This is a genomic window from Micromonospora sp. NPDC005173 (assembly GCF_040608515.1).
Lineage (GTDB): Bacteria > Actinomycetota > Actinomycetes > Mycobacteriales > Micromonosporaceae > Micromonospora.
This window is the reverse complement of sequence record NZ_JBEXIK010000030.1, coordinates 1-57,376: the sequence shown is the minus strand read 5'-3', so window position 1 is coordinate 57,376 and position 57,376 is coordinate 1. Positions and strand designations below refer to the sequence as shown.

Below are 57,376 nucleotides of genomic sequence, written 5' to 3'. Positions count from 1 at the left end.
GGGCTGACGCGCGCGACCATCACCCGGCCGCTGGACGCACCGACGTCCACGGCGGCGAGGTGCGCGGCCGCACTCACCACTTCGTCCTCATCTCCGCTGAACCGTACTCAGCGGAGGAAGGCCGCGGCGACCCCGGCGTCCACCGGGATGTGCATCCCCGTCGTGTGCGACAGCTCCCCGCCGGTGAGCACGAAGACCGCGTTGGCGACGTGCTCGGGCAGCACCTCCCGCTTGAGCAGCGTGCGCTGGGCGTAGAACTCACCGAGCTTCTCCTCCGGCACGCCGTAGACGGCGGCCCGCTTGGCACCCCAACCACCGGCGAAGATGCCGGAGCCGCGGACCACCCCGTCCGGGTTGACGCCGTTGACCCGGATGCCATGGCCGCCGAGTTCGGCGGCGAGCAGCCGGACCTGGTGGGCCTGATCGGCCTTGGCCGCACCGTAGGCCACGTTGTTCGGCCCGGCGAACAGGGAGTTCTTGCTGGAGATGTAGACGAGGTCTCCGCCCATCCCCTGCGCCAGCAGCACCCGCGCGGCCTCCCGGGAGACGAGGAAGGAGCCCTTTGCCATCACGTCGTGCTGGACGTCCCAATCGGCCTCGGTCGTCTCCAGCAGCGACTTGGACAGCGACAGCCCGGCATTGTTCACGACCAGGTCCACCCCGCCGAAGGCCAGCACCGCCTCGCGCAGGGCGGCGGCCACGGCGTCACCGTCGCTGACGTCGGCGGCGACGGCGACCGCCACGTCGGTGCTGCCGATCTCCGCGGCGACGGCGGCGGCCGCCCCCGCGTCCCGGTCGGCGACCACGACGCAGGCGCCCTCGGCGGCGAGCCGGTGGGCGATCGCCCGGCCGATGCCGGAGCCACCGCCGGTGACGAACGCGATCCGCGTGGCGAGGACCTTCGGCTTCGGCATGCGCTGGAGCTTCGCCTCCTCCAGTGCCCAGTACTCGATCCGGAACTTCTCGGCCTCGTCGATCGGCGCGTACCTCGACACCGACTCGGCGCCACGCATGACGTTGATGGCGTTGACGTAGAACTCCCCGGCGACCCGGGCGGTCTGCTTGTTGGCACCGAAGCTGAACATGCCCACACCCGGCACCAGGACGACGGCCGGGTCGGCGCCGCGCATCGGAGGGCTGTCCGGGGTGGCGTGCCGCTCGTAGTAGGCGCGGTAGTCGTCGCGGTAGGAGGCGTGCAGCTCCTTGAGACGGGCGATCACGTCGTCGAGCGGCGCGGCGGGTGGCAGGTCGAGCACCATCGGGCGGACCTTGGTGCGCAGGAAGTGGTCCGGGCAGGAGGTGCCGAGGGCAGCGAGCGCGGGGTGCCTCTCCCGCGCGACGAAGTCCAGCACCACGTCACTGTCGGTGAAGTGACCCACCTGCGGTCGATCGGTGGACGCGAGGCCACGCAGCACCGGGAACAGCGCCGCTGCCCGCCGCCGTCGTTCGTCGGCTGGCAGCGGTTCGTAGCCGCTGATGACCGGGCCGAGCGGCTCGGCCTTGCCCCGCTGGTCGAGGAACGCCCGCGCGGACCGGATGATCTCCAGCGAGTTGCGCTCGCACTCGTCGCTGGTCGTGCCCCACGCGGTGATGCCGTGCCCGCCGAGGATCACGCCGATCGCCTGCGGGTTGGCCCGCGCCACGGCGGCGATGTCCAGGCCGAGTTGGAAGCCGGGCCGCCGCCACGGGACCCACAACACCCGGTCGCCGAAGATCTCCTTGGTCAGCTCCGGCCCGTCGGCGGCCGCGGCGATCGCGATGCCGGCGTCGGGATGCAGGTGATCGACATGCGCCGCGTCGACCAGTCCGTGCATCGCGGTGTCGATCGACGGCGCCGCCCCGCCCCGACCGTGCAGGCAGTAGTCGAAGGCGGCGACCATCTCGTCCTCCCGCTCGATGCCGGGATAGACGTCGACGAGGGCACGGAGCCGGTCCAGCCGCAGCGCCGCCAGACCGGCCTGGGTGAGGGTGCCGAGGTCACCGCCAGAGCCCTTGACCCAGAGCAGCTCGACGGGGCCGCCGGTAACCGGGTCGGTGTCCTCGCCCTTCGCGGAGGTGTTGCCCCCGGCGTAGTTCGTCGTCGTCGGGTCGGCACCGAGCCGGTTGCTGCGCGCGATCAGCGCCTGAACCTCGGATTGCATCGTTCTCACGTCCCCAGTCTGCGTTCTTCGGTGTGGTCAGGCGCCCCAGCCGGCCTGCTGGCCGTCGGCGCGTTCGGCGCGGATCCTGTCGAAGTATCCGGAGCGGGCGTACGCGGCCATCGGGTCCGGGTCCAGGCCCAGGTCCGTCCGAAGCTCGGCGAGCAGCGGCCGGACGTCGGTGTTGTACGCGTCCATCAGCGCGGCGTTGGCGCCGAGCACGTCACCGGTCTGCTGCGCGGCGGCGAGCGCGTCCGGGTCGACGAGCAGCGCCTTGGCCGTCGCCTCCTGCACGTTGAGCACCGAGCGGATGATGGCCGGGATCTTCGGCTCGATGTTGTGACACTGGTCGAGCATGAAGGCGATGCCGGCCTCCGGCGCCAGCGCGTCGCCGCGGACGATCTCGTGCATGATCCGGAACAGCTGGAACGGGTCCGCGGAACCGACCATCAGGTCGTCGTCGGCGTAGAAGCGGGAGTTGAAGTCGAAGGCGCCGAGCTTCCCGGCGCGCAGCAGGATCGCCACGATGAACTCGATGTTGGTGCCCGGCGCGTGGTGCCCGGTGTCGATGACCACCTGCGCCTTCGGGCCCAGCTCCAGGCAGTGCGCGTACGCGGTGCCCCAGTCCGGCACGTCGGTGGCGTAGAAGGCCGGCTCGAACAGCTTGTACTCCAGCAGCAGCCGTTGGTTGTCGCCGAGCCGGTCGTAGGTCTCGCGCAGCGCCGTCGCGAGCCGGTCCTGCCGGGCCCGGATGTCGTCCTGGCCCGGGTAGTTGGTGCCGTCGGAGAACCAGAGCTTCAGGTCGCGGGAGCCGGTGCGGTCCATGATGTCCACGCACTCGAGCAGATGGTCGATCGCCTTGCGGCGCACACCCGGATCCGGGTTGGTGACACTGCCCAGCTTGTAGTCGTTGTCCTGGAAGACGTTGGCGTTGATCGCGCCCAGGCCGACTCCGTGGTCCCCCGCGTACGCGGCGAGGTCGGCGTAGTCGTCGACGCGGTCCCATGGGATGTGCAGGGCCACCGTCGGCGCGACGCCGGTGAGCTGGTGCACGACCGCCGCGTCGGCGATCTTCTCGTACGGATTGCGCGGCACGCCCTCCTGCGGGAACACCTTGAACCGGGTTCCGGAGTTGGCGTACGCCCAGGACGGGGTTTCGATGCGCTGGCCGCGCAGGGCTTGCTTGACCCGGTCGAGGGTCTGCGCGTCGGGCTGCGTCATGGGGTTTCTCCCGTCTTCGCGGCGAGCCGCGTCTCAGGCTCGGTGGCGAGCCGCGTGTCAGGTTTCGCGGCGAGCTGCGCCTCAAGGTTGAAGACCTCGTCCAACGGCCGCATGGCGCGGTCGGGGGCGCCGTTGTCGAGGTCGACGAAGTACGGCGCCATCTCCGCCTGCCAGCGGGCGTTGACGTCGCTTTCCTGCATGGCGGCCTGGGCCGCCGCGAAGTCGTCGGTTACCAGGTAGCCCACGAGCAGGCCGTCCTCGCGGAGGAAGAGCGAGTAGTCGTGCCAGCCGCTCTCGGCCAGGGCGGTGAGCATCTCCGGCCAGACCCGCGAGTGGCGGGCGCGGTATTCGTCCAGTCGGTCCGGGTCGACCTGGAGGGTGAAGCAGACGCGGGGCATGGTTCTCCCGTCGGCTCCCCCGGTCGGTGCGGCGCGGCGTGCGCCGGCACCGACCGGGAGGGCGGTCAGAACTGGAACTGGTCGATGTTGCTCTTGTCGAAGACGGTGGGCGGGCCGAGGATGACCACGCCGTCCTTGCCGACGGTGAACTCGCCGAGCTTGCCGGCCTTGAACTTGTCGCCCTCGGCGCCGGTGATCTGGCCGGAGGCCAGTGCCGCTCCGGCGTACGCCGCGAGGTAACCGAGGTCGGCCGGGCTCCACAGGGCGAACGCGTCGACGGTGCCGTCCTTGACGTACTGGCGCATCTGGTTCGGGGTGCCCAGCCCGGTCAGCTTGACCTTGCCCTTGTACTGCGACCCGCTGAGGTAGCGGCCGGCCGCCGCGACACCGACCGTGGTCGGGGAGATGATGCCCTTGAGGTTGGGGTACGACTGCAGCAGACCCTGGGTCTCCTGGAAGGACTTCTGGTCGTCGTCGTTGCCGTACGCCACGGTGACCAGCTTGATCTTGCTGTACTCGGGCTTCTTCAGCTCTTCCTTCATGAGCGCGATCCAGGCGTTCTGGTTGGTCGCGTTGGCGGTGGCGGAGAGGATGGCGATCTCGCCTTCGCCGCCGATCTGCTGCGAGATGAGCTTGACCTGGTTCTCGGCGATGCCCTCGGCGGTCACCTGGTTGACGAAGATCTGGCGGCACTCCGGCTTGGTGTCGGAGTCGAAGGTGACGATCTTCGCGCCGGCCGCCTTGGCCTGGTTGAGCGCCCCGCAGATCGCGTTCGGGTCGTTGGCCGAGGTGACGATCACGTCCATGCCCTGCTGGGACAGGGTGTTGATGTAGCTGACCTGGGACGAGGCGCTGGCCTCGGAGGGGCCGACCTCCTTGAACTCGCCCTTGATCTCGGTGACCGCGTCCTTGCCGCCGTTGTCCGAGACGGTGAAGTAGGGGTTGTTCAGCGCCTTCGGCAGGAAGGCGATCTTCAGCCCTTCCTTGATGGCGGCGTCGGGATTGGCGGCGCCGCTCGCCTGGTTGCCAGCGCCGGCGTCGTTGTTGGAGTTGTCCCGGGTTGTGCCGCCACAGGCTGCGGCGCTGAGCAGCAGTGCGGCGAGGGTGAGGCTGGTGGCCCCGACACGGAGGCCTCTGCGGTACGCGGACATCGTCATCCTTCCGGGGGTGGTTGGTACGCGGGGGACGTCACGAAGCGACGGGGTGCCGCTGTCGTCGACGGTGCAGCCGGGCGCGGATGTCCGCGACGGCGTTGGGCAGCACGACGGATGCGATGAGCAGGCTGCCGGTGACGATCGTCAGCGCGTTGGCGTCGACGTCGGCGAGTTGCAGCGCGTTGCGCAGGACGCCGAGGAGCAGCACGCCGGCCAGCACACCGAGCAGCGCGCCCCGACCGCCGAAGATCGAGACACCGCCGAGCAGCACGGCGGTCACCACAGTCAACTCCAGGCCGGTGGCGTTGTCGCCACGGGCGCTGGCGTACCGCAGGGTCCAGAGGATGCCGACCAGCCCGCACACCGCACCGGAGACCACGAAGAGCCAGAACTTCGTCCGGGCCACCGAGACGCCGGTGAAGGTGGCGGCCTGGTCGTTGTTGCCCATGGCGTAGAGCGCGCGACCGGCCGCGGTGGCGTGCAGGACGACCCCGAAGATCACGGCGAGCACCAGCAGCGGCACCACCACGACCGGGATCGACGTGCCGGGGATGTTGCGCACCACGGCGGCGGTCCAGTCGGCCGGGAAGTCCGCGACCGCCTGGTCGCCGAGCACGACGAAGGACAGCCCCCGGTAGAGGGCGAGCGTGCCGATGGTCACCGCCAGCGACGGCAGGCCGAAGCCGGTGACGAAGAGGCCGTTCACCGCGCCGAGCACGGCGCCCAGCAGCACCACGAGGACGCAGATCAGCTCCAGGGACAGTCCACTGGAGAGCCAGAGCTGCCCCATCAGGGTGCTGCACAGGCCGACCATGCTGGCCACCGAGAGGTCGATCTCGCCGGTGATCACGATCAGGGTCATCGGCAGCGCGATGAGCGCCAGCGGCATCAGGTCGAGCAGCAGGAACTGGGCGTTGCGGCCGGTGGCGAAGTTCTCCACGGTCAGGCTGGCGACCAGCACGGCCACCACGACGGCGGCGACGATCACCGCGTCCCAGGAGCCGAGCAGCCCGCGCAGGCTGGCGAGGCGGCCCGCGCCGGGCTCGGCCTCGGCGGTGGGCGGTGCGGCGTACAGGCTGTCATGCGCCATGCGCGCTTCTCCCTCGGAGCCGGGCCGCCACCCGCAGGGCCAGGAGCCGGTCCAGCCCGATGGCGGCGAGGATGAGTGCGCCGACCACGGCCTGCTGCCAGAACGGGTCGATGCGCAGGACGGCGAGCGAGCTGCCGATCGTGGTCAGCAGCACGGCGCCGAGCGCCGCGCCGTAGGCGCTGCCGCTGCCGCCGAAGATCGCCACTCCGCCGACCACGGCGGCGGCGACGACCTGGAGTTCCAGGCCGGTGCCGGCGGCCGCGTCGAGGGTGCCGAACCGGGCCGCGTACAGCACGCCGGCGAGCCCGGCGAGCGCGCCGTTGGCGACGAACACGGCGAACACCCGTCGACCCACCGGGATGCCGGAGAGCCGGGCGGCGGCCGGTTCGGAGCCGATCGCGTACAGCTCCCGGCCGCTGCGGTAGGAACGCAGGTAGAAGCCGACGGCGACGACGACGACCAGCGCGACGAGGAACAGCACCGGTACGCCGAGGACCGTCTGGTTGCCCAGCCGCAGGAACGACGGGGGCATGTCGGCGGCGTTGATCTGCCGGCCGGATGCCCAGTAGTAGTCGACGCCGCGGAAGGCGTAGAGGGTGCCGAGGGTGATCACCAGGGCGGGCACCCGGGCCACCGCGATCAGGCCGCCGTTGACCGCGCCGCACAGCGCGCCCAGCGCGACACCCACGACGAGCGCCACGGGCCACGGCGTACCGGGTGCGGAGAGGAACAGCGAGCCGGTGGCGAAGGCGACCAGACCCAGGATCGAGCCGACCGAGAGGTCGACGTTGCGGGTGACGATGACCAGGGTCTGGCCGACCGCCAGGATCACCAGGATCGCGCAGCCCAGCAGCAGGTCCTTGATGCTCTGCCCGCTCAGGAACCGATCATTGCGCAGGGTGGTCACCAGGACCAGCACGCCGAGCGCGATCAGCAGGCTCAGCTCGCGTACGGCGAGCAGCCGCTCGGTGAGGCCACGGCGCTGCCGACCGGGGTCGGTCGGGGCGTTCCCGGCGGCCCGTTCGGGAGCGCCGGCGTCGGTGAGGCTCATGCGGTCGCTCCTTGACCGGTGGCGGCGAACATGATGGAGGTCTCGTCCGCCTCGGCCCGGGGCAGCTCGCGGACCAGTCGTCCCTCGTGCATGACCAGGACCCGGTCGGCCATGCCGAGCACCTCGGGCAGTTCGCTGCTGATCATGAGGATCGCCAGGCCCTCGCCGGCCAGCTCCGAGAGCAGCCGGTGCACCTCGGACTTGGTGCCGACGTCGATGCCACGGGTGGGTTCGTCGATGATCAGGACCCGTGGTTCGGTGGCCAGCCACTTGGCGAGCACGACCTTCTGCTGGTTGCCTCCGGAGAGGGTGGCCACGGGCGCGCCGAGCCGGGAGGCCTTCACCTGTAGCCGCCGCGTCCACTGGCGGGCCTCGGCACGCTCCGCACCGCCGAGCAGCAGGCCCAGCCGGCTCAGTGCCCGGCGGCGGGCCAGGGTGGCGTTGCGCTCCACCGACAGCTCCATGACCAGGCCCTGCTGCCGTCGGTCCTCGGGGACCAGCGCCATGCCGGCGGCGATCGCCCGGCCCGGGTTCCCCGCCGGGACGGCCCGGCCGGCGACCAGCACGTCGCCGGTGTCGTAGCGGTCGACGCCGAAGACGGCGCGGGCGACCTCGCTGCGCCCCGCGCCGACCAGCCCGGCGAGTGCGACGATCTCCCCGCCGCGGACGGAGAACGACACGTCGGTGAAGACACCGGCGCGGGTCAGCCCGCGGACCTCGAGCAGGGTGTCCCGCAGTTCGGCGTCCTGCTTCGGGTAGAGCGAGGAGACGTCCCGGCCGACCATCCGCCGCACCACCTCGTCGACGCTCAGGTCGGCGGCGTGGTCGCTGGAGACCCAGGCGCCGTCGCGCAGCACGGTGATGCGGTGGCACAGGTCGAACACCTCGTTGAACCGGTGCGAGATGAACAGCACCGCCGCCCCACCCTCGCAGAGCGACCGGGCGACCGCGAAGAGCCGCTCGACCTCCACACCGGAAAGCGCGGCGGTGGGCTCGTCCATGACCAGGACGCGGGCGTCGAACGAGATCGCCTTGGCGATCTCGACGAGCTGCTGGTCGGCGATGGAGAGCCCACGCGCGGGGCGGGTCGGGTCGATCCGGACCCCCAGCCGCTGAAACAGTCGCTCGGCGTCGCGGTTCATCGCCGCTGTGTCGATGCGACGCAGGCCGCGCAGCGGTTGCCGGCCCATGAAGATGTTCTCCGCCACGGACAGGTCCGGGAAGAGCGTCGGCTCCTGGTAGATGACCGCGATGCCGGCGGCCCGGGCGTCGGCGGGACCGCGCAGCCGCAGCGGTTGCCCGTCCAGGGTCATCCCGCCGGAGTCCGGTGCGTGCGCGCCGGCCAGAATCTTCACCAGGGTGGACTTGCCCGCCCCGTTCTCGCCGACCAGGGCGTGGGCCTCGCCGGAGTGCAGCGCCAGGTGCACCCCGCGCAGCGCGGCGACGGCCCCGAAGGACTTCGTCACGCCGTCGAGGACCAGCAGCGGAGCGCTGTCCGTGCCTGGTGCGTCGGCGGTCATCCGATCCCCTCCTGAATCGTTTCATGAGTCGTGCATGGACCGTAGGGGCCGGCCTTCGAGAGCGTCAAGAGTTTCGCCGTGATTTCTTCCCTGTTGCTGATGCACCGTGCCTCCGCCGGCAACGGCGGCGGCCGACCGGGGCTGTTCGTCAGCTCTTCGCTTTTTACGAGCGGCATGATGTCGAGAAGCGCCGGCCGGCTCCGCTCACCAGATGAAGGGCCTCGACGGGCGCGGCCCACGACACCAGGAGACCACGATGCCGAAGTACCTGCTCCTCAAGCACTACCGCGGCGGCCCGGAGCCGCACCGTCCCGTGCCCCCGATGGACCAGTGGGCGCCCGAGGACGTGGAGGCGCACATGGCCTTCCTCCGGCACGTCAGCGAGCTGCTCGAGAAGAACGGCGAGTACGTCGACGCGCAGGCGCTCACGCCGGCACGCACCTGGGTGCGCTACGGCGGTCCGGACGCGGCGCCCGTCACCACCGATGGCCCGCTCCCCGAGACCAGCGACCTGGCTGCGGGCTGGTACATGATCGATGTCGAGTCCCACGAGCGCGCGGTCGAGCTCGCGGCGTACGTGTCCTCGGAGCCCGGTCCCGGCGGCACGCCGCTGTACGAGTGGATCGACGTCCGGGAGGTCATGTCCGGAACGCCGTCGGAGGACTGACCCGGCGTGACCGACGAACCGGTGCAACGACGGGACGAGGGCGCGTTGCGGGCCCTCGTCCCGCGGGTACTCGCGGGCCTGGTCCGCCGGGGCGAGGGCTTCGACGCCGCCGAGGACGCGCTCCAGGAGGCGCTGCTGGAGGCGCTCCGGGTCTGGCCCGAGCATCCGCCTCGCGACCCGCGCGCGTGGCTGACCACGGTCGCGACGCGGCGGCTTGTCGACGCCCACCGCAGCGCAGTCGCCCGACACCGCCGCGAGGAGACGACGTACGCGCAGCCACGGCCGGCCACCACGGAGGAGGGCGACGACACCCTCTTCCTGCTCTTCTGCTGCTGTCACCCGGACCTCGCGCCCGCGTCCCAGGTGGCGCTGACCCTGCGCGCCGTCGGCGGCCTCACCACCCGGGAGATCGCCGACGCCTTCTACGTCCCCGAGGCGACGATGGCGCAGCGGATCAGCCGCGCCAAGCGCACCCTGCGCGGGCGTCGCCTGGACCAGCCCGGCGACCTCGCCGTCGTGCTGCGCGTGCTCTACCTCGTCTACACCGCCGGCCACGCGGGCCGGGTGGACCTGGCCGGCGAGGCGATCCGGCTCGCCCGTCAGCTCACCCTGGCCACGGAGGAGCCCGAGGCGCGTGGGCTGCTCGCGCTGATGCTGCTGAACCACGCCCGGCTCCCGGCGCGGCTCGATCCCGAGGGCCGGATCGTCACGCTCGACCGGCAGGACCGCGGCCGGTGGGACACGCGCGAGATCGCCGAGGGCGTGCGCGTCCTGCAGTCGGCGCTCGCCATGCAGACCGAAGAGCGGCGCCCGGGCCGCTACCAGGTCGAGGCCGCGATCGCCGCCCTGCACGACGACGCGGCGAGCGCCGAGGAGACCGACTGGCCGCAGATCCTCGCCTGGTACGACGACCTCGTCGCGCTGACCGACGACCCCGTGCGCCAGGACCCCGCCGCGGTACTCGGCCGCGCGGTCGCGGTCGGCCATGTCCTCGGTGCCGCCGCCGGGCTGCGCGAGACGGACCGGCTGCGCGAGGTGATCGGCGAGCGGCACCGGTGGCACGCCGTGCGCGGGCACCTGCACGAGCTCGACGGCGACCTGCCCGCCGCCGCTTCGGCGTACGCAGAGGCGGCCCGCCGGGCCACGAACGTCGCCGAGCGCGACCACCTGGTCCGCCAGGCCGCCCACGCGCGAGCTTGTCCCGCCAGCGGATCGGCTCGCGGAACGTGATGTCGGACGATCGGCGGTCGGGATGAAGACGTGCGATCCGCTGCGCGGCGGCGCGGCTCGGCTGGATGAAACGTTTTAGCAGCTATACACTGCCGGGGCGACCCGGTCGAGCCGTCCCGCGCGACACGTTCGGGGATCGCCGCGACCGCGAAGCCCGCGCCGGGCGTGGGGCCGCGACCACCGTACGGAGCGTCGAGGGAGCCATGGCAACGGCGAACATCAAGGAGGTCGCCCGGCACGCCGGCGTCTCCCTCGGCACAGTGAGCAACGTGCTCAACCGGCCCGACATGGTCGCCCCGGCCACCCGCCAGCGGGTGCTCGACGCCATCACCACCCTCGGCTACGTCCGCAACGACTCCGCGCGTCAACTGCGCGCCGGGCACAGCCGCACCGTCGCCATCGTCGTGCTGGACGTGGCCAACCCGTTCTTCACCGACGTGGTCCGGGGCGCCGAACAGGTGATCGAGGAAGCCGGCGCCATGCTCGTCGTCTGCAACAGCGGCGAGGACGGCGCCCGCGAGCGCCGCCACCTGGAGCTGCTGGAGGAGCAGCGGGTCCGTGGTGTGCTCATCACCCCCGTCGACCACGGCCCCCAACCCAACCTGGACAGGCTCATCGACCGGGGCATCCCGGTGGTGCTGGTGGACCGGGGCACCGGCCGGGTGAACCGGTGCTCGGTGGCGGTCGACGACGTCCTCGGCGGCCGGCTCGCCATGGACCACCTGCTGGACCAGGGCCACCACCGCATCGCCTACCTCGGCGGCCCGCTCTCCATCGCCCAGGTCGCCGACCGGCACGCCGGCGCCGCCGCAGCCCTGGAGGAACGGGGCAGCGACGCCGAGCTCCGGGTGGCGGTGACCATTAGCCTGACCGTCGCCGCCGGCCGGCGCGCCGCCGAGGAGCTGCTGACGCTGCCGGCCCGGCAGCGCCCCACCGCCGTCTTCTGCGCCAACGACCTGATCGCCCTCGGCGTACTCCAGGAGCTGACCGCGCGCGGCCTGCGGGTGCCGGCCGACGTGGCAATCGTCGGGTACGACGACATCGAGTTCGCCGACGCGGCCGCGGTGCCGCTGTCGTCGGTGCGCCAGCCCCGTGACCAGCTCGGCCGTACCGCCGCGCAGCTGCTGCTGGAGGAGGCCGAGGCCGGCGACAGGCACCAGCACCGGCACGTGGTGTTCCAGCCGGAGCTGGTCGTCCGCCGCTCCAGCGACCAACCCCGGCGCACCCGGCGCTGACGACGGCCGCTCCTCGACGACGAGGAGCCGGGCGGTTGCCCGCCCGGCTCCTTGTCAACGCGCGCCTGGGTCAGCCCGCCGGGACGGCCGTGGCCCAGACGTCGGCGATCGACGGGTCGTAGCCGACACCGGTGTCCCGGAACCGCACCCGCACGGCCCCGTCGCCGGTGGCCTCCGGCAGGTCGACGACGAACTGGTAGCTGACCGTGCCAGCCCCGCCCACCGTGCGCTGCCACGAGCGGGTGTGCGCCACCACCCCGTCCACCACCACCTCGTAGTCCTTCAACTGCGGCCCGTCGTACGTCTCGATCGCCCGCAGCACGAACGGCTCGCCGGGCCGGACGGCGAGGTCGAACTCGAACCAGCCGCCGGGACGGGTCGTGTCGGTGTACCGGCGGGTCAGCCCGGCCTCGCTGCTGGTGGCCGAGTAGGTCGAGGCCGCGAGACGGTGCGCCTGCTCGGACGTCGCGTCACCGAGGTCGACGTGGTCGTACGCACCCGGCGGCGGGTTGTCGAACCGGACCGGCACCGTGAGGGCACGCCGTTCGGCCGCCGTGGCGCCGGTGGCCACCGTGACCTCCACCGGCCCCTGCGTCACCGACACCGGCGCGGTGAGGACGGTCGACACGGTGGTCTCCGCGCCCGGGGCGAGGTCGTAACCAGCGCTGGCCGGTGCCACCCGCCAGCCGTCCGGCGCGGTGACGGCGAGCTGCCCCGTCACCCGCACGCCGGCCCGGTTGCGCAGCACCGTGCCGACCGTCGTCGCCGCGCCCGGCGTGACGTCGGCCGGGACCGGGGCCGCCGACACGATCTGCACCGCTGGCGCGACAACGATCGTTCCCGCGACGGGCAGGGTGGCCGTGCCGCCCCGGTGGCGGTAGCTGGCTGAGCCGTCGACGGACCAGGTCGCCGGTGCCTGACCGGCGGGGATCCGCAGGTCGTAGCGGTGGCTGACGGTGCCGCCCGGCGCGACCGTGGTGGCCCGCTTGCCGACCGGGGTCACCGTCCAGCCGTCGGGCACCCGCAGGTCGGAGGTCACCCCGGTCAGCGGGTCCCGCCCGCCGTTGGCCACCGCGACGGTGGCGCGTACGACCTCGCCGGGCAGCCGCTCCCCCACCGGCAGGTCGAGCTTGACCACGGCGCCGATCAGGCTCGACGACGCCGCGGAGAGCCGCTGGTCGACCCGGGTGAGCAGCACGGTGAACCGGTCGGCGTGGGCCTGGTCGAGGCGACCCGCCGCGACCTGGGTCCGCAGCCACCGGGCCGTGTCGGCGGCGGTCGCCAGGGCCCGGTGCACGTCCCCGGCGGCGGAACGGGAGTTGCCCGCCAGGTACGCCGTCCGCGCCGCCGTCGTCTCGGCGGACAGTCGGCCGAACCGGCCCCGCAGGTACTCGGCCGTCGGTCGACCCAGCTCACCGGCGAGCTGGTCGGTGAGTGTCACCAGCTCCCGTGCCGTGTCGTTGGCGTCGCCCAGGTCGCCGAGCACCCGGTCGATGGCGAAGGAGTAGCTGCCGGACCCGATCTCGTAGACGGCGACCGTGCCGTCCATCCGGACGAACCGCACACCGTCGGCCCGCTCAGCCGGTCGGCCGCCCTCGGTGACCGCGTTCCGCCCGGGTGCCGGCAGGCGTACCGTCGCCGTGGTGTTCGCCGGCAGGGTGAGGCGCAGCCGCATGTCCCCGCGCTCGTCGAGGGCCCAGTCGCTGCCGATCGACCCGTACGCCGAGCGGTACGTCGCCTTGGCCGAGGTGAGGTCACCACCCGGCTGGGGGGCGAACGTGAGGTGCGAGTACCCGGGGTTGCCGGCGTCGGGGGCGATGCCGGCCACGGTCCGGTACATCCAGTCGCCCACCGCGCCGTACGCGTAGTGGTTGAAGGAGTTCATCCCCACGTCGCCGAAGCTGCCGTCGGGTTTGATCGAGTCCCAGCGCTCCCAGATCGTGGTCGCGCCCTTGGCGATCTCGTAACCCCACGACGGGTAGGTGTCGTTGAGCAGCAGCCGGTACGCGACGTCCAGGTGCCCGGTGTCGCTGAGCGCCGGCAGCAGGTCAGGGGTGCCGAGGAAGCCGGTGGAGAGGTGCCAGTCGTGCCGTTGCACGTTGGCGACCAGCCGGTCGGCGGCCTTGGCCCGCACCGGGTCCGGCAGGAGGCCCATGCCGATGGCCAGTACGTACCCGGTCTGGCTGTCGCCCTGCACCGTGCCGTCGGCCGAGACGTACTCATCGACGAATGCCTGCGCGATGTCCTTGGACAACGCCGTGTACCGGGCGGCGTCGGCGTCCTTGCCGAGGGCGCCGGCCATCTGGGCCAACAGCCGGATGCTGTAGGCGTAGTAGGCGGTGCCGACGACACCGGCGGGCGTCGGGTCGTCGAGGTTGAGCCAGTCGAGGTACGGGCCGGCGTTGGTGCGCAGGTTGCCCGAGCTGGTGCTCTCCAGCCAGGACGCGTACCGCACCATCGACGCGTAGTGGTCCTCGACCACCCGGGTGTCGCCGTAGCGCTGCCAGAGCGCGTGCGGCACGGTGATCCCGGCGTCGGCCCATCCGGTCGCGCCGTCCCCGCAGCAGGCGCGGGGGGCGACGTCGGGGTAGGCGCCGTTGGCCGACTGTGCGTCCCGCAGGTCCTGCAACCACTTGGTGAGGAACGTCAGGCTGTCCATGTTGAACGTCGCGGTGTTGGCGAAGACGTTGATGTCTCCGGTCCAGCCGAGCCGCTCATCCCGGGCCGGAGTGTCGGTGGGGATGGACAGGAAGTTGCCGCGCTGTCCCCAGGTGATGTTGCTGTGCAGCTTGTTCACCATGGCGTTGGAGGTCTCGAACTCGCTGGTGAGCTCCCCGTCGGTGTGCATGACCAGGCCGGTCACCGACGACAGGTCGGGGGTGCCCGGATAGCCGGTCAGCTCGACGTAGCGGAAGCCGTGGAAGGTGAAGGTGGGCTCGTAGACCTCCGCCCCACCGCCGCGCAGCGTGTAGTGGTCGGTGGCCCGGGCCGAACGCAGGTTGGCCGTGTAGGCGGTGCCGTCCGGGTTGAGCACCTCGGCGTGCCGGATGCGGACCGTGGCGCCGGCCGCGCCGTCGACCTTCAGCCGGACCTTGCCCACCATGTTCTGGCCGAGGTCGAAGATCCAGGTGCCGGGGGTGGGCTGGGTCAGCGCCCGGGCCGGCAGCTCCTGGGTGACCCGCACCGGCGGGTCGACCTGGGCGACGATCCGGTCGGTGGCGTCGACGTCGTCGACGGTGGCGGGCGACCAGGAGGAGTCGTCGAACCCGGGACGGTCCCAGCCGGCCGGCAGCAGCCGCGCGTCGTAGGTCTCACCGTGGATCAGGTCGCTCTGCACGAACGGCCCGGCCGTGGCACGCCACGAACCGTCGGTGCCGATCGTCGCGCTGCGCCCGTCGGTGTAGTCGATCAGCAGTTGCGCGCTCAGGTGCGGCCGGGAGCCGTAGATGCCGCTGCCGAACCAGGCGATGCTGCCGGCGTACCAGCCGTCGCCGAGCAACGCGCCGAGAGCGTTGTCGCCCGAGCGGAGCTGACCGGTCACGTCGTACGTCTGGTACTGCACCCGCTTGGCGTAGTCGGTCCATCCGGGCGCCAGTTCGTGGTCGCCGACCCGCTGACCGTTGAGCGACAACTGGTAGACACCGAACGCGGTGGCGTAGATCCGGGCCCGGGCGACCTTGCCGTCGACCCGGAAGCCCCGACGCAGCAGCGGATTCGCGTCCAACGCGGTGAGCATGGCCTCGGTGTCGCCGCTGACCCGCAGGCCGCCCGCGGTGGCCGTGCCCGCCCCGAACGGGTTCGCGCCGTCGGTGAGCGGCGCCGCGAAGAGGGTCTCGCTGCCGCTGGTCACCGAGAAGTCGGAGAACACGCCGGTCTCCAACCCGTTGGTACGCAGGCCGACCGAGCCCGCCCGGTGCGCGGTGCTCTGGGTGACGTCGACCTGGGTGCCGTCGACCCAGGTGGTGATGGTGTCACCGGCCGCGGTGATGCGCAGGGTGTGCGGTGCGGTGAGCTTGTCGGCCGGTACGACCCCGCCGAGCGGCACCTCCTTGAGCAGGGTCCAGGCGCCGTTGACCCGTACGTGCGGGCGCAGTTTGGCACTGCCGCCGGTGCTGGAGAACTGCCACATGTACGCGTTCGCCGGGCCGCTGGCACGCAGGTAGATCCCGGCCGCGTCGCGTTCCAGCCGTACCGTCGTCTGCACCGTGTAGTCGGTCCACGACTCGGTGGGCGACGGCATTCCGATCCAGTCGGCCTGCCAGCCGTCGCCACCCCGTACGCCGGTCTCCCAGGACGCTGGCGCGCTCCACCCGGAGGCGCGGCCGGCGGCGTCCCAGACCCGGACCTGCCAGGCGTACCGGGTCCGTGGTCGTAGCTGCGGGCCGGCGTACGGGACGAGGGTGCTTTCCCGCGACCGGACCCGGCCACTGTCCCAGACGTCGGCGTCAGCCAGCCGGCCCGGGCTGGTGGCGACCCGCACCTGGTACGACTCCTGGACCACGCCCCGGGTGGTGGCTTCGATCCGCCAGCCGAGGCGGGGCTTCGCCACGTCCAGCCCGATCGGATCGGTGGCCCGTTCCGTGGTCAGGCCGGTCGCCGTCAGCGTTGGGGCCGCTGGCTTGGCGGCGGCTGGGCCCGGCACCACCATCGGTGTCAGGCCGAGCAGTAGCACGAGAAGCGAGGAGAGTGCGGCGCGGCGCCGCGTCGTGCGCATCATTCCAGTCCTCATCCTTTGGTGGTGGTGTGGTGGCTGGGCCGATGGACGGCCCCGAACGGGGAGTCAGCGGGGCTGGGCCGCCGGACCGGCGACCGGGTGGAAGCTGGACCGGCCGGAGCCCACCTGGAAGACGGCGCGACCGTCCTCGATCCCGACGAAGGTGGCCTTGCTCGGACCAGCGGCCCGGTAGGACTTTCCGGGGGTGACGGGCAGCGCGACCCGGGCGGTGACGTTGACCGGCACGTCGAGGTCGACGCGGAGGCCTGCGCCGGTACGTCGCCAGTCGAGACGGACCGGGCCGCGCTGGGTCGGCACCGTGCCGCTCGCCCGGTCGAGCCCGACGGCGGGCGGGACGACGTCGACCACCGCGGCTCCCGGGCTGGCGGTGCGAACGCCGAGCAGGGTCTCCTGCACGTCGACCACCGCCTGCGCACCCCAGCCGTGAGACTGGCTGAAGTTGCTGCCGGGATCGAGGGTCCAGGCCTCCCAGGTGAAGGTGCCGCTCTGGGCGAGGATGTTCGCCCAGCCCAGGTCGTCCGGGTTGGTCAGCAGCCGCAGCACCGCGTCGGGCCGGTCGGCGTCGGCGAGCGCCCGCAGCAGCCAGTGGGCGGTCATCGGCCCCTGCTTCATGCCCATCGACGCGACGTGGTCGGCCAGCGCCGGCAGGTCGACCCGAGGGGCCAGCCCATGGGCGATGGCGTACGACGTGGCGTGCTGCCCGGCGTGGCCGCTGCGCTCGCCGGTGGCGGACAGCCCGTCGACATAACTGCCGTCGGCGGTGCGCAGCGCGGTGTTGACCGCGTCGGTGAGGTCGGCGGCCCGCCCGTCGTACGCGGTCACCTCCTCGGCGGGCCGACCGAGGGCCTCGGCCATCCGGGCGGTGGTCCGCAGCACGTCGACGCCCTGAGCGTTGATGGTGGTCCGGGCGGCGGTCGTCATGTCGTAGCCGAAGCGGCCAGGCTCCGGCCAGTCGATGATGCCGTAGCGGTAGGCGCCGCTCCCGCCGGACAGGTCGGTGACCAGGCCGGCCGTGGGGCCGGTGGCCGGGATGTGGCGCAGCACGTACTCGGCGGTGTCGCGGATGGCCGGGTACGCCTCGGCCAGCAACTCCCGGTCGCCGGTCTCGGTCCAGTACCGCCACACCCAGTCGACGAACATCAGCGAGTAGTCGGGGATGTCCCGCTTGCCGTCGCCGTTGGGGTAGACGGCGTTGTAGCGGCCACGGTCGGCCTCGGCGGTCCAGTAGCGGGCGGCCGAGCGGAGGAACTCGCGGATGGCCTGCTGGGTGGCGTCGCGCTCGCCGAAGGCGGCCATCGTGGCGTACGAGATGTTCGCGGCGTCGCCGAGGAACTGGCCCTTCTCCCGGGTGGGAGTGTCGACGAACGCCTCCTGCACGGAGTAGATCGCGGACCGCTTCATCATCGTCCACACCGCGTCGAGGGTCGCGTTCGAGCTGGTGAAGCTCGCCTCCCGACCGGCGGGGACGTCGGTGTGCACCACGACGGCGGAGACGTCGCGCGCCGAGATTTCCTCACCGGCGCCGGGGATCTCCAGGTAGCGGAAGCCGAGGTGGGTGAAGGCCCGGAACTCCTGCGACCCGTCCTTCTGGAGGTAGGGGAAGCTCATGTTGGTGCCCTGAGACTCCAGGGTGGACGTGACGACCCGGCCGGTGTCGGTGAGGGTGTAGCCGGCCCGTAGGTCGACGGTGCGCCCGGCCACGCCGGCGTCGAACCGGACGACCGGACGGGCGGGGATGACCACGCCGAAGTCGGCGACCACCGTGCCGTCGGCGGCGGTGCGCAGCGCGACCGGCGCAACGCTGGTCTCGGTCAGCCGGGTCTCCTGCCCGATCAGGTGCGGAGACGACGCGGTCGGATGTGCACCGAGCACCTCGGCGGCGGTGAAGCCAGCGGCACTGTCGTCGTAGCCGGGCCGCATCCAGCCGGCGACCTCGGCGCGGGCGTCCTGCCGCTCGACCCGGTCACCCTCGCCGTTGCGGCGCTCCGCGTTCGCCACGAACTGCGTGTCCCGGGCGACCCGCCAGGAGCCGTCGGTGCCGTACACCTCCCGGGTGCCGTCGGCGTGCTCGACGACCAGCTTCACCAGCAGGCCACGGGCACCGGTCGGGCGGCCCTGGCCGCTGCCGTACCAGTGGTAGCGCACCCCGATCACGAGCGGCTTGCCGGCTTTCACCAGCCTGGTGACGTCGGCGGCCTGGTAGTAGTCCTCCCCCGGGTAGGCAAAGGAGGTGCCCCGGTCGGCGCGGGTGCCGTTGAGGTAAAGCTCGTAAGTGTGGTCGGCGGCCGTGTAGGCGCGGGCCCGGACCACGCGGCTGGCGTTGGGGCGTACCTCGGTGCGGGCCAGCGTGTAGTCGTCGGCCTCGGTGGTGGCGCGCCGGATCCAGCTCGCGCCCTCCCACTGGGTGTCGGCGATGCCGGCCTCGAAGGCGCCGGTCGCGGGCGGGGACTGCCGGTCGGTGCGGTCCCAGGTGCGGACCGTCCACTCGTACGCCGCGCCCGGGCGCAGGGCAGGCCCCGCGTACGCCACGTAGGACTGCTGGTCGGACGCGACCTTGCCGGAGTCCCAGACCCGGTCGCCGCCGGTCGCGGTAACGGTGATCCGGTACGCGGTCTGCGTCTCACCGGGATCGGCGTCCCGGGGCAGCCAGCCGAACCTCGGGACGCCCTCGACGTTGAGCGGGCGACTTCGGTCGCCGACCGTCAGCGAGACCGGTGCGCCCGGCGCGTGGCCGCGGGATGCCAGCGCAGGTGGGGCTCCGCTGAGGACGACCGCCACGACCGTCGTCGCTGCCAGGAGCACCGCTGTTCGGCGCCGTCGGGCTGCCGGCTGAAATCCGAGAATATGACGAGTCACGCGGGCCTCCGCTCAATGAATCGTTTCAGGCAGGCTACGCGCTCGTTGTGGCCAAGTGAAGATGTTCACTGCCGTCGGTTCCGGCCGCGCCTGAAACTGTTATCCCGGTCCGGCCGGCCAGTCTCCTTAAGGGAGGCGTTGGCGGGCTCCCCCGTCACCGCCTCCCAGACAGAGCGATGTGACCACGTGAAGGAGACGAGACGATGCACGGATCCGGTCAGGATGGAGCCGACATCGGAAGGGTGACCCGGGGCGCCCACGCGGAACACCGACGCGGGCTGCGCAGCCGCCTCCCGTTCGGCGCGACGCGTGTGCTGTGGCCGATCTCCGTGGCCGCCGTGGTCGCCGTACTGGTGATCGGGGTGCTCGTCGTGGTCCAACCGACCGGATCCGCACCCGCCCCGGCCGCGACGCAGGCGGTCGAGGCCCTGGCATCCACGACCCCGCCGGCCAGCCCACCCACCGCCACCTCCCCCGCCGCCCCTGCGACCCCGACGACGACCCCGACCACCCCGACGCCGAAGCCGACGACCGCGCGCCCGGCCGCCCCGGCGGCGCCCGGGGTGACCTCGAAGAAGAAGGGCGTCGGCGTCTGGACGTTCGACGGCGTCAGCCAGGCACTGGCCAACTCGACGGCCAGTTGGTACTACACCTGGAACGTGGGCCACCAGGGCGTCACCACCCCGAAGGGCAGCGAGTTCGTCCCGATGATCTGGGGGGCGAAGAGCGTCACCGCCAACAATCTGCAACAGGCCAGGAAGAACGGCCGGCAGCTGCTCGGGTTCAACGAGCCGGACATGGGCGGCCAGGCGAACATGAGCGTGGAGCAGGCGCTGGAGCTGTGGCCGCAACTGGAGGCGACCGGCCTCCCGCTGGGCAGCCCGGCGGTGGCCTGGGGCGGGGACCGGCCCGGCGAGTGGCTGGATCGATTCATGTCCGGCGCGAAGGAACGCGTCTACCGGGTCGACTTCATCGCCCTGCACTGGTACGGCGGTGACTTCACCACCGCCAACGCCGTTAACCAGCTCAAGTCGTACCTCCAGGCGGTCCACGACCGCTACCGGCTGCCGATCTGGCTCACCGAGTTCGCCCTGATCGACTTCTCCAACGGCGTCCGCTTCCCGAGCCAGGCACAGCAGGCCGCGTTCCTCACCGCGGCGACCCGGATGCTGAGCGGGCTGACCTGGCTGCACCGGTACGCCTGGTTCGGCCTGCCCGCCACCGACAAGGACCAGACCGGGCTCTTCCGTACCGGCAGCGCAGCGACCGCCGTCGGCCGGGCCTACCAGTCCGCGCGCTGACCCGGGCTACGTCGGGTTGACGTGGTTCCGCCACGAGTGGCGCGGCTCGTAACCCAGCACCCGTCGCGCCTTGTCGATGCTGAGCAGGGTCTCGTGCTCGCCCAACTCCTTACAGACCTCGACGGCCGGATAGACCTCGGCCATCAGGCTGGCACTGGACCGGCTCATGACCGTGTCGGCGTTGGCGATGATGAAGACGTCAGCGCCGGGCTGGTCGTGGACCAGTGCCCGCTCGACCGCCTGGGCCCCGTCGCGGGCGTCGATGTAGCCCCACAGGTTCCATCGGCGCAGCTGCGGGTCCGCGTCGAACGAGGGGAACGGTGCGTAGTCCTCGACGTCCATCACGTTGGAGAACCGCAGACCCACCATGACCAGCTCCGGGTCCCAGCGGCAGAATTGCCGCGCCATCTCCTCCTCCAGCGCCTTGTTCAGCGAGTACGTCGACTCCGGTCGCGGCGCGTACTCCTCGTCGACCGGCGCGTACGGCGGCGGGGTGTCGAACGGCAGCCCCAGCACGGTCTCACTCGACGCCCAGACCACCCGCTTGATCCCGGCCGCTCGGGCCGCCGCGAAGACGTTGTACGTCGCGGCGGAGTTGTTCGCGAAGGTGGTCGCGTTGGACTGGAGCCCGGGCGCCGGGACCGCCGCCAGGTGCACGATCGCGTCGACGCCGCCGGCGTGCTCGTCGGCGCCGCCGGTGAACGCCTCCACCACCTGCCCGTAGTCGGTGAGGTCGACCAGGAGGAACTCGCCGTCGACGTCACGGGGGTCGCGTCCGCCCGCACGGTCGACCGCCAGCACGTCGACGCCCACGGCGCGCAGGTGCGCGACGACGGCGCGCCCGAGCTTGCCGGTGGCACCGGTGACGACGACGCGCGTGGGCAGTGCGGAAACGGTCATGACCACATCTTCTCCGGCGTGGTGCGGCGCCTCGCACGCGGGTGCAGCCCGCCTGGTGACGACAGGGACCGCTCGGCAGACACCGACTATCCGGCTGTCAGCTGCCCGACATCGAATAGCACCGATCTTTACCCATTGGTAGCTTAGCGAAGTTCGTCGATGCGGGGATCGAGACCGAACTGCTCAAGGCACCTGTGTGCCGTGCGGCAACCGGTCTCGGTGGCGTCCAACGGCACCCTGTCCACCCCGTCGGCGACCCGTCCATCGGAGCAACGCCGGACCACGGGGAGGGCACATGCACCACCGCACGTCACCGCGTCATCGTACGAAGGCCTGGTTTTCCAACGCCGCCGCGGCACTGGTCATCGTCGCCGTTGCCGGAACACCAGCCACCGCCGCACCGGCGTCACCGGCCTCGGGGAAGACCGGCGCGCAGTGCGCGCCGACCTCCTCAGAGTGGCTGCGCTGCGTGACGGTCACCGCGGCACTCGACCGGGCACCGGCCACCGGGCAGACCGCCCGGCTCACCGTCACCGTCGACGCCCACGTGGCGATCGACGACCTGCGGGTGCGGGTCGCGCTGCCGTCGGCCCTGCGCCCGGCCGCGACCCCGGCCGGCTTCACCGCGGCCCGGGCCGTGTCCCGGGTGCCGTCCGACGCGGGCGAGGTCACCGCGCTCAGCACCACCGTCGACGCGGCACCCGGCCGCGTCCTGCGCTACCAGACCGACCTGATCGCCACGGGCATCGGCCCCACGGTCCTGCGGGTGCAGGCGACGTCCGCCGGCGGGCCCGTTTCTCGGCAGCGACGAGGTCCACGTGCCGGTCACGATCGGCGCCACGGCCCGCGAGTCCCGACTGGGCAAGGCCGACGGTGACGCGGAGGCCGCACAGACTCCGGCCGGAACGCCGGTCGTCCCGGCCAACCCGTCGATGCCCTACCGTCCCGCGAGCACCGCCGGGCTGCCCACGCCGCACAGCGACGACACCCGGTCGCCCGGTGCGGCGCCCGCCCAGGTCACCTGCGTGACGGGCAGCTTCAACTACAGCGACAACAACGGCGCCTGGCACCCGTCGAAGAACCTGCAATACCAGGTGTGGGACGACGACACCTTCGGCGACGACCTGCTCGCGGCCGGGCTCACCGACGGCGCCGGCGCCTACCGCGCCTGCTTCAACAACGACGACGGCATCGGCGGCGGTGGTCAGGACGTGTACGTCCGGGCGGTCACCGAGGGCACGCAGTACAAGGTGGAGGACTCGGACGACGACGCGTACGCGTTCCGCAGCACCACCCGTGACAACCTGGGCAACGGCCGCACGTACGACTACGGACAGCTGCACACCGCGGACACGACGTTGATGCCGGCGTACCACGCGTACGACACCGCCGACGACGCGCTGGCCTGGACGCCCGGCGACTGCTGGGACAGCCGCGACGAGAGCTGCCAGAACATCGACATCGAGTGGGAGCCGGGCTCGACCGAGGGCACCTACTACGACCCCAGCGACGACGAGGTCCGGCTGCTCGCCGCCGACCCGGGCAATCCGTGGGTGGTGATCCACGAACTCGGTCACGGTGTCATGGACGACGTCTACGAGGACAACTACCCGCAGATCGGCTCGGAGTGCAGCCCAACGCACTACCTCACCCGCCGGTCCGGCCCGGCCTGCGCCTGGTCGGAGGGCTTCGCCGACTGGTTCGGCGCCGCCGTGCTGAACAACCCCGACCTGCCCGGCTACGGCAACATCGACACCGCGACCTGGGGCACCCCCGACTGGGACGATGGCGACCAGGTCGAGGGCCGCGTCGCCGGCGCAATCTGGGACCTACTGGACACCGGCACCGAGGGCACCGACGCGTACCGCGACACGCTGACGAACGTGTGGGACACCTTCCTGGATCACCGGGTGACCAGCTTCGCCGCCTACTGGTCGGCGCGCGGCCAGGACGGCCACGAGGTCGGCGACCTGGCGCTCGGATCGCTGTTCCAGAACACGATCGACTACGGGTTCCGCCGGGCGTTGACCGACGGTTCCGAGGTGACCGCCACGACGCCGCCGAACGACCAGAACTTCCGGTACGACACGCGGCACGAGGCATGGTCGGTCGTCGCGGTCCGCCCGCCAACGGGCGGGACGACGACGTGACGCTCTTCGACGACCGGGCGCAGACCCAGCGGCTGGAGGAGAGCCTGCTCGGCGTCGACGTGACGGACTTCGTCGCGGTCGACTCCACGGCCGGGCGGCGCCCGCTCGGCGACTACTACCCGCGGGTGCACCGGGTCACCGGCACGGGGGCGTACACCATCGAGCTGGCCGACAGCGGCCAGACACTGGTCGACACCACGAAGCGGCAGATGGGCACGGGTGACGTGGCCGCGATCTGGAACTCCTGCCTCACCGCCGGCCAGCAGGTGACATTCACCGTCACGCCGGGCGACCCGAGCCAGGACGCCGAACTGTTCGTGGTGTCCTCGACGGCCGGTGCGCCGGCCACGTACGTACGGGACCGGGCCAGCGCGGCGGCCGCGACCGGGACCGGGGCGGGCCAACCGGAGTCGCTCGCATACACGGCACCAGCCGACGGCTGCGTCGGCGTGATCATCGTCAACCGAGCGGGCAACGGCACCTACACGCTGACCCGTTCCTGATCAGGTGAGGTTCCGGCGGGTACCCACTCTCGGGTGCCCGCCGGAACCCGTACCGGCAGATGGAGCGTCCAACGGTGATGACCCGACGTCTGCTGCTCTGCGCGGTCCTCCTCCTCACTGCCTGCGGTGACCGACCGGCAGCCCGGCCACCGACCGGCGCGGACACCGTGATCGCCGAGGTCGACCGGCACGGCGGTTTCGCCCCCGCCGCCGAGCAGTGGGCGCTGCCGGCGCTCACGCTCTATGGCGACGGCACCGCCGTGACCCGAGGTGACGACCGGGGTGCGCTGCTGACGGGCCATCGCCGGACGCTCTCGGCGGCACAGATCGACGCGCTGTTCCGACGGGCGGACGACGCGGGCCTCTTCACGGAGCGCGACTATCCGCAGGACGTCACCGACGCGGCCCTGCTCACCGTGCGCTTGGCCACGACCGGCGGCACGTACGAGACGACGGTGACGCAGCCGTCGCCGGACGAGGGCGGTGACCGTGGCGAGGTGATCGCGTTCGCCAAGGCCGCTGCGGCCTCCGGCGTCGACGCCGGCGTGTACCTGCCGCAGCGGGCGGCGGTGCTGGTGGTGGCCGATTCCGAGAACGACTCCGACGTACGGCCCTGGCCGCTGGACGTGCCCCTGTCCGCGATGGACGGCGCACCCCAGCGGCCCTGCCACGTGGTCGACGGCGCGCCGCTGGCGCCGCTGCTGGCCGAGGCCGGCGCGGCGCGCGGCGAGACCCGATGGCAGGCCGAGGGACACCGGGTACGCCTGGTGGTCCGGCCGCTGCTGCCGCACGAGCGGACCTGCGCGGACCTCCGCTAGAAGGATCACGATGTTGTCGGCGTGTAGCTCGGCTCCGGTGAGGTCGGGAACGACACGGAGCGCCACCGGTTGGTAACGTGGCGACGCTCCCGGCGATGATGGCCGCCGATGTCCCTGGGGAGGGCCGACATGTGGGCGGACTGGCCTTGCTCGCAGCCCAGGTGCAGCTTCGTGGTCAACCCACCGCGGGAGCGGCCGAGCGCGTGGTCGGCCGGCTCGACGCTGACACCGCCGGGTGGTTCGGCCTGCACGTCGCGGCACGGGGCATGAACCAGCTTTCGGAGACCTCGCCATATGCCGATCTTCGACACGCCGAACGATCACTCCAGTTCGGGCACCACCGCCGACTCGACGGGCCCTAGCATCGTCGGCATGGCAACGCGACTTGTTCAGATCAACATGAAGGCTCGCGATGAAACCGCGCTGGGCGGTTTCTGGGCGAAGGCGCTCGGCTGGGGGGTCTCCAGCGAGGGACCCGGCGTGACCAACCTCGAACCCGAGGGCTTCGTCTACCCCGACCCCGTCGCCGTCTGCCTTGACCTCGTCGTCTCCCCGGAACCCAAGACGGTGAAGAACCGCGTGCACGTCGACCTCGCCACCACCTCGGCGGCCCATCAGGCGGAGGTGGTCACGCGCCTGAAGGATCTCGGCGCAACACCCGCTGACATAGGCCAGGGCGACGTGCCATGGACGGTCATGGCCGACCCAGAGGGCAACGAGTTCTGCGTGCTGGACCCCCGACCGCTCTACCGAGACACCGGACCGATCGCCGCGGTAGTGGTCGACTGCGCGGATCCGCGAGCCATGGCCCGCTTCTGGGCCAAGGCCATGGACTGGACCCTGCACGAGGTGACCGACCACAACGCGGTACTGCGTTCCGCAAAGAGCGTTGGCCCATATCTGCAGTTCATCCGCACACCCGACGTGAAGACCGTGTGGAACCGCGTCCATCTCGACGTCCGCCCATACCCGGGTGACGACCTAGAGGCCGAGGCGACCAGACTGCGGACTCTCGGCGCCACCGCCATCGACCTAGGTCAAAACGATGTCCCGTGGAAGGTCCTCGCCGACCCGGAAGGCAACGAGTTCTGCCTCCTCACCCCAAGCTGACCGGAGCTGATGGTGGATGTGGACGAGCCGGCGCTTGGTGCGGCATTGCGCGGGCGACATTGGCAGGATGGCGCCATGGCCACGGTCGCTGTGATCGGTCTGGGTGGAATGGGTAGCCGGATGGCCCACCGGTTGCTCGATGCCGGCCATGACCTCGTTGTCTGGAACCGCACGCCGCAGAGGGCCAGCGATCTGGTGGCGCGTGGCGCGGTCGCTGCCGGCAGTCCGGCAGAGGCTGCCCGCCGGGCGGATTTGGTCATCACCATGCTGTCCGGCCCGGCCGCGCTGCAAGAGGTGGTCGAGGGCCCGCAGGGCATCCTCGCCGGTGCTACCGCTTCGACGACGCTCGCTGAGATGTCCACGGTCGGGCCGTCCGCGGTGCGATGGTTGGCCGCGCAACTGCCGGATGGTGTTGGCCTGCTCGATGCGCCGGTGCTGGGCAGCGTCTCGGAGGCCGAGTCGGGTTCGCTGCGGATCTTCGTCGGTGGGCCGGAGCCGCTCGCCCAACGGTGGATGCCGGTGTTGGGCGCGCTTGGCTCGCCGATGCATGTCGGACCGCTCGGTGCCGGCGCGGCGGCCAAACTGGTAGCCAATTCGACCCTCTTCGGAGTGCTCGCTGTTCTCGGTGAGGCGCTCGCCCTCGCGGATGGGCTTGAACTGCCGCGTGACACAGCGTTTGAGGTCTTGTCCGCGACTCCCGTCGGCGCGCAAGCGGATCGGCGACGACCAGCAGTCGAGTCCGGTCAATTCCCGCTCCGGTTCGCGCTGTCACTCGCCCGTAAGGACGCCGATCTGGTCGTGTCGGCCGCCGAGTCGGCAGGCGTCGAACTGCCAGTCGCGGTGGCCGCACGGCAGTGGGTCGCGTCAGCCCAGGAGGCCGGCCTTGGCGACCAGGACTACTCGGCCGTAATCGCGCACATCACCGACACTGCCCGATCAGCCTGAGACCTGGGCCGTGCGGCAGGCCCGTCAGGCGACCGTTGAACTCTTCCTCGCCTGCCTCCACCGGCCGATCATCGTTCACCTGGTGTGAACTGGCCGCCAGGTTCAGCGTGGTCGACTCAGCCACTCCCAGGCGCGGCGGAGGCCCACCTGCACTGGGTCGTCACCCGCGGCCTCGACCTCTCTGGCCGGCGTGTCCTCGCCCGGCTCGTGCATTTCGGCACCGGGCACCGACAGCACGACCCCCCGCTCGTACAGGTCGGCGATCTGCTCCCGGTAAGCGAAGCGGTGGGACCGGTACGGCTTCGGCGGGGCCACGATGACGCCGTGGAAGATGTCGTCCCGTTCGTCGGCGAGCACGTGCTCGACCACGCCGACGGGTGCCGATTCGACGTCGTAGACCCGGGTGCCGACAGCGAGCGCAAGGTACGAGACCTTCGCACCGAGATCCTCCACGGCGTTCACGTTACCCGCCGCCTGATCACCACGGGCCCGATCACTCGTGGTCGGTGCGGACGCCAGGGCGGTGCGCGGCGGGCAATCGCCACGCCCACCCACGGCGGGCCACCCCGGACACCACCACCATGCCGTTCACACCGTACGCAGCCAGTCGAGGGTCTTCATGGTGGAGAGGCTGGTCGCCTTGAGGCCAGCGGCGGAGACGGTCCAGAGCACTCCGTCGACCACCAGTGACCGGCGGATCGTCGTCATACCCTCGAGACGCCCCGTGCCCAGCGTGTGGTCGACCGCGCCGACCTCGGTGAACCCGCCGTCGCCGGCTCGCAGGGTCAGCGCCACGTTGCTCGGCATGCCCGTGCCGTGGACGGTCAGTGGGACCACGACCAGGCGTTCGGCCGGCCAGTAGAGGAACGCATGCGGGTCGAACTCCGCCTCGGAGTGCCCCTGCTTGACGTGATGCTGGGCGATCCGGGTCGGCTTGGCCGGATCGGAGACGTCGAAGAGTGAGAGCTGGGTGCCTTGGACACGGCCCTGGTCGGACGCCTCCTGCCCGACGCCGAGCAGCCGTCCGTCGCCGGCCGGGTGCAGGTACGCCGAATACCCGTTGATCTTCAGTTCGCCGCTCACCTTCGGCGCCCCCGGATCACGCAGATCGACGGTGTAGAGCGGGTCGGTCTGCCGGAAGGTGACGACGTACCCGGTGCCGCCGACGAACCGTACCGCGTATATCCGTTCCCCCTTGCCCAGTCCGGTGACCTTGCCGACCTGGGTCAGCGCCGTGCCGTCGGCGCGCAGGACGTACACGCTGGACGTCGAGTTCGGCTTGTTGCCCCAGGTACGGCCACTGGTGGTGGCCACCCTCAGATGCCCGTCCCACTCGGACATGGCGTACTGGTTGATGAGCCAGCCCGGGACGGACGCGGCGGCGACGTACCGCGGGGCACCGGCGCCCGAGATGTCGAACTGATAGATCTCGGTGGTCTCGTCCCTGGGATCGGGTGCGATGTTCCGCGCGGTCAGCATCGGCAGCACCCGCCAGCGCTGGTCGTTGGCGACGTACAGCCGTGGTCCGTTGCTGTAGACGGTGTCGCCGTCGGCGATCACGGTGACCGGGTCGCCAGCACCGAGCGTGGTCGTACCGAGGTCGAAGCTGAGCACGGTGACCAGCGATGTGCCGGAGTAGGCGGCCGGCCGGCTCACCCGTTCGCAGCCGACCCGTCCGGCGCTGGTCCGGCCGCCGGAGGTGACCTCGTACCGGGGCAACCAGTCGTCGGCGGTGGCGTTGTCGATGATCTCGCGGTTGGCGGCGGTGCGCTGCCCATCTGTGGCCCGTTCCCGGTACGGGAAGTTCAGCCGGGGCGCGGAGCGGACCACGACCCGGACCGTCGTGCCGACCTGGCGGGCGTCCACCAGATTGCCGTCGATCCGGTATTCGCCGATGACCTTCGGCTCGCCGGACAGGTCGACCATGATCAGCTGAGGGCCGACGATGCCCTCCGGCATCGGGGCGTCTGCGACGCGCCCGCCTCCCCCGGGGACGGCCGATTTCGCCATCCCGGCCCACCCGTCGCGGCGCAGCACCAGCGCCCGGTCACCGTGCAGCAGCAGGCCGTCTTCGGCCCCGCCGAACTGATCGGCACCCGGTGCCAGTTCCAGCTCTCCGGTCAGCCGGCGGGTGGCCGGGTCGACCACGTACAGCTTGCCGTGCTGCACCGTGACGATCCGCTTGCCGTCGGTCTTGACCAGGTCCGGTTCGTCGGCGCCGGCCTCGTGCGTGTTGGTGCCCGAGTAGCCGGGGGCGGCAGCTTTGGACGCCGCATCCGCCGACCCCGCCGCGGCGGGAGCCGCAGCCTGTTCGGCGCGGCCGAAGGTACGCATGTCCCCGTTCGGCCCGAACCCCCACGGCCCGACGTACGCCCTGGCGGCCGTCTTCAGCTGCCGCAGCGCCTCCGGGCAGGAGTCGAACGCGACGAGCCGGAACCCGCCGGCCGGCACTTGCCGGTCACGTGGCGGCACGGGGACCGGCTCCGCCGTACAGCCGGTGACCAGCGCCAGGCCGGCGACCAGGGCCAGTCCCATGACGCGAGCTGGAGTCATGACTCGGGGGACGCCGATGGCGGCCGTTGGATGGGACACGTGGGCGCTGCTACCCGTCATGCCCCCTACGACGTGGCTGCCCCGGGCTGGGTTCCCAGCATGCAGACCCCGCGCCGAGTAATCGACCGGGGGTGCGGGTGTCGGTCGCTCAGGCGGAGGCGGCGCGACCCATCTCGGCAAGGATCCCGGTGCCCTGACCGAGCTCGATCAGATAGCCGTCCGGCCACACCGAACGCGGTCACGAACGGCCACGGCGTCCACCTGATTGTGAGCGCGGTGATTTTCACCCATGCAGTCTGGTCCACCGGCAAGGTGGCCGGGCCTGGATCACCCCGGCTACCGCTTCCGGTCGCACCACCGACACGGCCCGGCGAGGCCGGCCGGGCCGACACGACACCTTGTCGCCAAGGATTGAATGATGGTTCAATCCTTGCGTGGCGTACCGAAGCACCGAGCGGGTGAAGGCTCGGCTGAGCGCCTCCCGGGAACGGATCATCGCCGCGGCACTGGGAATCATGGCCGAGCACGGGTACGCCGGCTGCTCGGTCGCCGCCGTCGCCGAGCGGGCCGGCGTGGCGACCGGCAGCGTCTACCGCCACTTCCCGACCAAGGCCGACCTGTTCGCCGAGGTGTTCCGCACGGCCTCCCAGCGCGAGGTGGACGCGGTCGCGCGCGCCGCAGCGCTGGAGACCTCCGCCGCCGAGCAGATGGCCGCCGTCGTCGAGACGTTCTCCGGCCGCGCCCTGCAGTCCCCACGGTTGGCGTACGCCCTGCTCGCCGAGCCGGTCGACCCCGCGGTCGACGCCGAGCGGCTCGTCTTCCGCCGCGCGTACGCCGAACTGATCGCCGGGTACGTCGCGGCCGGTGTGGCGAGCGGTGAACTGCCCCCGCAAGATCCGGAGCTGACCGCGACCGCGCTGGTCGGCGCCCTGGCCGAGGCCATGGTCGGTCCGCTGGCCGCCGGGGTCGCCGGCCCGGAGACCATCCCCGCCCTGATCGCCTTCATCCACCGCGCGCTGGGAGTATCGCCGTGACGACACACGAGGTCTTCAACCAAGTTCCCCCGCTCGCTGGCTACGACGCGGCGGACGACCCGGCACTGCTCGACGGGCTCGAGCGGGAGGGCGCCGGCTGGGCCGCCGCCGAGCTGCACGAGCTCGGCCGCCTGGGCGGCGCCGAGCAGGCCATCGAGTACGGGCGGCTGGCCAACGAGCATCCGCCGACCCTGCGCACCCACGACCGCTCCGGCCATCGGATCGACGAGGTCGAGTTCCACCCCGCCTGGCACGAGCTGATGCGCACCGCGGTCACGCACGGCCTGCACGCCGCACCGTGGGCGGACGCCCGCCCGGGCGCACACGTGGCCCGGGCCGCCAAGTTCTACACGTGGCGGCCCGACGCCGGCCACGGCTGCCCGATCTCGATGACCTACGCAGCAGTGCCGGCGCTGCGGCACAACCCGGAGCTGGCCGCGCGGTACGAGCCGCTGCTCACCGCCACGACGTACGACTTCGGGCTGCGTCCGCCGCTGGCCAAGCAGGGGCTGCTGGCGGGCATGTCGATGACGGAGAAGCAGGGCGGCTCGGACGTGCGCGCCAACACCACCACCGCCCGCCCTGAGCCGGACGGAACCTACCGGCTCGTCGGGCACAAGTGGTTCACGTCGGCGCCGATGTGCGACATCTTCCTCACCCTCGCCCAGGCACCGGACGGATTCACCTGCTTCCTCGTCCCGCGTGTCCTTCCCGACGGCACCCGCAACCCGATGCGGCTGATGCGCCTGAAGGACAAGCTCGGCAACCGGTCCAACGCCTCGGCGGAGGTCGAATACGAGCAGGCGGTCGCCTGGCGCGTCGGAGACGAGGGCCGTGGCGTGCGCACGATCATCGACATGGTCAACCTGACCCGCCTCGACTGCGTCATCGGCGCGGCGGCCGGGATGCGCCAAGGCTTGATCACCGCCGCCCACCACGCCACCCACCGGCAGACCTTCGGCCGGTACCTCATCGACCAGCCACTGATGCGCAACGTGCTCGCCGACCTCGCGGTCGAGTCCGAGGCCGCCACCATTCTCATGATGCGCCTCGCCGGAGCGACCGACCGATCCGCGCGCGGCGACGCCAGCGAGACCGCGTTCAAACGGCTCGCCCTCGCCGTCGGCAAGTACTGGGTCTGCAAGCGCTGGCCGGCACACGCCGCGGAGGCCCTCGAATGCCTGGGCGGCAACGGCTACGTCGAGGAGTCCGGCATGCCGCGGCTGTTCCGCGAGTCGCCGCTGAACTCGATCTGGGAGGGCTCCGGCAACGTCGCCGCCCTGGACGTCCTGCGTGTTCTCGTCAAGGAACCCCAGGTCATGGAGGCGTTCCAGGCCGAGGTGAGCGCCGCTGCCGGCACCGACGCACGGCTCGACGCCGCGGTCCGCCAGGTGCAGGCCGACCTGTCCGACCTCGACGACCTCGAACTGCGGGCGCGGCGCGTCGTCGAGCGGCTCGCCCTGGTGCTGCAGGGCTCGCTTCTGGTGCGGCACGGCCACCCCGCCGTCGCCGACGCCTTCTGCACGTCCCGGCTCGGCGGCGACCACGGCCAAGCGTACGGCACCCTACCGACCGGCGTCGACTTCGCCGCGATCATCTCCCACGCCACCCCGAAGGTGAGCTGACAGAAAGCTCCCCGGTGGCCATCACCGTCCGGACCGGTGTCGGCCATACCAGACGCGGCGGGGTGCCGGCTGGTCAGCCGGACGTCCGCCGCCGGCTCTCGGGACCCAGCGTCAGGTCGCCGGTCGAACGATGGCAAGGAACAGGGCCAGGGCGACGGCCTGGATGCCGGCCACGGTGACGATCAACGCCGTGATCGAGTAGTCGTAGAGGGCGCCGGTGAGCAGCCCACCGACCAGGGTCGCCCCGCCCAACCCGGCGGCGAAGATGCCGTAGGCGGTGCCCCGCCGAGCAGCGGGGACGATGTCGGCGATGGTCGCACGCATGGTGGATTCCTGGATGCCGAGCACGGCGCCCCAGGCCAGGACCCCGGCGACCGCGGTCGCCGGGGTGGTGGTGAAGGCCGCCAGCGGGATCAGAGCGGTCAGCACGGGTACGGCGGCCAGTACCCGGACGCCGGCCCGGTCGTACAGCCACCCGGAGGCCAGCGCGGCGAGCGCGTCGACGCCCATCGCGGCGGCGTACACGACCGGGACCACCGCCACGGGTACGACGTGCCGGGTGGCGAGGTGGAAGCTGAGCACCCCGAAGGTGGCGTAGCCGGCCGTGGTCACTGCCGTGAACGCCAGATAGGTCCAGAACACGCGGGGTAGCCGGCCGCCCGGCGGGGCGGGCGGCGCGCCGGGTCGAGGGCCCGGTTCGAAGCGACGCGGGTCGCGCACGCCGGCGCGTAGCCACAGCAGCAGGAGCATCGCCGCCACGGCGGGTACGGCCAAGGCGAGGAACGCGGGCCGGTAGTTGTGGGCGGTCGCGGCCAGTACGGCGGCGACCAGCAGCGGCCCCGCCACGCCGCCGGCCTGGTCGAGCGCCTCATGGACGGCGAAGCCCTTGCCGCGGCCGACTGCCGCAGCGGCATGCGAGAGCATGACATCCCTCGCCGGGCCGCGGATGGCCTTGCCGGCGCGCTCCGCGACGAACAGCGCCGCAGCCAGCCACAGTGCGGTGGTCAGCCCGAGAGCGGGCACGGCGACCATGGTCACGGCATAGCCGACCAGGACGAGGGACCAGTAGGCGCGGGTCCGGTCCGCGAGGGGTCCGGTGGCCAGCCGCCCGGCCAGGGCGGTCGCCTCGCCAGCGCCGGTGACCAGCCCGACGACGGTCGCGGATGCGCCGAAGGTGGCCAGATAGGGGCCGATGACCGACCGGGCGCCCTCGTACACCACGTCCGACAGCAGGCTGACAACACCGAAGGCGGACACGAACCGCCACGGCGTCCACCTGATGGTGAGCGCGGTGACTCTCACCCGTGCAGTCTGGCCTACCGGCAAGCTGGCCGGGCGTGGATCGCCCGACTACCGATTGCCGGGGAAAACCGAGGAGCCGAGCCATGCAGGCAACCACAGTCGTCAATTTGAAGGGCCACCGCGAGGACCCGGCGTACGCCGACGTGGTCTACGTCGGGCGCGCCATGTATCGCGGCGGCTGGCAGCTCCCGCGCTCCCCGTTGTCCAGCCCGTACCGCCCCGGCCCGGACGGCACCCGGGACGAGGTCGTCGAGAAGTACCGCGCGTACCTGCTCGACAGCCCCGAACTCCTCGCCCTCCTGCCGGAAGTGCGCGGGCGCAGGCTCGGCTGCTGGTGTGCGCCGGAGCGCTGTCACGCCGAGGTGATCGCGGAACTCGCCGACTCGCCGCCGGCGTCGAGCCTCCGGTAGGAGGCCCGGCGGAGCTGTCTGGTCGACGTGGTCTGCCGACGAGCTGCTCAGCTGTTCTGTGGGAAGCCGAGGTTCACGCCGCCGTGGGACGGATCGAGCCACCTGCTGGTGACCACCTTGGCCCTGGTGAAAAAGTGCACGCCGTGCGGCCCGTACGCGTGGGAGTCACCGAACAGTGAGTCCTTCCAACCCCCGAACGAGTAGTACGAGACCGGAACCGGGATCGCCACGTTGACGCCGACCATGCCGACCTCGATTTCATTCTGGTACCGCCGTGCGGCGCCGCCGTCGTTGGTGAAGATGGCGGTGCCGTTGCCGTACGGGTTGGCGTTCACCATTTCGACCGCCGCGTCGTAGCTGGGGACCCGCACCACCGAGAGCACCGGACCGAAGATCTCGTCCGTGTAGAGGGACATGTCCACGTCGACGTGGTCGAAGAGTGTCGGCCCCAGCCAGAAGCCGGCGTCGTCACCGTCGATCGATTGACCGCGTCCGTCGAGCACCAGCTTCGCGCCCGCGGACCGGCCGGCGTCCAGATATGACCGCACCCTGTCGCGGTGCGCCCCGGTGACCAAAGGTCCCATCTCGCAGCCTGGGCGGCGACCGTCGCCGACATGCACTCCGGCGATCCGCTCGCTGATCTTGCCGACCAGCTCATCGCCGACCGGATCCACCGCCACGACGACGGAGATCGCCATGCAGCGCTCACCGGCCGAGCCGAAACCGGCCGAGACGGCGGCGTCCGCGGCGAGGTCGAGGTCGGCGTCGGGCAGCACGACCATGTGGTTCTTCGCGCCGCCGAGCGCCTGCACCCGCTTGCCGCTGCGCGTTCCGGTTTCGTAGACGTACCGGGCGATCGGCGTCGACCCGACGAACGAGACCGCCTTGACCTGCGGATGCTCGAGGATCCGGTCGACCGCCTCCTTGTCGCCGTGCACGACGTTGAACACGCCATCCGGTAGCCCGGCCTCGGCGAAGAGCTCCGCCAGGAAGTTCGCCGCGGAGGGGTCCTTCTCGCTCGGCTTCAGCACCACGGTGTTGCCGCAGGCGATGGCGTTGGGCACGAACCACAGCGGCACCATCGCCGGGAAGTTGAACGGGGAGATCACCCCGACCACGCCGAGCGGCTGCTGGATCGAGTACACGTCCACCTTGGTCGAGGCGTTCTCGCTGAACCCGCCCTTGAGTAACTGCGGGATGCCGCAGGCGAACTCCACCGCCTCCAGCGCACGCTGTATCTCGCCCGCCGCGTCGGAGAGCACCTTGCCGTGCTCGGCGGTGATGATCTCGGCGAGGTCGGACTTGCGGGCGTTGAGCAGTTCGCGGAACGCGAACATCACGTTCGCGCGTTGGGCGAGGGAGGCGTTGCGCCACCGGGAGAAGGCTTCGCGGGCGGCGGTGACCGCCTCGTCGACGTCCGAGGCGCTGGCGAAATCGACCTGCCCGCCGACCTGACCCGTCGCGGGGTCGTACACGTCACCCGTGCGCTGGGCGATGCCGGTCCATGCCTTGCCGCCGATCCAGTGCGTGATCCTCATGCCGACACCGCCTCAATTGCCTCGGCGAGGATGCCCAGCGCCTCGTCGGCCTCGTCCTCGGTGAGCGTCATCGGCGGCGCCAGCCGGATCACGTTGCCGTGCAGGCCGCCCTTGCCGACCAGCAGTCCGCGACTGCGCGCTTCCTCCAGCAGGGCGGTTGCGGCCGCGGGGTTGGGTTCGCCGGCCGGGCCGACGAGCTCGACGGCGAGCATCAGACCCTTGCCGCGTACGTCGCCGACCACCGGATGCGTCGCGGCGACCGAGCGAAGGCCATGGATCAGGCGGTTTCCCAGCTTTGCGGCGTTCGCCTGCAGGTCGTGGTCGAGGAGGTAGTTGAGGGTGGCAAGGGCCCCCGCGGTGGAGATCGGGTTGCCACCGAAGGTGGAGATCGAGTTGGCCTGCAGGCAGTCCATGAGTTCCGCGCGCGCGACGACGCCGCCGATCGCCAGACCATTGCCGAGTCCTTTGGCGAAGGTCATCGCGTCCGGCACGACGTCGTGCGCCTGGATGCCCCAGAAGTGCTCGCCGGTACGGCCCCAACCGGTCTGGACCTCGTCGGAGACGAGCAGGATGCCGTACTCGTCGAGCACCTTCTTGAACTCGCGGAACAGGCCGTCGGGCGGGGAGGCGAAACCGCCCACGCCCTGGATCGGCTCGACGATCATGCACGCCACGTCGCCGGCGGTCGCGGTCTCGATCACTTCGCGCAGGTCGGCGACGCACGCCTTGACGTAATCGGCGTCCGACAGGTCCTTGAAGGGGCTGCGGTACCGGTAGCCACCGTGTACCCAGCTCACCTTGATCGGGCTGAGCTCACTGGCCGACCAGCCGCGGATGCCGGTGATCGCGACGGTGGCGAACGCCCGCCCGTGGTACGAGTTGCGCAGCGCGAGCACCTGCCCGCTGCGGCGGTACTGCGTGGCGAGCATCAACGCGGTCTCGTTGGCCTCCGTACCCGAGTTCGTGAAGAACACCTTCGCGTCCGGGATCCCGGACAGGTGCGCGATCTTCTCGGCGAGCTCGACCTGCGACTCGATCAGGTACAGCGTCGAGGAGTGCAGCACGCCGGTGTCGAGCTGCGAGCGGACCGCGTCGCTGATCTCGGCCACGTCGTAGCCGACCGAGTTGGTGAGAATGCCGCCGAAGAAGTCGAGGTACGTGCGGCCCTCGCGATCGGTCACCCGGCGACCGTGCGCGCTGGCGATCTCAATCGGCTCCTCGTAATAGAGGGCAAGCCACTTCGGCAGCACGGACCGGTGTCGATGCAGCAACTCCCGATGCGCCATCGCGTCCTCCGTATCTCGTAGCTCAGCCGAGTGTCTCGAGACTTCGGTGGTCGCCGCCACCGACAACCTGTACGGGTCGGCATCGATGGCGCTACGTTGTGTGCAACCGCGCAGGGGAGGCGGCATGTACCCGACGGTCGCAGAAGCGGTGGCGCTGCCCGTGATCCGGCGCGGTCGGCCACGCGTCGTCGCGGGGTCCGCCGGCATGCAGCGGCCCGTCCGATGGGTTCATGCGGCGGAGGTCGCCGACATCGCTCATCTGCTGCGCGGCGGCGAGCTCGTGCTGACCACCGGCATCGCGCTGCCGGACGAGGAAACGGCACTGACGGCGTACGTGGACGACCTGGCCGCGGTCGGCGTGGCGGGGCTCGTGGTGGAGTTGGTCCGGCGCTGGAGCGACCACGTGCCGGACGCGCTGGTGGCGGCTGCGGAACGACACAGGCTTCCATTGATCACGCTGGCGCGGGAGACCCAGTTCGTGTCCGTCACCGAGGCGGTCGTGGCGTTGATCGTGGACGCGCAGCTCGCCGAGCTGCGGGCGGCTGAGCAGGTGCACGAGACGTTCACCGCGCTCACGGTCGCCGGGGCGGAGCCAGCCGAGGTGTTGCGCGAGGTCGCGAGGATCTCCGGGCTGCCGGTCGTCCTGGAGACGCTGGGGCACGACGTGCTCGCGTACGACGCGGCCGGGCAGGACCCGATCGAGCTGCTGACCGACTGGGGCCAGCGATCCCGGTCCGTGGCGGTGTCCCAACGGACCGCCTACGACGAGGAAGCCGGCTGGCTGATCACCGCGGTCGGCGCGCAGGGCGCCGACTGGGGACGGCTGGTTCTGCTCTCGCCAGCCCCTCCCCCGCACCGTCACGTGGTGGTCGCGGAGCGGGCCGCGTCGGCACTGGCGGTGCACCGGCTCGTGGCGCGGGATCGGGAGAGCCTGGAGCGGCAGACGCACCGGATGTTGCTCGCGCAACTGCTCGGCCAGGCCCTGCCTCCTCCTGATCTGAGCACCCGGGCGGCCGCGTTGGGCGTTGCGCTGGAGCGGCGGAAACTGGTCGGGGTGGCGATCCGACCGGGGAGCATCACGCCGCGCGCCCCCGCACTGGCCACGCAGGAGGTGTTGCGGGACCTCGCGGAGGCCACCGCGTTGGCCGCGCGACGGGTGAGTGTGCCGGCGTTGGTGGGCGTCGTGGACGACACCAGCGTGCGCGCGTTGTTGTCGTTGCCAGCGCAGGCGGAGGTCGATACGATCCTGCGGCGGTTGGCCAGAGAAGTTCACCGCTCGGCGGCCAGTGCCGTGGTGGTGGCCGTCGGCACGACGGTGTCGCAGGTGTCCGATGTGCGGCGCAGTCTTGGCGAGGCCGCACACGTCGCCGGTGCCGCGCTACGCTCCCCCGGCGCCCAGGTCTACCACCGGCTGGACGACGTGCGACTGCGTGGCCTGCTGCACCTGCTGCGCGAGGACGAGCGTGTCCGGGCCTTCGCTCACCGGGAGCTCGGGCCCCTGTTGGCGCGCGATGACAGCCAGGGCAGCCGGCTCGTGGAGCTGCTGCGCTGCTTCTGCGAGCAGGGCGGGAACAAGTCGGCGGCGGCCGGTGCCGCGCACCTGTCACGTACGGCCTACTACCAGCAGCTGTCGCGGATCGCGCAGGTGCTCGGGGTGTCGCTGGAGGACCCGGAGTCGATGTTGTCGTTGTACGTGGCGCTGCTGGTGCACGAACTCGACGACGCGTGACGGGTCAAGGGTCCGGCAGAAGGCCCGAATCCATCCACCCTGGCGATTGACAGCTCCGTGCGGGCATGCCCGTGGACAGAGTGTGCCCCGATCATGGCAAGCGTGGACACTTTGCCGCTGCCCGTGGCGGGTCCGGGACGCCCACCATTCCGAGATAAAGATCGTGCTGATCCGCCCCCACCCGCAGCACGCGCCGGTTGGACGGCCGCTGTTGCGGCAGCGTGACAGGGAGGTGACCGATGGCCGTTGAACCCCTGCCCCCCGCCGAGACCACCGCGGTCGAGCCGGGCACACAGATCACCCATCCGGATGGCCGAGTCGAGCTGCGTGATTTCTCCACGATCGCGGACAGCCCGTACTTCAACGAAGAGCTCGCCCCGGTGCCCATCGAGAAGCGCACCTGGACCACGTACAACTTCGCGGCGCTGTGGATCGGCATGGCGCACAACATCCCCACCTACCTGCTCGCCGCCGGGCTCATCCAGCTTGGCATGAACTGGGTGCAGGCGTTCCTCACGATCACGCTGGGCAATCTGCTCGTCCTGATCCCGATGCTGTTGAACAGCCACGCGGGCACGAAGTACGGGATCCCGTTCCCGGTCTTCGCCCGCGCGTTCTACGGAGTCCGCGGCGCGAACGTCCCGGCCCTGCTCCGCGCCTTCATCGCGTGCGGCTGGTTCGGCATCCAGACCTGGATCGGCGGCGAGGCGATCTACGCGATCGCCGGCAAGCTGCTTGGCTCCTGGTGGGTCGACGCGTCGACGGTGATGGACTACCCGTGGACGCTGTGGGCCTCGTTCTTCCTGTTCTGGGCGATCGAGATGGCGATCATCTGGCGGGGCATGGACACCTTGCGGCGCTTCGAGAACTGGGCCGCACCGTTCGTCATCGTGGTCGCCGTCGCCCTGCTGATCTGGGTGCTGGTCGAGGCGGGCGGGCTCGGCCCGATCCTGTCCGAGCCGTCGAAGCTGGGTTGGGGCGCCGACTTCTGGAAGCTGTTCGCGCCGTCACTGATGGGGATGATCGCCTTCTGGGCGACGTTGTCGCTGAACATCCCCGACTTCACCCGGTTCGGCGGCAGTCAGCGGCAGCAGGCGTACGGCCAGGTCCTCGGCCTGCCGACCACGATGTCGTTCTTCGCCATCCTGTCGATCATGATCACGTCGGGCACGGCCGTGATCTACGGTGAGGCGATCTGGGACCCCATCCAGCTCGCGGCCAAGTTCGAGAACCCGCTTGTCGTAGCGCTCGGCCTGTTCACGGTCGTGGTCGCCACGCTGTCGGTGAACGTCGCGGCGAACACGGTCAGCCCGGCGTACGACTTCTCCAACGCCGCGCCCCGACTGGTGAGCTTCCGGACCGGGGGCCTGATCACCGGCGTGCTCGGCATCCTGATCCAGCCGTGGCGCCTGGTGCAGGACCCCAACATCTACATCTTCGTCTGGCTCGGGTTCTACGGCGGCCTGCTCGGCGCGGTCGCCGGCGTACTCATCGCCGGGTACTGGATCCGCCACCGCACCAGGCTCCAACTGCCGGCCCTCTACCGCCCCGAGGGCAGGTACTGGTTCGCCGGCGGGTGGAACTGGGCCGCCATCGTCGCCACCGTCGTCGGCGCGGTCCTCGCGGTGGGTGGCGCCTACTCCGCACCCGGCAAGGGGCCGTTCCCGTCCGACGGGCTCATCCCGTTGCTCAAGCCGTTCTACGACTACAGCTGGGTGGTCGGTCTGATCGGCGGGTTCCTCGTCTATCTGGCGCTGTCGATGCCGCGCACCGCGCACGCGAAGGGGGAGCAATGAGCAACATCATCCGAGCCGGGCTGGTGCAGCAGAAGTGGACCGGCGACAAGGAGTCGATGATCGCCAACGCGGTCGAGGCTATCCGCAGCGCCGCCTCGCAGGGTGCACAGGTGGTCTGCCTGCAGGAGTTGTTCTACGGCCCGTACTTCTGCCAGATCCAGGACGCGGACTACTACTCGTACACGGAGGCCATCCCGGACGGGCCGACGACCGCGCTGATGCGCGAGGTCGCCGAGCAGCACGGCGTGGTGCTGATCGTGCCGATGTACGAGCAGGAGCAGCCCGGTGTCTACTACAACACCGCCGCGGTGATCGACGCCGACGGCACCTACCTCGGCAAGCATCGGAAGAACCACATTCCGCAGGTGAAGGGGTTCTGGGAGAAGTTCTACTTCCGGCCGGGGAACCTCGGCTATCCGGTGTTCGACACCGCCGTGGGGCGCATCGGCGTCTACATCTGCTACGAGCGGCACTTCCCCGAGGGCTGGCGGGCGCTCGGCCTGGCCGGCGCGAAGATCGTTTTCAACCCCTCGGCGACCAGCCGCGGCCTGTCGGAGTACCTGTGGCGGCTGGAGCAGCCCGCGGCCGCGGTCGCCAACGAGTACTACGTCGGCGCCATAAACCGGGTCGGCGTGGAACCGTTGGGCGACAACGACTTCTACGGCCAGTCGTACTTCGTGGACCCGCGCGGGCAACTGGTCGGCGACGCGGCGTCGGACACCGAGGAGGAGGTCGTCGTCCGCGACCTGGACATGGACAAGCTGGCCGAGGTCCGTGACCTGTGGGCCTTCTACCGCGACCGCCGTCCCGACACGTACGAATCGCTGGTGAAGCCGTGAGCATCGTCATCCGCAACGGAACGATCGTCAACGCCACCGGGGCATACCCGGCGGACGTGCTGGTCGAGGGCGAGCGGATAGCGGCGCTCGCCGCGCCCGACTCGGGTCTGGCCGAGCAGTGGGCGTCCGGTGCCGAGCGCGTGATCGACGCCACCGGGAAGTACGTGGTGCCGGGCGGCATCGACGGCCACACCCACATGGAGATGCCGTTCGGCGGCACGTTCTCGGCGGACAATTTCGAGACCGGGACAATCGCGGCAGCCTGGGGCGGCACGACGACCATCGTCGACTTCGCCGTACAGGGCAAGGGCACGTCCGTGCTGTCCGCGCTGGACAAGTGGCACAGCAAGGCCGACGGCAACTGCGCGATCGACTACGGGTTCCACATGATCATCTCAGACGTCAACGACACGTCTCTGAAGGAGATGGACGCCTGCATCGACGCGGGCGTCAACACGTTCAAGATGTTCATGGCCTATCCGGGGGTCTTCTACGCCACCGACGGGGAGATCCTGCGGGCGATGCAGAAGGCCCGGGACACCGGGTCGATGATCATGATGCACGCAGAGAACGGCATCGCCATCGACCAGCTCATCCTCCAGGCGCTGGCCAACGGTCAGACGGACCCGGTGCAGCACGGCCTGACCCGGCCGCCCGAGCTGGAGGGCGAGGCGACCTCGCGGGCGATCGCGCTGGCCAAGGTCACCGGCTCGCCGCTATACATCGTGCACCTCTCCGCCGCGCACGCCCTGGACGCGGTCACCCAGGCACGTGACACCGGGCAGAACGTGTTCGCCGAGACCTGCCCGCAGTACCTGTTCCTGTCGCTGGAGGATCTGGCCAAGCCCGACTTCGAGGGCGCGAAGTACGTCGCCTCTCCCCCACTGCGCCCCAAGGAGCACCAGGCGGAACTGTGGCGGGGCCTGCGCACCAACGACCTGTCGCTGGTGTCCACCGACCACTGCCCCTTCTGCTTCAAGGACCAGAAGGAGCTGGGCCGGGGAGACTTCTCCAAGATCCCGAACGGGATGCCCGGCGTCGAGCACCGGATGGACCTGCTCTATCAGGGCGTCGTGAAAGGCGAGATCACCCTGCCGCGCTGGGTGGAGATCAGCTCGACCACGCCTGCCAGGATGTTCGGGCTCTACCCGCGTAAGGGCGTCATCGCGCCGGGCGCCGACGCGGACATCACGGTGTACGACCCGACGGCCCAGCAGACCATCTCGGCCAGCACCCACCACATGAACGTGGACTATTCCGCGTACGAGGGCATGGAGCTGACCGGAAAGGTCTGCACCGTGCTGTCCCGTGGTCGAGTCGTGGTCGACGACAACGCCTTCCACGGCGCGGCCGGGCACGGCAGGTTCCTGAAGCGCGATCTCAGTCAGTACCTGGCCTGAAAAGGAGAAGCCGTGGACTTCGGTGTCGTACTCCAGACCGACCCGCCGGCGCGCGACGTCGTGGCCGGCCTCACCGCCGCCGAGGACAACGGGTTTCGCTACGGGTGGACGTTCGACTCCTGCGTGCTGTGGCAGGAGCCGTTCGTCATCTACTCGCAGGTCCTCGCCGCAACCAAGCACCTGATCGTCGGGCCGATGGTGACCAACCCGAGCACCCGCGACTGGTCGGTCACCGCGTCGCTCTTCGCCACGCTCAACGACATGTTCGGCAACCGCACGGTGTGCGGGATCGGCCGCGGCGACTCGGCCCGGCGGGTCATCGGCCAGCCGCCGGCGAGCCTGGCCACGCTGAAAGAAGCGATGCACGTGATCAAGGAGCTGGCCGAAGGCAACGAGGTCGAACACCACGGCACGCCGGTGCGCATCCCGTGGGTGCGTGACGGCAGGCTGGAGATCTGGATGGCCGCCTACGGCCCGAAAGCGCTGCGGCTGGTCGGCGAGCAGGCCGACGGCTTCATCCTGCAGACGGCCGATCCCGATATCGCCCGCTGGACGATCGGCTCGGTACGCGATGCGGCCACCGCGGCAGGTCGAGATCCCGACTCGATCACGATGTGCGTGGCCGCGCCGGCTTACGTGGGCACCAACCTCGCGCACCAACGGGATCAGCTGCGCTGGTTCGGCGGCATGGTCGGCAACCACGTGGCCGACCTGGTCGCCCGCTACGGTGATTCCGGGGTCGTGCCGAAGGCGCTCACCGACTACATCAGGGGGCGCGAGGGCTACGACTATGCACACCACGGCCGCGCCGGCAATCCGTCCACCGACTTTGTGCCCGATGAGATCGTCGACCGGTTCTGCCTCGTCGGACCCGAGTCAGCCCATGTCGACCGGCTGCAGGAGCTCAAGGAGATCGGGGTGCACAACTTCGCCCTCTACCTCATGCATGGCGACAAGGAGAAGACCCTCTCCTCGTACGGCAAGAACGTCATCCCGCAGGTCTGATCCGGGCCACTCGACGTACGCCTCGCACGTTTCCTGAGCGTGATCGGTGGAGCTCAAACAAGCTGGCTGAGGCGGTCCACGTGGCCGCCGGAGTGGTCTGGGGACGTTCTTGTAGGGACGGTGGTGCGGGGGGACATGGAGGGGGCCGTGTCATGATTCCGACCCTGATCCTCGTTGGTGATACATCACCGGTCGCGCCACCCTCGGCGACGGCGGAGCCTTCATCGGCCCTTCCCTCCACGCGCCCCACCAGGTGTGTCATGTCCGCCCATCCCCGGTCGGCGCCTCTTCCGCCGGCTCCGGCGGCGTCGGGCCGTCCACCCGTTCCCGCTCCCGGCGGTCCCGCCGTTTCTCGACGAGGGCTGCGAGCAGCAGCGACCCGACGGCCGCCGCCCGGCCCCAACGGCGCAGGGCGGCGCGGATCGGCCCGGGCGGTGGCGCCGGCGGCGGTCCGGGCACCACCACCCGGTCGACCCCCGGGTACGCGAGCCGGGAGGCCGAGATCGCTTCCTCCTCCGAGCGCAGGGCCCGGTTCCCGCCGATGACGAGGTGCCGGGCCTCGTCGCGGTAACGCCAACGCCACAGGTCGCCCTCCGGCCACAGCTCGATTCGCTCCCCCGGCCTGTCCAGGGCGGGTGTTTCCGGTTCACCCTCGCCCTCGGGCGGGTGAGGCGAGCGGTGGGCGGCCCGCCGCAGGTCCGCGCGGGTGAGTTCGCCGACGCCGGCTGCGCCACCGCGGTGCAGCGCCCGCGCGGTCAGGAAGGCGAGCGCCCCGGCCAGGATCGGCAGGACGAGCACCAGCACCTGGAACACCGACAGCAGGTCGTAGATCGGCACCCGCAGCAGGCGGGCGATGATGTCGTCGCCGGCCGCCACCGTGAGTACCGCGTAGAAGGTCAGCGCGGCCACACCGATGCCCATCCGGACGGGATGGTCGCGGGGCCGGTCGAGCAGGTGGTGCTGCCGGCGATCGCTGGTACGCAGCCGTTCGACTAACGGCCACGCGTAGAGGACGAGGAAGGTCAACCCGCCGAGCACCACGCCGGGGAAGAACGGCGCGGGCACCAGATGCCCGGCGACGCGGAACTCCAGCGGCGGGAACAGCCGCAGGGCCCCATCACCCCAAGCGACGTACCAGTCGGGCTGGGCCGGCGCGGTGGACTGGGCCGGTTCGAAAGGCCCGTAGAGCCAGACCGGGTTGATCTGGATCAGGCCGCCGAGGGCGAACAGTACCGCCAGCACCCAGGCGAACAGGGCGAGCGTGCGCAGGGTGTAGCTCGGCCACAGCCGGGAGCCGACGACGTTGTGCTCGGTCCGCCCCGGACCGGGGAACTGGCTGTGCTTCTGCCGCACCAGGATGCCCATGTGCAGCGACACGAGGGCGACGAGGACGGCCGGCACCAGCAGCACGTGGGCGACGAACATCCGGGGGATCATCTCGTCGGAGGGGAACTCCCCGCCCAGGGCCAGGGAAACCAGCCACGCCCCGACCAGGGGGATCGACTCCACCACCGAGGTGATGATCCGCAGGCCCAGCCCGGAGAGCAGGTCGTCCGGCAGGGAGTAGCCGGTGAAGCCGTTGGCCAGGGCGAGGGTCAGCATGGTCACGCCGATCAGCCAGTTGAGCTCACGGGGTTTGCGGAACGCCCCGGTGAAGAAGATCCGCGCCAGGTGCAGCACGATGGCCGCGACGAAGACCAGCGCTGCCCAGTGGTGAGTCTGCCGGATCAGCAGGCCGGCCCGGACGTCCCAGCTGAGCCGCACCGTCGAGGCGTACGCCGCGGAGGTAGTGGCGCCGTCCAGCGGGGCGTACGCGCCGCGGTAGACCCGGTCGGCGGAGCTGGCGTCGAAGAAGAAGGTCAGGTAGACGCCGGTGAGGATCAGCGCGATGAACGAGTAGAGCGCGATCTCACCGAGCATGAACGACCAGTGGTCGGGAAAGACCTTCACCAGCGCCCGGCGGGTGATCGGCGAGAGCCGTAGCCGGTCGTCCAGGGCCCGGGCCAGCCGGTCGGTGATCATGGTGAGCTCCAGAAGCCCGCGCCGGGCGGCACGGTGAAGTCACCGGTCGCGCGGAGGAAGCCGTCCGGTCCGACCTCGATCGGCAGCCCTGGCAGCGCCCGGGCCGCCGGACCGGCCACCGGCCGGGCATCTGCCAGCAGGTCGAAGGAGGACTGATGGCAGGGACAGAGCACCTGCCCGGTGCCCTTGAGGTAGATCCGGACCGGGCAGCCTGCGTGCGTGCAGAGCAGCGAGTAGACGACCAGCCCGTTCACGTGACCGGCGGAGGGCGGGCGGGAGAAGCGTTCCGGATCAAGGCGGACCGCGAAAGCGGGGCCGTCCCCGGTGTCGAGGTGGCCCTCGGGAAAGATCCCGACCGCGGTGCCGGCGGGCACGTCCTGCAGCCGCAGTGGCCGTCCGTCCGCGGTGACCAGCCGCACGCCGGGTCCCCATGGGGTGTCTCTGCGTGCCTGGAGCGGGTGGGCCCGTCCGGAGGGCAGCAGGGAGCGCAGCGGGAACAGCGCGGCGGCGCCGAGCGCGCTCAGCGCGAGCCCGAGCGCGGCGAGCAGGCCCCGCCGCCGCACCGGGCTGTCCGGCGCGGCGAGCACTGCGGCGGTCATCGCCTGCTCGGTCGGAGGCGACGCGAAGCCCTCGTGCTCCTCGACGTACCCGTCGACCGGCACGAGCCGCCGGCCCCAGATGGCGAGGCCCACGGCCAGCCCGGCGAAGGCCACCGCGAGACAGACCCCCTCCCAGCGGGTGTCGCCGCCCACCGCGTACGTCACCGCGAAGCCCACCGCCCCGGCGGCGCTGACCAGAAACGCGACGACGGTCCGGCGACTGGCCGCCCGCTCGCTCGCCGAGGGACGCCGCGCGCTCACTCCCCCGCCCTCCTGCCCAGCCACCGCGCGGCTGCCACCAGCAGACCCAGGACGGCCACCCAGGCGACCAGTCCCTCGGCCAGCGGGCCGAGCCGACCGAGGGGGTTGCCGCCCCGGTCCAGCCGCTCGCCGCGGAGCCGCTGCACGTACGCGGTGAGGTCGTTGACCTGCTGGTCGTCGAGCACCTGGCTGGGAAAGACCGGCATCAGCCCGGGGCCGACCCGGACCGCCTCGGCGACCTGCGTCGCTGTGGCGTCGTACAGCGGCGGGGCGGTCCATCCGTCGGTCAGCGCGGTGCCCGCGCCGGTGGCCCCATGGCAGGGTGCGCAGTTGGCGGCGAAGATCTCCTGACCGGAGGCCAGGTTGCCCGGGGCGACCCGGGGTATCTGCGGACCACCCCCGCCGAAGCTGCCGACGTGGCCCACCAGTGCGCGGATGTCGTCGGACGAGAACACCGGTTCCGCGCGCCGGGCCTGCTGCTCCTCCCGCGACAGCGGCATCCGTCCGGTGGAGACCTGGAAGTCGACCGAGGCGGGACCGACGCCGATCAGCGACGGGCCCCGCTGCGTGCCCCGCCCCTGCTCACCGTGGCAACTCGCGCACTGCTGCAGGTAGAGCTCGGTGCCCCGGTCCGCCGGGTTGGACGACGGCGCGGACGCGGCCGGGGTCGCCGCCCCGGGGGTCGGCTCGGGGGCGAGCGCCACCGGACCGGCGGCGAGCACCAGCACGGCTCCGACCGCGAGCATCCGGCGGGGATGCAGGGTGAGCCGCCGGGCCGCGGCTAGTGAGTGCCGCATCGGTCAGTCCAGCGTGTAGAGGTAGGCGGCGATGTCCTGGGCGTCAATGGCACTGATACCGAGGTTCGGCATGGCGGTCCCGGGCTCCACGGCCTGGGGATCGACGATCCAGCGCCGGAGGTTGTCGGCGTTGTTGGGCAGTTGACCGGCGATGTAGGAGCGGGCGCCGAACCGAGTCAGGGGCGGGCCGACCAGGCCGTCGGCGCGGTTGATGCCGGGGATGGTGTGGCACGACCCGCAGCCGTGCTGGGCGATCAGCTCCGCGCCGCGGTCGGGCCGTCCGTTGCGCGACTCCGGTGGTGGCGGTGGGGCCGTCGAGGCGCAGGCGGTAACCGCGACCATCGGCAGGATCATGAGGGCCGCACCGAGTGCCCAGCGCCGGCGGGGCAGCATCATGGCACCATCCCTTCCGCTTCAGCTGTGGTCGCCATCGGGCGGGTCCCTCCGGGTGGCGGCCCCCCGCGCAGGCCGTCGGGCCGGTCGCGGTCCATCCGCAGCAGCCAGCCGAGGAACACGGTCAGCGCCACGACCAGCACGGCCAGGTCCATCGGCGCCCACATCAACAGGCCGGCGAGTTGCTGGTCGGCCAGCGGGTCGGCGCCGAACACCCGCCGCGGATAGATCGGTTGCGGGGCGAAGGTGAGCACGGCGCCGAGGGCCGAGGCAGGCAGCATGGTGCCGGCCAGCAGCAGCACCGTCACCGGGGCGGGGGCGCGGTGCCGTGGCGAGCCGAGCACCGGCGCCCAGAACAGCCAGGCCGTGGCCAGGAAGCACAGATGCTCGGTGGCGTGCACGGCGGGACGGTCGACCGCGGCCGCGTACGGCCCGGGCAGGTGCCAGAACCAGAGCACGACGGTCTGCCCGCCACCGGCCAGCAGGGCGTACGTGCCCGGGTGGCGCAGCCGGCGCATCGGCGGCGCCACCCGGCAGCGGGCGAGCAGCCGGCGCAGCGGGAGCGGCACGGCCATGCTCAGCGGCAGCCCCGCCGCGCCGGCCGCGAGCAACGGCGCGGCCACCAGCAGGAGCAGCATGTGCTGAGCCATGTGCCCGGCCAAGGAGGACTCCGCCATCTCGTGCGCCGGCCCGTGCTCAGTGCCGAGCACCACCAGCAGTCCGGCGCCGAACGCGGCCACCCGCCGGCGGGGGATCACGTGCCCCGCGCCGCGGCGCGACCACAGCTCCTGGACGCCCCGCCCGTAGCCGGCTGCCAGCAGGCAGACCGTGACGACGACGAGCATCGCCAGCAGGCTCTCGGCCAGCGGGCTCTGGCCGGGCCCGTGTGCCTGGTGGACGCTCAGAGCTGACATGGCGGCAGCACCAGCACGGCGACCCCGCCGAGCACGATGATCGTCAGGAACAGCAGGTTGACCCAGACGCCCACCACGGCGAGCATCCGGGACCGGCCGTACGCCCGGTCCTGGGTGCCCGTGGCCTGCGCGCGGGCGGTGCGTCGCCACGCCAGGGCGGCGACCGCCAGTGAGCCCGCGGTGACCAGGGCCGGGACGATCACCGCGAGCCCGACGACCCGCCCGAGCGGCATGGCGAGGACGCGGTCGGAGCCGGCGGCGCAGGCGAGTTCGTCGAGGCCCCAGGCGGCGAGCACGTGTACGGCCCAAGCGACGGCGCCGCCGAGGACGCCGTACCAGAGCAGCACCCCGCCGGTCAGACGGGCCCGTGGCCCGGGTGGTGTGGTGGTCATAGTCGTGGGGAGAGGTAGATGGTGAACAGGATGGCGGCCCACACCGCGTCGACGAAGTGCCAGTAGATGGCGGTGTTGCGGACCCGCTCGCGCCGGTGGGCGTCGATGGTGGCGCCGCTCAGGGCGGCGGCGAGCAGCCAGCCGATCATGGTCAGGCCGACCAGGACGTGCAGCCCGTGGAAACCGGTGATCAGGTAGAACAGCGACCCGTACACGTCGGTGGTCAGGGTGAAGTGCCGGAGCTTCTCGGCGTACTCGATGGCCTGCAGGGTCAGGAAGGTCAGCCCGAGCACCATGGTGGCGCCCAGGCCGCACCGCAGCTGCCACCGCCGGCCGTGCCGGCTGCCGCGTTCGGCCCACACCATGGGCAGACTGCTGGGCAGCAGCACGGCGGTCATGATCAACGGCTTGAGCAGTTCCGGGGCCCCGATGGCGCCCGGCGGCCACTGGGGGCCGTACTGGAAGCGGAGGTAGAAGTAGCTGCCGAGCAGGCAGGCGAAGAGGGTGGCCTCGGTGGCCACGAACATCACCATGCCCCACCAGCCGGTCGATCGACCGGCTGGCAGCTCGGTGCTCAGTGCCTCGGCGCCGGTGGCCGCCATGATCCCGCCCCGACCCGTCATGGTGTCGCCACCCCGCTCGTCCGGCTCGGTCCAGCTGGCCAGAGCCAGACCGCGATCGTCGCGGCCACCACCACCGCGGCGACGGCCGCCACCGGGTACCAGGCGACGAGCAGAGCGGCGAAGAGGACCAGCAACGCGGCGGCGAGCACGAGGGGCTTGAGCGTTGACTCCGGCATCGGCACCGGGCGTTCGACGCGGGCGTCCAGTTCGCTGGTGAGCAGTGTGTTGCGTCCCTCGCTGAGGATGCGGTCCGCGGTCGCCCCCTCGCCGGTCGACTCGGCGGTCCGTTCGTCCCACACCGGGTGCAGGCTGTGCACCCGAGGCAGGACGGGGAAGTTGTACGGCTCGGGCGGCGACGTGGTGGCCCATTCCAGGGTGTCGGCGCGCCAGGGGTCCGGCGGGGCGGGCCGACCCCGGCGGACGGCGTGCACCACGCCGACGAGCACGAGCAGCAGTCCGAGAGCGAGCACGTAGGAGCCGATGGTGCTGACCAGGTTCCATCCGCCCCAGCCCGGCTCGCTGGCGTAGGTGTAGACCCGGCGGGGCATCCCGAACAGACCGTAGAGGTGCATGGGGAAGAAGGTGACGTGCATGCCCGCGAAGACCAGCCAGAACGCCCAGCGCCCCAGCCCTTCGTGGTACATCCGCCCGCTGATCTTGGGCAGCCAGTAGTAGATGCCGGCGAGCATCGGGAAGACCGCGCCGCCGATCAGCACGTAGTGGAAGTGCGCCACCACGAAGTAGGTGTCGGTGACCTGCTGGTCGAACGCGGTCAGGGCGAACATCGTGCCAGTGACGCCGCCGAGCACGAAGGTCACGATGAAGCCGACGACGAACAGTAGCGGCACCCGGATGACCAGCCGGCCGAGCAGCATGGTGGCCAGCCAGGCGAAGATCTGCAGCCCGGACGGAATGGTGATGATCGTGCTGGCCGCGCTGAAGAAGCTGTACGACAGTTGCGGCAGCCCGGTGGCGAACATGTGGTGCACCCAGACCCCGAACGAGATGATCGCGATCGCCACGATGGACAGCACGATCAGCGGGTAGCCGACCACGCCCCGCCGGGTGAATGCGGGTAGCACCGCCGAAACGATGCCCAGCCCCGGCATGACGATGATGTACACGTCGGGGTGTCCGAAGATCCAGAACAGGTGCTGCCAGAGCAGGACGTTTCCGCCGGCCGACGGGTCGAAGAAGTGGGTGTCGAACCGGCGGTCGAGGAACAGCATCGCGTTGTCGAGGTTCAGCGCCGGCAGCGCGAATATCACCATGAACGCGGTAGCGACGATCGCCCAGACGAACAGCGGTACCCGGTTGAGCGACATTCCCGGTGCGCGCAGCTTGAGCGCGGTGACGATGAAGTTGATCGAGGCGGCGGTCGTGGATATGCCGAGGAAGAGCAGACCGAGGGCGTAGACGTCCATGTGCAGGCCGGGGTTGTGCTGCTCGGAGTTCAGCGGCGCGTACGCGAACCAGCCGCTGTTGGGGGCGGCGCCGAAGGGCAGGCTCGCCCACATGAACAGGCCGGCGAACAGGAAGACCCAGTAGCCGAAGGCGTTCAGTCTCGGGAACGCCATGTCCCGGGCGCCGATCATCAGGGGTACGAGGTAGTTCCCGAAGCCGAAGAGCATCGGTGTGGCGAACAGGAAGATCATCGCCGTGCCGTGCATGGTGAAGAGCTGGTTGTACTCCTCGGGCGACAGCAGTCCCGCCTCGGGTCGGGCGAGCTGGGTGCGCATGGCCAGGGCGCTAAGTCCGGCGAGGACGAAGAAGACCCCGGCGGTGACCAGGTAGCGCCGGCCGATCCTCTTGTGGTCGACCGTGCTGAACCAGCCGCGTAGCGAGCGCGACTCCGCCCAGTGTTCCGTCAGCCGGGCCAGGTCCACCCGGCTGACGCCGGGCGGCGTGCTGGTCGTGGCCATAGTTCCCCCTCCCCGACCTAATCCAGCGACCGCAGGTACGTGATCAGGTCGGGCAGCGCGGCCGCGCCGACCGGCTGTGGGGGCATCGCGTTGCCGGGCTTGACCGTCTGGGAGTTGACGATCCAGCCGCCGAGGTGTCCGGCGTCATTCGGTACCGCCCCGGCGCCGAGGCTCCATCGGGAGCCCACGTTCGACAGGTCGGGCCCCACCTGGCCCTGGGCGCCGGTGCCCCGTACCGCGTGGCAGGCCGCGCAGGTGCCCTGCACGAACGCCTGCTGGCCGCGGCGCTCGGCCTCCGTGCGCGGCTGACGGGCCGGGGCGTTCAGGCGGGTCAGCCACGCGTCGAAGTCGGTGCGGGGTTCCGCCACGACCAGGAAGGCCATGTGGGCGTGCTGGGTGCCGCAATACTCGGCGCACTGGCCGCGGTAGCGTCCGGCCCGCTCCGCCCGCAACCAGGTCTCGCGGGTCTCACCGGCGATCAGGTCCGTCTTCGGCATGAGCTGCGGCACCCAGAAGCTGTGCAGCACGTCGTCCGTGCGCAGCCGGACCTTCACCCGCTCCCCCACCGGAATGTGGATCTCGTTCGCGGTCGCCCCGGACGCCCCCGGATAGCGCACCTCCCACCACCACTTGTGGCCGGTCACCTCCACCGTCGGAGCGTCGGGGTCGGGATCGGCGGCGAGCGCGGCGAGGTCCCGCAGCCCCACCCCGTAGACGGCGACGAGAATGACGAACGGCAGCCCGGCTCCGGCGATCGCGACAAAGCGGAGCGGCTGCCCGTGGCGCACCCGGACGTTGCCCCGCCGGAACACCAGCGCCCAAATCAGCAGCGCCATGACCTCGGCGACCACCGCCAGCGAAATCCAGAAGAGCAGCCACCACAGGTTGGCGACCCGGGCGGCGCCCGTGCCGGCGGGGTTAAGGACGGACGGCGGATCACCACCGCATCCGGCGAGCAGGGCCAGGCCGCACAGGGCCGTCAGCACCGGGAGCGGGCGCGGTTGCCGGCGCCGCCCGGCGGGTCGGGCGGCGCTCATGGTCATCCCTGCTGTCGTGTCCACCGAGAGCGACAGTAGGCCCTTTCGAACCCCGTTTATCCCTGTTTGCGGCTGATAACCCGACGAGTGCGACTGGACCGATTTATGGTGATACCGCAATTCGATCCGCAAGCGCCCCGGGGGCGCGGACAGGGAGATCATGCGAGCCTCCACCGTGGACCTTGTCGCGGACACCGGCAGAGCGGCCGCCGGCCGCCGGACCATGGCCTGGCTCGCCGGCGGGCTCACCGCGGCGGCGACGGTGACCGGCGGATGGCTGGCACCCCCCGACGAGGTGCAGGGCCAGGCGCAGCGACTGATGTACCTCCACGTCCCCGCGGCCTGGGTTGCCTACGCCGCGTTCGCCGTCGTGCTGACCGCCAGCGGCGCGTACCTGATCGGGGGCGACCTTCGCTGGGACCGGTTCGCGCGGGCGGGCGCCGAGATCGGCGCGGCCCTGACCGCCGTCGCGATCGCCACCGGGTCACTGTGGGGGAAGCTGGTCTGGGGTGCCTGGTGGGCGTGGGACCCCCGGCTGGTCAGCACCGTCCTACTGCTGCTCGCGTACGCCGGCTACCTGGCCCTGCGCCGCTCGCTGGCAGAGCGGACCGGCGCGCGAGACGGAGGCGACCACCGGGTGGCGCGGCCCGCCGCGGTCGTCGGGATGGCCAGCTTCCTGCTCGTCCCGGTGGTGCACTTCTCCGTCGTCTGGTGGCGGTCGCTGCACCAGCAGGCGACCGTGCTCGCCCCGCAGCGCCCGCCCATCGACCCCAGGATGGGCGTCGCCCTGCTGCTCGCCGTCGCCGCCGCGACGCTCGCCGCGCTCTGCGTCCTGCTGTACCGGGTGGTCCAGCTGGAACGCCGGCTGACCCCCGACACGGCCCCCGACCGCGTCCCGGTCCGTGTCGGATGATCCGTCGCCGCGGGGGCCGGACCGCCGTCGTCGCCGTGCTCCTCGCCGCCAGCGCGCTACTGGTCACCAGCGCGCTCCGGGAGACCCTGACCTATTACCGCACTCCGGGCGAGGTGCTCGGCGATCCGGACGCGACCTCGGAACGGGTACGCCTCGGCGGCGACGTGGTGCCCGGGTCGCTGCGGCGCACCGGCGACCTCGTGGTGTTCCGCCTCGCCGAGGACGGTCACGAGATCACCGTCGAGCAGCGCGGCGTCCCACCGGAGACGTTCCGGGAGGGCGAGGGGGCGGTCGTGGAGGGCACCCTGTCGTCGGACAGGGTGTTCCGCTCCGACCACGTCGTGGTCCGGCACGGCAACGAATACCGCCCGTCCACCGCCCCGCCGGGGTCGGTCGATGCTCGCTGACCTCGGCACCGCCAGCCTCACGGTCGGTCTGCTCTGCGCCACCCTGACCGCCCTGCTCTGGCTGCGGGTGGCCCTGTTCGCCACGCCCACCCGAGCGGCCCGCCTCGGGACCGCCGCGACCCTGGCAACCGCCGCCGTCGCCTGCGCGCTGCTGGAGGCGGCCCTGCTCCGGCACGACTTCAGCGTCCGCTTCGTGGCGGAGAACGGCGGACGCCAGGTGCCGTTGTACTACACGCTGACGAGCCTCTGGTCCGCCCTGGACGGGTCGCTGCTGCTCTGGCTGCTGATCCTCGCCGGGTACGCGGCACTGCTGGCCCACCGCCGGCACCCGCCCCGGCTGCACGCCTACGCGATGGTGGTCGTCAGCACGGTGACCATGTTCTTCTTCGCGCTGTCCACCTTCGCCGCGAACCCGTTCCGCGAGGTGAACCCGGTACCCGCCGACGGCCCGGGGCCGAACCCGCTGCTGCAGCAGCACCCGGCGATGGGCGTGCACCCTCCCCTGCTCTACGCCGGCTACATCGGCCTGGTCGTGCCGTTCGCCTTCGCGATCGCCGCACCACTGGCCGGCCAGCAGGGGCGGGGCTGGGTACGGGCCGCCCGACCCTGGGCCCTGGCGGCGTGGGCGGCGCTGACCGCCGGCATCGGGCTCGGGGCCTGGTGGTCGTACGCGGTGCTGGGCTGGGGCGGCTACTGGGCGTGGGACCCGGTGGAGAACGCGTCGCTGCTGCCCTGGCTGACCGCCACCGCCTTCCTGCACGCCACCCTGGGCCGCGCCGCCGGCCGGGCCGGCTGGAACCTGGCCCTGGCATCCGCGAGCTTCGTGCTAGTGCTGCTCGGCACGTTCCTTACCCGGTCCGGCGCGGTAGCCAGCGTGCACGCCTTCACCGACTCGCCGTTGGGGCCGATGCTGCTCGGCTTCGTGCTGCTGACGGTCGTCGTGTCGACGGTCCTGACCGGATGGCGCGATCCCGAACCCGCCCACCGCAGGAGCACACCGCTGCTGTCCCGAACGACGGCCGTGCTGGTCAACGGCGTGCTTCTGGTGACGATCGCGGCGGTGGTGCTGATCGGCACGATCTTCCCGCTGCTCTCCGAACCGCTCGGCGGGGTGCGCACCTCGGTCGGACCCGGCTACTACCAGCGGACGGCGGTACCGCTGGCGATCGCGGTGCTGCTGATGATGGGCGTGACGCCGGCCCTGCGGGTCCGCGACCGGACGCAGGCGCTGCGGCGACTCGCCCTACCCGGCGCCGTGGCGCTCGCCACCGTCGCCGTGGTGGGGCTGCTCAGCCGGCCCGGCCTGCCCGCGCTCACCGCGTTCGGAGCAGCGGCGTTCGTGCTCACCGGCGTGGCCGCAGAGCTGGCCGACCGGCGGCCGCGCTCCGGCCGGAACCGGAGACCGGGCAGGGCTGCCGGACTGGTCGCGCACGCCGGGATCGCCCTGGTTGCGGTGGGTGTCGCGGGATCCTCCGCGTACGGCCGCGACACGGAGCGAACCATCCACACTGGGGAGGCGCTGCGGGTGGGCGACGTGTCCGTGCGCCTGGTCGGCGTGGACCGCAGCGGCGCCAGCGGGGGTATGACCGTACGGGCGCGGCTCCGGCTCACCGAGGCGGGCGGCGGGGAACGAACGGTCCGGCCCGCCCTACGCTACAACCCCGCCCGGGACACCGCTGTCACGGTGCCGGCGATCCAGACCGGACTGCTGCGGGACACGTACGTCACCCTGATCGCGGTCGCCCCGGACAGCGGCAGCGCGACCGTACGGCTCGCGGTGAACCCGCTCGTCGGGCTGCTCTGGGCCGGCGGCACGCTGACGGCCGCGGGGGGACTCCTGGCGGCGATCCGCACCGCCCGTCCGCGACGCCCGGACGTCGTCGCGGCATCGCCTGACCCGGTCGCCGCCGGGGCCCGGTGATGACCGCCCGCCGCCTGCTGCGACCTGGCCCGGCGCTGGTGCTGGTGCTCATCGTCGCCGTTGGCACCGTGGTCGCCCTCGGCCTGCGGTCACCGTCGACGCCGCTCGACGCCGGCGCCGCCAACGGCGTCACCCCCGCGCCGGCCCCGGCGCTCACGGGCGCCACCCTGGATGGTGGCCGGTTCGACCTGACCGAAGCCCGTGGCCACGTGCTGCTGGTCAACGTGTTCGCCTCCTGGTGCGGCCCGTGCCGGGACGAGCTGCCGCTACTGGTCGAGACGGAACGGCAGTGGTCGCCCCGTGGGCTGCGGCTGGTGGGGCTGAACGTCCGGGACGGCGCCGAGGCGGTCCGGGCGCTACTTGACGAGACCGGCGCACGGGAGTTGACCGTGCTGCCAGACCCGGAGGGCACCCGGGCGGTCGACTGGGGCGTCCGGGCAGTGCCGGAAACGTTCGTGGTGGACCGGGACGGCCGGATCGTCGACCGGCAGCAGGGTGTGGTCACCCGGCAGTGGCTTGAGCAGCGGGTGGCGCCGTTGCTGGCCCGATGAGGTGGCGCGCGGCCGTTGGGGCACTCGTCCTCACGGCGCTGATCGCCGCAGCGGGCGCGGGGCTGGTCCGGTCGACCGGCGGCACCGGTCGGGAGGACCCCGTACGCGCCGTGGCAGTGGGTCTACGCTGCCCGGCCTGCCAGGGTGAGTCGGTGGCGGACTCCCGGTCGCCGATCGCGGCGGCCATGCGGCAGGTGGTGGCGGACCAGCTGGCCCAGGGGCGGGACCGCGACGAGATCCGCCGCTGGTTCGTCCAGCGCTACGGCCCGGAGGTGCTGACCGACCCGCCGACCCGCCGGGCGGAGCTGCTGCTCTGGGCCGTACCCGCGCTGACCTTGCTGGCCGGCGGCTACGCGGCCCTGCGCACGCTGCGTCCCCGCCCGACCCCGTCCGCGCGGGCCACGGCGGTGCAGGCGGCGCCCACCGGTCGGGCCGCGCGCCGGGCGTGGCGCGCGGTGTCGGTGGGAATGGTGAGCCTCGTCGCGTCGGTCACGGTGGCCGCCAGCCGCCTGGACCGGCCGGGCCAGGATCCGGAACCGGCCGATCCCGTGACGGTCGCCGTGCAGCTGGCCCGCGACCTCGAGGGGCAGGCCCGCTACGACGCCGCAGCGCGGATGTACCGGGAGGCCCTGAGAGACCGCCCCGACGATGCGATCCAGCTGCGGCTCGCCTTCGCGCTGCTGCGGGCCGGCGACAACGCCGGCGCGGAGCAGTCGGCGCGGGAGGTGCTGACCCGCTCCCCAGACTCCCCGGACGGCCTGCTCGTGCTCGGGCTGGCGCAGCGCGGCAGCCGGTCCGCCGAGGCGGCGCGCACCCTGCGACGCTTCCTGACCATCGCTCCGGAGCATCCGGCCGCCGGAGAGATCAGCCGGCTGTTGGCCGCCGGCCCGTGACACCCCACCCGAACCCCATGGATCCACGGTCAGCTTCTCGACCCTGAGGGGCCGGGCTTGCGGATCGTGACGGCTCGTGGTGATGAGCACGAGGTCGCGCCGCGTTCGGCAGGCTGACGGCTGCCCAGCCTGTAACACCGCGTGCGGCGATGTTGCGGGCTGCGTTCCGGTCGGCGTGCTCAGCGAAGCCGC

General features: G+C 71.5%; 49 protein-coding genes and 1 pseudogene (1 of these 50 cut by a window edge). 23 read left to right on the top strand and 27 right to left on the bottom strand.

Annotation, left to right across the window (positions count from 1 at the left end):
* The 8 genes from ABZV00_RS26605 to ABZV00_RS26570 form a co-directional block, all read right to left on the bottom strand.
* Positions 1-77, bottom strand: the 5' end (the start) of a protein-coding gene (locus ABZV00_RS26605) for a rhamnulokinase family protein (RefSeq protein WP_355610683.1). It extends 1,363 nt beyond the left edge of the window; 77 of the gene's 1,440 nt are visible here — the first part of the coding sequence; the start codon lies at positions 75-77; the stop codon falls past the left edge of the window.
* A 30-nt stretch (positions 78-107) separates the two neighbouring features.
* A complete protein-coding gene (locus ABZV00_RS26600; protein ID WP_355610743.1) occupies positions 108-2,141 on the bottom strand; it encodes a bifunctional aldolase/short-chain dehydrogenase in 2,034 nt (677 codons plus the stop codon).
* 36 nt (positions 2,142-2,177) lie between these two features.
* The gene (gene rhaI / locus ABZV00_RS26595) at positions 2,178-3,359 is read right to left on the bottom strand and encodes an L-rhamnose isomerase (protein WP_355610680.1); all 1,182 of its coding nucleotides are present in this window, start codon (positions 3,357-3,359) and stop codon (positions 2,178-2,180) included.
* Positions 3,356-3,757 (bottom strand): L-rhamnose mutarotase, encoded by a 402-nt coding sequence (locus ABZV00_RS26590; protein WP_355610677.1) that lies wholly within the window; start codon positions 3,755-3,757, stop codon positions 3,356-3,358. Before ABZV00_RS26590 ends, rhaI begins: the two co-directional genes overlap by 4 nt.
* A 65-nt stretch (positions 3,758-3,822) precedes the next feature.
* Positions 3,823-4,908, bottom strand: coding sequence for a rhamnose ABC transporter substrate-binding protein (gene rhaS, locus ABZV00_RS26585; protein ID WP_355610674.1), 1,086 nt, complete (start codon positions 4,906-4,908; stop codon positions 3,823-3,825).
* Positions 4,909-4,945: 37 nt separating this feature from the next.
* Entirely contained in the window at positions 4,946-6,001 is a 1,056-nt protein-coding gene (locus ABZV00_RS26580; protein WP_355610671.1) for an ABC transporter permease, read from the bottom strand.
* Positions 5,991-7,052, bottom strand: a complete 1,062-nt coding sequence (locus ABZV00_RS26575) for an ABC transporter permease (RefSeq protein ID WP_328415601.1) — start codon at positions 7,050-7,052, stop codon at positions 5,991-5,993. The genes ABZV00_RS26580 and ABZV00_RS26575 overlap by 11 nt, the downstream gene beginning before the upstream one ends.
* Entirely contained in the window at positions 7,049-8,572 is a 1,524-nt protein-coding gene (locus ABZV00_RS26570) for a sugar ABC transporter ATP-binding protein (RefSeq protein WP_355610668.1), read from the bottom strand. The genes ABZV00_RS26575 and ABZV00_RS26570 overlap by 4 nt, the downstream gene beginning before the upstream one ends.
* Positions 8,573-8,828: 256 nt before the next feature.
* Between ABZV00_RS26570 and ABZV00_RS26565 the strand changes: the two genes are divergently transcribed.
* The 3 genes from ABZV00_RS26565 to ABZV00_RS26555 all read left to right on the top strand — a co-directional run bounded on the left by ABZV00_RS26565 (position 8,829) and on the right by ABZV00_RS26555 (position 11,704).
* Positions 8,829-9,239: a hypothetical protein gene (locus ABZV00_RS26565; protein WP_355610740.1), complete on the top strand. Its 411-nt coding sequence runs from the start codon at positions 8,829-8,831 to the stop codon at positions 9,237-9,239.
* A gap of 6 nt (positions 9,240-9,245) precedes the next feature.
* Positions 9,246-10,469 (top strand): sigma-70 family RNA polymerase sigma factor, encoded by a 1,224-nt coding sequence (locus ABZV00_RS26560; RefSeq protein WP_355610665.1) that lies wholly within the window; start codon positions 9,246-9,248, stop codon positions 10,467-10,469.
* Between the two features lie 203 nt (positions 10,470-10,672).
* On the top strand, positions 10,673-11,704 hold the full coding sequence (locus tag ABZV00_RS26555; protein WP_355610662.1) for a LacI family DNA-binding transcriptional regulator: 1,032 nt from the start codon (positions 10,673-10,675) through the stop codon (positions 11,702-11,704).
* A 70-nt stretch (positions 11,705-11,774) separates the two neighbouring features.
* On the opposite strand, the gene ABZV00_RS26550 is transcribed toward ABZV00_RS26555, so the two are convergent.
* Together ABZV00_RS26550 and ABZV00_RS26545 are read right to left on the bottom strand one after the other, a co-directional pair.
* Complete coding sequence (locus ABZV00_RS26550) at positions 11,775-16,421, bottom strand: family 78 glycoside hydrolase catalytic domain (protein WP_355610659.1); 4,647 nt, start codon at positions 16,419-16,421, stop codon at positions 11,775-11,777.
* Between the two features lie 63 nt (positions 16,422-16,484).
* The gene (locus ABZV00_RS26545) at positions 16,485-19,217 is read right to left on the bottom strand and encodes a family 78 glycoside hydrolase catalytic domain (RefSeq protein WP_355610656.1); all 2,733 of its coding nucleotides are present in this window, start codon (positions 19,215-19,217) and stop codon (positions 16,485-16,487) included.
* 281 nt (positions 19,218-19,498) lie between these two features.
* Here ABZV00_RS26545 and ABZV00_RS26540 point away from each other — a divergent pair, with 281 nt between their 5' ends.
* A complete protein-coding gene (locus ABZV00_RS26540) occupies positions 19,499-20,596 on the top strand; it encodes a glycoside hydrolase family protein (protein ID WP_355610654.1) in 1,098 nt (365 codons plus the stop codon).
* Positions 20,597-20,602: 6 nt separating this feature from the next.
* On the opposite strand, the gene ABZV00_RS26535 is transcribed toward ABZV00_RS26540, so the two are convergent.
* Together ABZV00_RS26535 and ABZV00_RS26530 are read right to left on the bottom strand one after the other, a co-directional pair.
* On the bottom strand, positions 20,603-21,496 hold the full coding sequence (locus ABZV00_RS26535) for an NAD(P)-dependent oxidoreductase (RefSeq protein ID WP_355610651.1): 894 nt from the start codon (positions 21,494-21,496) through the stop codon (positions 20,603-20,605).
* Between the two features lie 318 nt (positions 21,497-21,814).
* A complete protein-coding gene (locus ABZV00_RS26530; protein WP_355610648.1) occupies positions 21,815-21,976 on the bottom strand; it encodes a hypothetical protein in 162 nt (53 codons plus the stop codon).
* Between ABZV00_RS26530 and ABZV00_RS26525 the strand changes: the two genes are divergently transcribed.
* From ABZV00_RS26525 to ABZV00_RS26510, 4 genes are all read left to right on the top strand, one after another.
* Entirely contained in the window at positions 21,966-22,373 is a 408-nt protein-coding gene (locus tag ABZV00_RS26525) for a hypothetical protein (RefSeq protein ID WP_355610645.1), read from the top strand. The two genes, ABZV00_RS26530 and ABZV00_RS26525, sit on opposite strands and share 11 nt — an antisense overlap.
* Positions 22,315-23,646 carry a hypothetical protein gene (locus ABZV00_RS26520; RefSeq protein WP_355610642.1) on the top strand — a complete coding sequence of 444 codons (1,332 nt, stop codon included), beginning with the start codon at positions 22,315-22,317 and terminating at the stop codon, positions 23,644-23,646. The genes ABZV00_RS26525 and ABZV00_RS26520 overlap by 59 nt, the downstream gene beginning before the upstream one ends.
* The gene (locus ABZV00_RS26515) at positions 23,643-24,149 is read left to right on the top strand and encodes a hypothetical protein (protein WP_355610639.1); all 507 of its coding nucleotides are present in this window, start codon (positions 23,643-23,645) and stop codon (positions 24,147-24,149) included. Before ABZV00_RS26520 ends, ABZV00_RS26515 begins: the two co-directional genes overlap by 4 nt.
* Positions 24,150-24,223: 74 nt before the next feature.
* A complete protein-coding gene (locus ABZV00_RS26510; protein WP_355610636.1) occupies positions 24,224-24,967 on the top strand; it encodes a hypothetical protein in 744 nt (247 codons plus the stop codon).
* Between the two features lie 140 nt (positions 24,968-25,107).
* Here ABZV00_RS26510 and ABZV00_RS26505 read toward each other — a convergent pair.
* A pseudogene (locus tag ABZV00_RS26505) lies at positions 25,108-25,218 on the bottom strand (IS5/IS1182 family transposase); the annotation flags it as partial.
* 121 nt (positions 25,219-25,339) lie between these two features.
* Here ABZV00_RS26505 and ABZV00_RS26500 point away from each other — a divergent pair.
* On the top strand, positions 25,340-26,077 hold the full coding sequence (locus ABZV00_RS26500) for a VOC family protein (RefSeq protein WP_355610737.1): 738 nt from the start codon (positions 25,340-25,342) through the stop codon (positions 26,075-26,077).
* Between the two features lie 9 nt (positions 26,078-26,086).
* Complete coding sequence (locus ABZV00_RS26495) at positions 26,087-27,022, top strand: NAD(P)-dependent oxidoreductase (RefSeq protein ID WP_355610633.1); 936 nt, start codon at positions 26,087-26,089, stop codon at positions 27,020-27,022.
* Positions 27,023-27,124: 102 nt separating this feature from the next.
* Here the strand turns inward: ABZV00_RS26495 and ABZV00_RS26490 are convergent, their stop codons facing one another.
* Entirely contained in the window at positions 27,125-27,475 is a 351-nt protein-coding gene (locus ABZV00_RS26490) for a hypothetical protein (RefSeq protein WP_355610630.1), read from the bottom strand.
* Positions 27,476-27,610: 135 nt separating this feature from the next.
* Complete coding sequence (locus ABZV00_RS26485; RefSeq protein WP_355610627.1) at positions 27,611-29,557, bottom strand: beta-propeller domain-containing protein; 1,947 nt, start codon at positions 29,555-29,557, stop codon at positions 27,611-27,613.
* 452 nt (positions 29,558-30,009) lie between these two features.
* Here ABZV00_RS26485 and ABZV00_RS26480 point away from each other — a divergent pair, with 452 nt between their 5' ends.
* Positions 30,010-30,609: a TetR/AcrR family transcriptional regulator gene (locus tag ABZV00_RS26480; protein ID WP_354967408.1), complete on the top strand. Its 600-nt coding sequence runs from the start codon at positions 30,010-30,012 to the stop codon at positions 30,607-30,609.
* Positions 30,606-32,234: an isovaleryl-CoA dehydrogenase gene (locus tag ABZV00_RS26475; RefSeq protein ID WP_355610624.1), complete on the top strand. Its 1,629-nt coding sequence runs from the start codon at positions 30,606-30,608 to the stop codon at positions 32,232-32,234. Before ABZV00_RS26480 ends, ABZV00_RS26475 begins: the two co-directional genes overlap by 4 nt.
* A gap of 111 nt (positions 32,235-32,345) precedes the next feature.
* Here the strand turns inward: ABZV00_RS26475 and ABZV00_RS26470 are convergent, their stop codons facing one another.
* The gene (locus ABZV00_RS26470; RefSeq protein ID WP_355610621.1) at positions 32,346-33,536 is read right to left on the bottom strand and encodes an MFS transporter; all 1,191 of its coding nucleotides are present in this window, start codon (positions 33,534-33,536) and stop codon (positions 32,346-32,348) included.
* An 83-nt stretch (positions 33,537-33,619) separates the two neighbouring features.
* Between ABZV00_RS26470 and ABZV00_RS26465 the strand changes: the two genes are divergently transcribed.
* Positions 33,620-33,946: a DUF4326 domain-containing protein gene (locus tag ABZV00_RS26465; protein ID WP_355610618.1), complete on the top strand. Its 327-nt coding sequence runs from the start codon at positions 33,620-33,622 to the stop codon at positions 33,944-33,946.
* 47 nt (positions 33,947-33,993) lie between these two features.
* Here ABZV00_RS26465 and ABZV00_RS26460 read toward each other — a convergent pair whose 3' ends face one another.
* Together ABZV00_RS26460 and ABZV00_RS26455 are read right to left on the bottom strand one after the other, a co-directional pair.
* Positions 33,994-35,484 (bottom strand): CoA-acylating methylmalonate-semialdehyde dehydrogenase, encoded by a 1,491-nt coding sequence (locus ABZV00_RS26460; RefSeq protein ID WP_355610615.1) that lies wholly within the window; start codon positions 35,482-35,484, stop codon positions 33,994-33,996.
* Positions 35,481-36,770: an aspartate aminotransferase family protein gene (locus ABZV00_RS26455; protein WP_355610612.1), complete on the bottom strand. Its 1,290-nt coding sequence runs from the start codon at positions 36,768-36,770 to the stop codon at positions 35,481-35,483. The genes ABZV00_RS26460 and ABZV00_RS26455 overlap by 4 nt, the downstream gene beginning before the upstream one ends.
* 124 nt (positions 36,771-36,894) lie before the next feature.
* Between ABZV00_RS26455 and ABZV00_RS26450 the strand changes: the two genes are divergently transcribed.
* The 5 genes from ABZV00_RS26450 to ABZV00_RS26430 all read left to right on the top strand — a co-directional run bounded on the left by ABZV00_RS26450 (position 36,895) and on the right by ABZV00_RS26430 (position 43,539).
* Entirely contained in the window at positions 36,895-38,499 is a 1,605-nt protein-coding gene (locus tag ABZV00_RS26450; protein ID WP_355610609.1) for a PucR family transcriptional regulator, read from the top strand.
* Positions 38,500-38,738: 239 nt separating this feature from the next.
* On the top strand, positions 38,739-40,295 hold the full coding sequence (locus ABZV00_RS26445; RefSeq protein WP_355610606.1) for an NCS1 family nucleobase:cation symporter-1: 1,557 nt from the start codon (positions 38,739-38,741) through the stop codon (positions 40,293-40,295).
* Entirely contained in the window at positions 40,292-41,134 is an 843-nt protein-coding gene (locus ABZV00_RS26440) for a nitrilase-related carbon-nitrogen hydrolase (protein ID WP_355610603.1), read from the top strand. The genes ABZV00_RS26445 and ABZV00_RS26440 overlap by 4 nt, the downstream gene beginning before the upstream one ends.
* Complete coding sequence (gene hydA, locus ABZV00_RS26435; RefSeq protein ID WP_355610601.1) at positions 41,131-42,534, top strand: dihydropyrimidinase; 1,404 nt, start codon at positions 41,131-41,133, stop codon at positions 42,532-42,534. Before ABZV00_RS26440 ends, hydA begins: the two co-directional genes overlap by 4 nt.
* A 12-nt stretch (positions 42,535-42,546) precedes the next feature.
* Positions 42,547-43,539, top strand: coding sequence for a TIGR03842 family LLM class F420-dependent oxidoreductase (locus ABZV00_RS26430; RefSeq protein WP_355610599.1), 993 nt, complete (start codon positions 42,547-42,549; stop codon positions 43,537-43,539).
* A gap of 258 nt (positions 43,540-43,797) precedes the next feature.
* Here the strand turns inward: ABZV00_RS26430 and ABZV00_RS26425 are convergent, their stop codons facing one another.
* From ABZV00_RS26425 to coxB, 9 genes are read right to left on the bottom strand one after another with little or no spacing between them, the layout of a single operon-like run.
* A complete protein-coding gene (locus ABZV00_RS26425) occupies positions 43,798-45,561 on the bottom strand; it encodes a cytochrome bc complex cytochrome b subunit (protein WP_355610596.1) in 1,764 nt (587 codons plus the stop codon).
* Positions 45,558-46,421, bottom strand: coding sequence for a Rieske (2Fe-2S) protein (locus ABZV00_RS26420; protein ID WP_355610593.1), 864 nt, complete (start codon positions 46,419-46,421; stop codon positions 45,558-45,560). Before ABZV00_RS26420 ends, ABZV00_RS26425 begins: the two co-directional genes overlap by 4 nt.
* Positions 46,418-47,218: a c-type cytochrome gene (locus tag ABZV00_RS26415; RefSeq protein WP_355610588.1), complete on the bottom strand. Its 801-nt coding sequence runs from the start codon at positions 47,216-47,218 to the stop codon at positions 46,418-46,420. Before ABZV00_RS26415 ends, ABZV00_RS26420 begins: the two co-directional genes overlap by 4 nt.
* Positions 47,219-47,221: 3 nt before the next feature.
* The gene (locus ABZV00_RS26410) at positions 47,222-47,614 is read right to left on the bottom strand and encodes a c-type cytochrome (RefSeq protein WP_355610585.1); all 393 of its coding nucleotides are present in this window, start codon (positions 47,612-47,614) and stop codon (positions 47,222-47,224) included.
* Positions 47,611-48,525, bottom strand: a complete 915-nt coding sequence (locus tag ABZV00_RS26405; protein ID WP_355610582.1) for a cytochrome c oxidase assembly protein — start codon at positions 48,523-48,525, stop codon at positions 47,611-47,613. The genes ABZV00_RS26410 and ABZV00_RS26405 overlap by 4 nt, the downstream gene beginning before the upstream one ends.
* The gene (locus ABZV00_RS26400; protein WP_328415545.1) at positions 48,513-48,917 is read right to left on the bottom strand and encodes a hypothetical protein; all 405 of its coding nucleotides are present in this window, start codon (positions 48,915-48,917) and stop codon (positions 48,513-48,515) included. Before ABZV00_RS26400 ends, ABZV00_RS26405 begins: the two co-directional genes overlap by 13 nt.
* Complete coding sequence (locus ABZV00_RS26395; protein ID WP_355610579.1) at positions 48,914-49,540, bottom strand: heme-copper oxidase subunit III; 627 nt, start codon at positions 49,538-49,540, stop codon at positions 48,914-48,916. Before ABZV00_RS26395 ends, ABZV00_RS26400 begins: the two co-directional genes overlap by 4 nt.
* Positions 49,537-51,462, bottom strand: a complete 1,926-nt coding sequence (gene ctaD / locus ABZV00_RS26390) for a cytochrome c oxidase subunit I (RefSeq protein WP_355610576.1) — start codon at positions 51,460-51,462, stop codon at positions 49,537-49,539. The genes ABZV00_RS26395 and ctaD overlap by 4 nt, the downstream gene beginning before the upstream one ends.
* A 17-nt stretch (positions 51,463-51,479) precedes the next feature.
* The gene (gene coxB / locus ABZV00_RS26385) at positions 51,480-52,523 is read right to left on the bottom strand and encodes a cytochrome c oxidase subunit II (RefSeq protein WP_208869581.1); all 1,044 of its coding nucleotides are present in this window, start codon (positions 52,521-52,523) and stop codon (positions 51,480-51,482) included.
* 136 nt (positions 52,524-52,659) lie between these two features.
* Here coxB and ccsA point away from each other — a divergent pair, with 136 nt between their 5' ends.
* The 5 genes from ccsA to ABZV00_RS26360 are packed head-to-tail and all read left to right on the top strand — an operon-like array spanning position 52,660 to position 57,184.
* Positions 52,660-53,412 (top strand): cytochrome c biogenesis protein CcsA, encoded by a 753-nt coding sequence (gene ccsA, locus ABZV00_RS26380; RefSeq protein ID WP_355610573.1) that lies wholly within the window; start codon positions 52,660-52,662, stop codon positions 53,410-53,412.
* Complete coding sequence (locus ABZV00_RS26375; RefSeq protein WP_355610571.1) at positions 53,409-53,819, top strand: cytochrome c maturation protein CcmE; 411 nt, start codon at positions 53,409-53,411, stop codon at positions 53,817-53,819. The genes ccsA and ABZV00_RS26375 overlap by 4 nt, the downstream gene beginning before the upstream one ends.
* Positions 53,809-55,740, top strand: a complete 1,932-nt coding sequence (locus ABZV00_RS26370) for a cytochrome c-type biogenesis CcmF C-terminal domain-containing protein (RefSeq protein WP_355610569.1) — start codon at positions 53,809-53,811, stop codon at positions 55,738-55,740. Before ABZV00_RS26375 ends, ABZV00_RS26370 begins: the two co-directional genes overlap by 11 nt.
* The gene (locus ABZV00_RS26365; RefSeq protein ID WP_355610567.1) at positions 55,740-56,291 is read left to right on the top strand and encodes a redoxin family protein; all 552 of its coding nucleotides are present in this window, start codon (positions 55,740-55,742) and stop codon (positions 56,289-56,291) included. The genes ABZV00_RS26370 and ABZV00_RS26365 overlap by 1 nt, the downstream gene beginning before the upstream one ends.
* On the top strand, positions 56,288-57,184 hold the full coding sequence (locus ABZV00_RS26360; RefSeq protein ID WP_355610565.1) for a cytochrome c-type biogenesis protein CcmH: 897 nt from the start codon (positions 56,288-56,290) through the stop codon (positions 57,182-57,184). Before ABZV00_RS26365 ends, ABZV00_RS26360 begins: the two co-directional genes overlap by 4 nt.
* Positions 57,185-57,376 lie beyond the last annotated feature (192 nt).

Bases quoted from the DNA above. Each gene is read 5' to 3' on its own strand.
- ABZV00_RS26415 (WP_355610588.1), bottom strand. From the start codon at position 47,218: ATGCGGCACTCACTAGCCGCGGCCCGGCGGCTCACCCTGCATCCCCGC.
- ABZV00_RS26590 (WP_355610677.1), bottom strand. From the start codon at position 3,757: ATGCCCCGCGTCTGCTTCACCCTCCAGGTCGACCCGGACCGACTGGAC.
- ABZV00_RS26555 (WP_355610662.1), top strand. From the start codon at position 10,673: ATGGCAACGGCGAACATCAAGGAGGTCGCCCGGCACGCCGGCGTCTCC.
- ABZV00_RS26400 (WP_328415545.1), bottom strand. From the start codon at position 48,917: ATGACCACCACACCACCCGGGCCACGGGCCCGTCTGACCGGCGGGGTG.
- ABZV00_RS26600 (WP_355610743.1), bottom strand. From the start codon at position 2,141: ATGCAATCCGAGGTTCAGGCGCTGATCGCGCGCAGCAACCGGCTCGGT.
- ABZV00_RS26460 (WP_355610615.1), bottom strand. From the start codon at position 35,484: ATGAGGATCACGCACTGGATCGGCGGCAAGGCATGGACCGGCATCGCC.
- ABZV00_RS26440 (WP_355610603.1), top strand. From the start codon at position 40,292: ATGAGCAACATCATCCGAGCCGGGCTGGTGCAGCAGAAGTGGACCGGC.
- ABZV00_RS26370 (WP_355610569.1), top strand. From the start codon at position 53,809: ATGCTCGCTGACCTCGGCACCGCCAGCCTCACGGTCGGTCTGCTCTGC.
- ABZV00_RS26360 (WP_355610565.1), top strand. From the start codon at position 56,288: ATGAGGTGGCGCGCGGCCGTTGGGGCACTCGTCCTCACGGCGCTGATC.
- ccsA (WP_355610573.1), top strand. From the start codon at position 52,660: ATGCGAGCCTCCACCGTGGACCTTGTCGCGGACACCGGCAGAGCGGCC.
- ABZV00_RS26425 (WP_355610596.1), bottom strand. From the start codon at position 45,561: ATGATCACCGACCGGCTGGCCCGGGCCCTGGACGACCGGCTACGGCTC.
- rhaI (WP_355610680.1), bottom strand. From the start codon at position 3,359: ATGACGCAGCCCGACGCGCAGACCCTCGACCGGGTCAAGCAAGCCCTG.
- ABZV00_RS26365 (WP_355610567.1), top strand. From the start codon at position 55,740: ATGACCGCCCGCCGCCTGCTGCGACCTGGCCCGGCGCTGGTGCTGGTG.
- ABZV00_RS26375 (WP_355610571.1), top strand. From the start codon at position 53,409: ATGATCCGTCGCCGCGGGGGCCGGACCGCCGTCGTCGCCGTGCTCCTC.
- ABZV00_RS26535 (WP_355610651.1), bottom strand. From the start codon at position 21,496: ATGACCGTTTCCGCACTGCCCACGCGCGTCGTCGTCACCGGTGCCACC.
- rhaS (WP_355610674.1), bottom strand. From the start codon at position 4,908: ATGTCCGCGTACCGCAGAGGCCTCCGTGTCGGGGCCACCAGCCTCACC.
- ABZV00_RS26465 (WP_355610618.1), top strand. From the start codon at position 33,620: ATGCAGGCAACCACAGTCGTCAATTTGAAGGGCCACCGCGAGGACCCG.
- ABZV00_RS26575 (WP_328415601.1), bottom strand. From the start codon at position 7,052: ATGAGCCTCACCGACGCCGGCGCTCCCGAACGGGCCGCCGGGAACGCC.
- ABZV00_RS26410 (WP_355610585.1), bottom strand. From the start codon at position 47,614: ATGATGCTGCCCCGCCGGCGCTGGGCACTCGGTGCGGCCCTCATGATC.
- ABZV00_RS26495 (WP_355610633.1), top strand. From the start codon at position 26,087: ATGGTGGATGTGGACGAGCCGGCGCTTGGTGCGGCATTGCGCGGGCGA.
- ABZV00_RS26540 (WP_355610654.1), top strand. From the start codon at position 19,499: ATGCACGGATCCGGTCAGGATGGAGCCGACATCGGAAGGGTGACCCGG.
- ABZV00_RS26565 (WP_355610740.1), top strand. From the start codon at position 8,829: ATGCCGAAGTACCTGCTCCTCAAGCACTACCGCGGCGGCCCGGAGCCG.
- ABZV00_RS26445 (WP_355610606.1), top strand. From the start codon at position 38,739: ATGGCCGTTGAACCCCTGCCCCCCGCCGAGACCACCGCGGTCGAGCCG.
- ABZV00_RS26455 (WP_355610612.1), bottom strand. From the start codon at position 36,770: ATGGCGCATCGGGAGTTGCTGCATCGACACCGGTCCGTGCTGCCGAAG.
- ABZV00_RS26550 (WP_355610659.1), bottom strand. From the start codon at position 16,421: ATGATGCGCACGACGCGGCGCCGCGCCGCACTCTCCTCGCTTCTCGTG.
- ABZV00_RS26405 (WP_355610582.1), bottom strand. From the start codon at position 48,525: ATGTCAGCTCTGAGCGTCCACCAGGCACACGGGCCCGGCCAGAGCCCG.
- ABZV00_RS26500 (WP_355610737.1), top strand. From the start codon at position 25,340: ATGGCAACGCGACTTGTTCAGATCAACATGAAGGCTCGCGATGAAACC.
- ABZV00_RS26395 (WP_355610579.1), bottom strand. From the start codon at position 49,540: ATGACGGGTCGGGGCGGGATCATGGCGGCCACCGGCGCCGAGGCACTG.
- ABZV00_RS26485 (WP_355610627.1), bottom strand. From the start codon at position 29,557: ATGGGACTGGCCCTGGTCGCCGGCCTGGCGCTGGTCACCGGCTGTACG.
- ABZV00_RS26450 (WP_355610609.1), top strand. From the start codon at position 36,895: ATGTACCCGACGGTCGCAGAAGCGGTGGCGCTGCCCGTGATCCGGCGC.
- ABZV00_RS26580 (WP_355610671.1), bottom strand. From the start codon at position 6,001: ATGGCGCATGACAGCCTGTACGCCGCACCGCCCACCGCCGAGGCCGAG.
- ABZV00_RS26570 (WP_355610668.1), bottom strand. From the start codon at position 8,572: ATGACCGCCGACGCACCAGGCACGGACAGCGCTCCGCTGCTGGTCCTC.
- ctaD (WP_355610576.1), bottom strand. From the start codon at position 51,462: ATGGCCACGACCAGCACGCCGCCCGGCGTCAGCCGGGTGGACCTGGCC.